This window comes from Galbitalea sp. SE-J8, from assembly GCF_030345695.1.
Classification (GTDB): domain Bacteria; phylum Actinomycetota; class Actinomycetes; order Actinomycetales; family Microbacteriaceae; genus JAUASV01.
In genome coordinates this window covers 10,744-65,326 of sequence record NZ_JAUASV010000018.1, presented here as the reverse complement: position 1 = coordinate 65,326, position 54,583 = coordinate 10,744, and the positions used below count along the sequence as shown (strand labels likewise).

General features: G+C 71.3%; 63 protein-coding genes, 1 tRNA gene and 1 pseudogene (1 of these 65 cut by a window edge). 28 read left to right on the top strand and 37 right to left on the bottom strand.

From position 1 onward, the window contains the following. The 3 genes from QT381_RS11930 to QT381_RS11920 form a co-directional block, all read left to right on the top strand. On the top strand, positions 1-796 hold the 3' portion of the coding sequence (locus QT381_RS11930; RefSeq protein ID WP_289249198.1) for a peptidoglycan-binding domain-containing protein. It extends 335 nt beyond the left edge of the window; 796 of the gene's 1,131 nt are visible here — the last part of the coding sequence; its start codon lies beyond the left edge, outside the window; it ends in the stop codon at positions 794-796. Continuing rightward, positions 793-1,425 carry an ABC transporter ATP-binding protein gene (locus tag QT381_RS11925; RefSeq protein ID WP_289249197.1) on the top strand — a complete coding sequence of 211 codons (633 nt, stop codon included), beginning with the start codon at positions 793-795 and terminating at the stop codon, positions 1,423-1,425. The genes QT381_RS11930 and QT381_RS11925 overlap by 4 nt, the downstream gene beginning before the upstream one ends. A 62-nt stretch (positions 1,426-1,487) precedes the next feature. Beyond that, positions 1,488-2,510 carry an FtsX-like permease family protein gene (locus QT381_RS11920; RefSeq protein WP_289249196.1) on the top strand — a complete coding sequence of 341 codons (1,023 nt, stop codon included), beginning with the start codon at positions 1,488-1,490 and terminating at the stop codon, positions 2,508-2,510. Positions 2,511-2,695: 185 nt separating this feature from the next. Here the strand turns inward: QT381_RS11920 and QT381_RS11915 are convergent, their stop codons facing one another. The 4 genes from QT381_RS11915 to leuC form a co-directional block, all read right to left on the bottom strand. Next, a complete protein-coding gene (locus QT381_RS11915; RefSeq protein WP_353889775.1) occupies positions 2,696-3,391 on the bottom strand; it encodes a lysophospholipid acyltransferase family protein in 696 nt (231 codons plus the stop codon). 128 nt (positions 3,392-3,519) lie between these two features. Further along, positions 3,520-4,890, bottom strand: coding sequence for a UDP-N-acetylglucosamine 1-carboxyvinyltransferase (gene murA, locus QT381_RS11910; RefSeq protein ID WP_289249194.1), 1,371 nt, complete (start codon positions 4,888-4,890; stop codon positions 3,520-3,522). A gap of 45 nt (positions 4,891-4,935) precedes the next feature. Then, on the bottom strand, positions 4,936-5,532 hold the full coding sequence (gene leuD, locus QT381_RS11905; RefSeq protein WP_289249193.1) for a 3-isopropylmalate dehydratase small subunit: 597 nt from the start codon (positions 5,530-5,532) through the stop codon (positions 4,936-4,938). After that, positions 5,532-7,022: a 3-isopropylmalate dehydratase large subunit gene (leuC, locus tag QT381_RS11900; RefSeq protein ID WP_289249191.1), complete on the bottom strand. Its 1,491-nt coding sequence runs from the start codon at positions 7,020-7,022 to the stop codon at positions 5,532-5,534. Before leuC ends, leuD begins: the two co-directional genes overlap by 1 nt. A gap of 244 nt (positions 7,023-7,266) precedes the next feature. Here leuC and QT381_RS11895 point away from each other — a divergent pair, with 244 nt between their 5' ends. Next, complete coding sequence (locus QT381_RS11895) at positions 7,267-8,010, top strand: SDR family NAD(P)-dependent oxidoreductase (protein WP_289249190.1); 744 nt, start codon at positions 7,267-7,269, stop codon at positions 8,008-8,010. A gap of 62 nt (positions 8,011-8,072) precedes the next feature. Beyond that, the gene (locus tag QT381_RS11890; RefSeq protein WP_289249189.1) at positions 8,073-8,987 is read left to right on the top strand and encodes an RNA polymerase sigma-70 factor; all 915 of its coding nucleotides are present in this window, start codon (positions 8,073-8,075) and stop codon (positions 8,985-8,987) included. A gap of 61 nt (positions 8,988-9,048) precedes the next feature. On the opposite strand, the gene QT381_RS11885 is transcribed toward QT381_RS11890, so the two are convergent. The 5 genes from QT381_RS11885 to QT381_RS11865 form a co-directional block, all read right to left on the bottom strand. After that, entirely contained in the window at positions 9,049-9,390 is a 342-nt protein-coding gene (locus QT381_RS11885) for an FHA domain-containing protein (RefSeq protein WP_289249187.1), read from the bottom strand. 50 nt (positions 9,391-9,440) lie between these two features. Continuing rightward, on the bottom strand, positions 9,441-10,052 hold the full coding sequence (locus QT381_RS11880) for an FHA domain-containing protein (RefSeq protein ID WP_289249186.1): 612 nt from the start codon (positions 10,050-10,052) through the stop codon (positions 9,441-9,443). Positions 10,053-10,130: 78 nt separating this feature from the next. After that, complete coding sequence (locus QT381_RS11875; protein ID WP_289249185.1) at positions 10,131-12,521, bottom strand: hypothetical protein; 2,391 nt, start codon at positions 12,519-12,521, stop codon at positions 10,131-10,133. Next, positions 12,518-13,216 carry an ABC transporter ATP-binding protein gene (locus QT381_RS11870; protein WP_289249184.1) on the bottom strand — a complete coding sequence of 233 codons (699 nt, stop codon included), beginning with the start codon at positions 13,214-13,216 and terminating at the stop codon, positions 12,518-12,520. Before QT381_RS11870 ends, QT381_RS11875 begins: the two co-directional genes overlap by 4 nt. Positions 13,217-13,388: 172 nt before the next feature. Further along, positions 13,389-14,381, bottom strand: a complete 993-nt coding sequence (locus QT381_RS11865; RefSeq protein ID WP_289249183.1) for a TerC family protein — start codon at positions 14,379-14,381, stop codon at positions 13,389-13,391. A gap of 240 nt (positions 14,382-14,621) precedes the next feature. Between QT381_RS11865 and QT381_RS11860 the strand changes: the two genes are divergently transcribed. Continuing rightward, positions 14,622-15,026, top strand: coding sequence for a TOBE domain-containing protein (locus QT381_RS11860; protein WP_289249206.1), 405 nt, complete (start codon positions 14,622-14,624; stop codon positions 15,024-15,026). Positions 15,027-15,028: 2 nt separating this feature from the next. On the opposite strand, the gene QT381_RS11855 is transcribed toward QT381_RS11860, so the two are convergent. Continuing rightward, entirely contained in the window at positions 15,029-15,922 is an 894-nt protein-coding gene (locus QT381_RS11855; protein WP_289249182.1) for a LysR family transcriptional regulator, read from the bottom strand. 88 nt (positions 15,923-16,010) lie between these two features. Between QT381_RS11855 and QT381_RS11850 the strand changes: the two genes are divergently transcribed. Then, positions 16,011-17,411 (top strand): aspartate aminotransferase family protein, encoded by a 1,401-nt coding sequence (locus QT381_RS11850; RefSeq protein WP_289249177.1) that lies wholly within the window; start codon positions 16,011-16,013, stop codon positions 17,409-17,411. Positions 17,412-17,472: 61 nt separating this feature from the next. Here QT381_RS11850 and QT381_RS11845 read toward each other — a convergent pair whose 3' ends face one another. After that, complete coding sequence (locus QT381_RS11845; protein ID WP_289249176.1) at positions 17,473-18,402, bottom strand: 5'-3' exonuclease; 930 nt, start codon at positions 18,400-18,402, stop codon at positions 17,473-17,475. Between the two features lie 100 nt (positions 18,403-18,502). On the opposite strand from QT381_RS11845, the gene QT381_RS11840 reads away from it, so the two are divergent. The 9 genes from QT381_RS11840 (at position 18,503) to QT381_RS11800 (ending at position 25,324) form a co-directional block, all read left to right on the top strand. After that, on the top strand, positions 18,503-19,306 hold the full coding sequence (locus QT381_RS11840) for an amidase domain-containing protein (RefSeq protein WP_289249174.1): 804 nt from the start codon (positions 18,503-18,505) through the stop codon (positions 19,304-19,306). 188 nt (positions 19,307-19,494) lie between these two features. Continuing rightward, positions 19,495-20,364 carry a MetQ/NlpA family ABC transporter substrate-binding protein gene (locus QT381_RS11835; protein WP_289249170.1) on the top strand — a complete coding sequence of 290 codons (870 nt, stop codon included), beginning with the start codon at positions 19,495-19,497 and terminating at the stop codon, positions 20,362-20,364. Then, positions 20,352-21,392: a methionine ABC transporter ATP-binding protein gene (locus QT381_RS11830; RefSeq protein WP_289249169.1), complete on the top strand. Its 1,041-nt coding sequence runs from the start codon at positions 20,352-20,354 to the stop codon at positions 21,390-21,392. The genes QT381_RS11835 and QT381_RS11830 overlap by 13 nt, the downstream gene beginning before the upstream one ends. Next, the gene (locus QT381_RS11825) at positions 21,389-22,099 is read left to right on the top strand and encodes a methionine ABC transporter permease (RefSeq protein ID WP_289249160.1); all 711 of its coding nucleotides are present in this window, start codon (positions 21,389-21,391) and stop codon (positions 22,097-22,099) included. The genes QT381_RS11830 and QT381_RS11825 overlap by 4 nt, the downstream gene beginning before the upstream one ends. A gap of 2 nt (positions 22,100-22,101) precedes the next feature. Next, positions 22,102-23,289 carry an aminotransferase class I/II-fold pyridoxal phosphate-dependent enzyme gene (locus QT381_RS11820; RefSeq protein WP_289249158.1) on the top strand — a complete coding sequence of 396 codons (1,188 nt, stop codon included), beginning with the start codon at positions 22,102-22,104 and terminating at the stop codon, positions 23,287-23,289. 9 nt (positions 23,290-23,298) lie between these two features. After that, the gene (locus QT381_RS11815) at positions 23,299-23,772 is read left to right on the top strand and encodes an S-ribosylhomocysteine lyase (RefSeq protein WP_289249155.1); all 474 of its coding nucleotides are present in this window, start codon (positions 23,299-23,301) and stop codon (positions 23,770-23,772) included. Positions 23,773-23,865: 93 nt separating this feature from the next. Further along, the gene (locus QT381_RS11810) at positions 23,866-24,345 is read left to right on the top strand and encodes an SRPBCC domain-containing protein (protein WP_289249148.1); all 480 of its coding nucleotides are present in this window, start codon (positions 23,866-23,868) and stop codon (positions 24,343-24,345) included. After that, a complete protein-coding gene (locus QT381_RS11805) occupies positions 24,342-24,659 on the top strand; it encodes an ArsR/SmtB family transcription factor (protein ID WP_289249146.1) in 318 nt (105 codons plus the stop codon). Before QT381_RS11810 ends, QT381_RS11805 begins: the two co-directional genes overlap by 4 nt. Before the next feature lie 41 nt (positions 24,660-24,700). Next, on the top strand, positions 24,701-25,324 hold the full coding sequence (locus QT381_RS11800; RefSeq protein WP_289249142.1) for a TetR/AcrR family transcriptional regulator: 624 nt from the start codon (positions 24,701-24,703) through the stop codon (positions 25,322-25,324). Between the two features lie 146 nt (positions 25,325-25,470). Here the strand turns inward: QT381_RS11800 and msrA are convergent, their stop codons facing one another. After that, positions 25,471-26,001, bottom strand: a complete 531-nt coding sequence (gene msrA / locus QT381_RS11795; RefSeq protein WP_289249141.1) for a peptide-methionine (S)-S-oxide reductase MsrA — start codon at positions 25,999-26,001, stop codon at positions 25,471-25,473. Between the two features lies 1 nt (position 26,002). After that, positions 26,003-26,488, bottom strand: a complete 486-nt coding sequence (gene msrB, locus QT381_RS11790; protein WP_289249140.1) for a peptide-methionine (R)-S-oxide reductase MsrB — start codon at positions 26,486-26,488, stop codon at positions 26,003-26,005. A gap of 140 nt (positions 26,489-26,628) precedes the next feature. Between msrB and QT381_RS11785 the strand changes: the two genes are divergently transcribed. Then, positions 26,629-27,063: an SRPBCC family protein gene (locus tag QT381_RS11785; RefSeq protein ID WP_289249139.1), complete on the top strand. Its 435-nt coding sequence runs from the start codon at positions 26,629-26,631 to the stop codon at positions 27,061-27,063. A gap of 4 nt (positions 27,064-27,067) precedes the next feature. Here the strand turns inward: QT381_RS11785 and QT381_RS11780 are convergent, their stop codons facing one another. Continuing rightward, entirely contained in the window at positions 27,068-27,886 is an 819-nt protein-coding gene (locus QT381_RS11780; protein ID WP_289249138.1) for an LLM class flavin-dependent oxidoreductase, read from the bottom strand. Positions 27,887-27,895: 9 nt separating this feature from the next. Between QT381_RS11780 and QT381_RS11775 the strand changes: the two genes are divergently transcribed. Next, positions 27,896-28,414, top strand: a complete 519-nt coding sequence (locus QT381_RS11775; RefSeq protein WP_353889774.1) for a DUF6069 family protein — start codon at positions 27,896-27,898, stop codon at positions 28,412-28,414. Here the strand turns inward: QT381_RS11775 and QT381_RS11770 are convergent. After that, positions 28,411-28,977 carry a helix-turn-helix domain-containing protein gene (locus QT381_RS11770; protein ID WP_289249136.1) on the bottom strand — a complete coding sequence of 189 codons (567 nt, stop codon included), beginning with the start codon at positions 28,975-28,977 and terminating at the stop codon, positions 28,411-28,413. The two genes, QT381_RS11775 and QT381_RS11770, sit on opposite strands and share 4 nt — an antisense overlap. 90 nt (positions 28,978-29,067) lie before the next feature. Between QT381_RS11770 and QT381_RS11765 the strand changes: the two genes are divergently transcribed. The 3 genes from QT381_RS11765 to QT381_RS11755 all read left to right on the top strand — a co-directional run bounded on the left by QT381_RS11765 (position 29,068) and on the right by QT381_RS11755 (position 31,168). Continuing rightward, positions 29,068-29,643 (top strand): TetR/AcrR family transcriptional regulator, encoded by a 576-nt coding sequence (locus QT381_RS11765; RefSeq protein WP_289249135.1) that lies wholly within the window; start codon positions 29,068-29,070, stop codon positions 29,641-29,643. A gap of 83 nt (positions 29,644-29,726) precedes the next feature. Further along, positions 29,727-30,170 (top strand): hypothetical protein, encoded by a 444-nt coding sequence (locus tag QT381_RS11760; protein WP_289249134.1) that lies wholly within the window; start codon positions 29,727-29,729, stop codon positions 30,168-30,170. Positions 30,171-30,265: 95 nt separating this feature from the next. Then, on the top strand, positions 30,266-31,168 hold the full coding sequence (locus tag QT381_RS11755; protein ID WP_289249133.1) for a helix-turn-helix transcriptional regulator: 903 nt from the start codon (positions 30,266-30,268) through the stop codon (positions 31,166-31,168). On the opposite strand, the gene QT381_RS11750 is transcribed toward QT381_RS11755, so the two are convergent. The 4 genes from QT381_RS11750 to QT381_RS11735 form a co-directional block, all read right to left on the bottom strand. Further along, positions 31,140-31,550 (bottom strand): (R)-mandelonitrile lyase, encoded by a 411-nt coding sequence (locus QT381_RS11750; RefSeq protein WP_289249132.1) that lies wholly within the window; start codon positions 31,548-31,550, stop codon positions 31,140-31,142. The genes QT381_RS11755 and QT381_RS11750 overlap by 29 nt on opposite strands. Then, a complete protein-coding gene (locus QT381_RS11745; RefSeq protein WP_289249131.1) occupies positions 31,547-31,849 on the bottom strand; it encodes a hypothetical protein in 303 nt (100 codons plus the stop codon). Before QT381_RS11745 ends, QT381_RS11750 begins: the two co-directional genes overlap by 4 nt. Before the next feature lie 82 nt (positions 31,850-31,931). Then, positions 31,932-32,972, bottom strand: coding sequence for a zinc-binding dehydrogenase (locus tag QT381_RS11740; RefSeq protein WP_289249130.1), 1,041 nt, complete (start codon positions 32,970-32,972; stop codon positions 31,932-31,934). 151 nt (positions 32,973-33,123) lie between these two features. After that, on the bottom strand, positions 33,124-34,041 hold the full coding sequence (locus QT381_RS11735; protein ID WP_289249129.1) for a helix-turn-helix transcriptional regulator: 918 nt from the start codon (positions 34,039-34,041) through the stop codon (positions 33,124-33,126). Between the two features lie 123 nt (positions 34,042-34,164). Between QT381_RS11735 and QT381_RS11730 the strand changes: the two genes are divergently transcribed. Next, positions 34,165-35,061, top strand: a complete 897-nt coding sequence (locus tag QT381_RS11730; protein ID WP_289249128.1) for an aldo/keto reductase — start codon at positions 34,165-34,167, stop codon at positions 35,059-35,061. 2 nt (positions 35,062-35,063) lie between these two features. Further along, positions 35,064-35,795, top strand: a complete 732-nt coding sequence (locus tag QT381_RS11725) for an SDR family oxidoreductase (RefSeq protein ID WP_289249127.1) — start codon at positions 35,064-35,066, stop codon at positions 35,793-35,795. 117 nt (positions 35,796-35,912) lie between these two features. On the opposite strand, the gene QT381_RS11720 is transcribed toward QT381_RS11725, so the two are convergent. From QT381_RS11720 to QT381_RS11690, 7 genes are all read right to left on the bottom strand, one after another. Continuing rightward, positions 35,913-37,334 carry a glycoside hydrolase family 32 protein gene (locus QT381_RS11720; RefSeq protein ID WP_289249126.1) on the bottom strand — a complete coding sequence of 474 codons (1,422 nt, stop codon included), beginning with the start codon at positions 37,332-37,334 and terminating at the stop codon, positions 35,913-35,915. Next, entirely contained in the window at positions 37,331-38,386 is a 1,056-nt protein-coding gene (locus QT381_RS11715) for a LacI family DNA-binding transcriptional regulator (RefSeq protein ID WP_289249125.1), read from the bottom strand. Before QT381_RS11715 ends, QT381_RS11720 begins: the two co-directional genes overlap by 4 nt. Positions 38,387-38,428: 42 nt before the next feature. After that, the gene (locus QT381_RS11710) at positions 38,429-39,322 is read right to left on the bottom strand and encodes a carbohydrate ABC transporter permease (protein WP_289249124.1); all 894 of its coding nucleotides are present in this window, start codon (positions 39,320-39,322) and stop codon (positions 38,429-38,431) included. Next, entirely contained in the window at positions 39,319-40,200 is an 882-nt protein-coding gene (locus QT381_RS11705) for a carbohydrate ABC transporter permease (protein WP_289249123.1), read from the bottom strand. The genes QT381_RS11710 and QT381_RS11705 overlap by 4 nt, the downstream gene beginning before the upstream one ends. 73 nt (positions 40,201-40,273) lie before the next feature. After that, the gene (locus tag QT381_RS11700; protein WP_289249122.1) at positions 40,274-41,614 is read right to left on the bottom strand and encodes an ABC transporter substrate-binding protein; all 1,341 of its coding nucleotides are present in this window, start codon (positions 41,612-41,614) and stop codon (positions 40,274-40,276) included. Further along, entirely contained in the window at positions 41,611-43,083 is a 1,473-nt protein-coding gene (locus tag QT381_RS11695) for a glycoside hydrolase family 32 protein (protein ID WP_289249121.1), read from the bottom strand. The genes QT381_RS11700 and QT381_RS11695 overlap by 4 nt, the downstream gene beginning before the upstream one ends. A gap of 275 nt (positions 43,084-43,358) precedes the next feature. After that, a complete protein-coding gene (locus QT381_RS11690; RefSeq protein WP_289249120.1) occupies positions 43,359-43,868 on the bottom strand; it encodes a universal stress protein in 510 nt (169 codons plus the stop codon). A gap of 435 nt (positions 43,869-44,303) precedes the next feature. Between QT381_RS11690 and QT381_RS11685 the strand changes: the two genes are divergently transcribed. Next, positions 44,304-44,717 carry a hypothetical protein gene (locus QT381_RS11685; RefSeq protein ID WP_289249119.1) on the top strand — a complete coding sequence of 138 codons (414 nt, stop codon included), beginning with the start codon at positions 44,304-44,306 and terminating at the stop codon, positions 44,715-44,717. 142 nt (positions 44,718-44,859) lie between these two features. Here the strand turns inward: QT381_RS11685 and QT381_RS11680 are convergent, their stop codons facing one another. Continuing rightward, positions 44,860-45,738 (bottom strand): oxidoreductase, encoded by an 879-nt coding sequence (locus QT381_RS11680; RefSeq protein WP_289249118.1) that lies wholly within the window; start codon positions 45,736-45,738, stop codon positions 44,860-44,862. Between the two features lie 74 nt (positions 45,739-45,812). Here QT381_RS11680 and QT381_RS11675 point away from each other — a divergent pair, with 74 nt between their 5' ends. Further along, positions 45,813-46,352, top strand: coding sequence for a TetR/AcrR family transcriptional regulator (locus tag QT381_RS11675; RefSeq protein ID WP_289249117.1), 540 nt, complete (start codon positions 45,813-45,815; stop codon positions 46,350-46,352). A 67-nt stretch (positions 46,353-46,419) separates the two neighbouring features. Continuing rightward, the gene (locus tag QT381_RS11670; RefSeq protein ID WP_289249116.1) at positions 46,420-46,722 is read left to right on the top strand and encodes a hypothetical protein; all 303 of its coding nucleotides are present in this window, start codon (positions 46,420-46,422) and stop codon (positions 46,720-46,722) included. Positions 46,723-47,022: 300 nt separating this feature from the next. On the opposite strand, the gene QT381_RS11665 is transcribed toward QT381_RS11670, so the two are convergent. From QT381_RS11665 to QT381_RS11640, 7 genes and pseudogenes are all read right to left on the bottom strand, one after another. Beyond that, positions 47,023-47,361, bottom strand: coding sequence for a type II toxin-antitoxin system RelE/ParE family toxin (locus tag QT381_RS11665; protein ID WP_289249115.1), 339 nt, complete (start codon positions 47,359-47,361; stop codon positions 47,023-47,025). Next, the gene (locus tag QT381_RS11660) at positions 47,325-47,540 is read right to left on the bottom strand and encodes a hypothetical protein (RefSeq protein ID WP_289249114.1); all 216 of its coding nucleotides are present in this window, start codon (positions 47,538-47,540) and stop codon (positions 47,325-47,327) included. Before QT381_RS11660 ends, QT381_RS11665 begins: the two co-directional genes overlap by 37 nt. A 56-nt stretch (positions 47,541-47,596) precedes the next feature. Next, complete coding sequence (locus QT381_RS11655) at positions 47,597-47,962, bottom strand: hypothetical protein (RefSeq protein ID WP_289249113.1); 366 nt, start codon at positions 47,960-47,962, stop codon at positions 47,597-47,599. Between the two features lie 295 nt (positions 47,963-48,257). Beyond that, a pseudogene (locus tag QT381_RS15765) lies at positions 48,258-48,530 on the bottom strand (Fic family protein); the annotation flags it as partial. A 135-nt stretch (positions 48,531-48,665) separates the two neighbouring features. Beyond that, positions 48,666-48,866 carry a hypothetical protein gene (locus QT381_RS15760; protein ID WP_353889773.1) on the bottom strand — a complete coding sequence of 67 codons (201 nt, stop codon included), beginning with the start codon at positions 48,864-48,866 and terminating at the stop codon, positions 48,666-48,668. A 303-nt stretch (positions 48,867-49,169) separates the two neighbouring features. After that, positions 49,170-49,505 carry a hypothetical protein gene (locus QT381_RS11645; protein WP_289249111.1) on the bottom strand — a complete coding sequence of 112 codons (336 nt, stop codon included), beginning with the start codon at positions 49,503-49,505 and terminating at the stop codon, positions 49,170-49,172. After that, positions 49,502-49,882: a hypothetical protein gene (locus QT381_RS11640; RefSeq protein ID WP_289249110.1), complete on the bottom strand. Its 381-nt coding sequence runs from the start codon at positions 49,880-49,882 to the stop codon at positions 49,502-49,504. The genes QT381_RS11645 and QT381_RS11640 overlap by 4 nt, the downstream gene beginning before the upstream one ends. Before the next feature lie 206 nt (positions 49,883-50,088). Between QT381_RS11640 and QT381_RS11635 the strand changes: the two genes are divergently transcribed. Together QT381_RS11635 and QT381_RS11630 are read left to right on the top strand one after the other, a co-directional pair. Continuing rightward, the gene (locus tag QT381_RS11635) at positions 50,089-50,220 is read left to right on the top strand and encodes a hypothetical protein (protein ID WP_289249109.1); all 132 of its coding nucleotides are present in this window, start codon (positions 50,089-50,091) and stop codon (positions 50,218-50,220) included. Positions 50,221-50,253: 33 nt separating this feature from the next. Continuing rightward, positions 50,254-50,886: a site-specific integrase gene (locus tag QT381_RS11630; protein ID WP_289249204.1), complete on the top strand. Its 633-nt coding sequence runs from the start codon at positions 50,254-50,256 to the stop codon at positions 50,884-50,886. A 62-nt stretch (positions 50,887-50,948) separates the two neighbouring features. Here the strand turns inward: QT381_RS11630 and QT381_RS11625 are convergent. From QT381_RS11625 to QT381_RS11615, 3 genes are all read right to left on the bottom strand, one after another. Beyond that, positions 50,949-51,024, bottom strand: a tRNA-Glu gene (locus QT381_RS11625). Positions 51,025-51,105: 81 nt separating this feature from the next. Further along, positions 51,106-52,092, bottom strand: coding sequence for a diacylglycerol kinase family protein (locus QT381_RS11620; RefSeq protein WP_289249108.1), 987 nt, complete (start codon positions 52,090-52,092; stop codon positions 51,106-51,108). A 125-nt stretch (positions 52,093-52,217) separates the two neighbouring features. Then, positions 52,218-54,583, bottom strand: a 2,366-nt coding sequence (locus QT381_RS11615) for a heavy metal translocating P-type ATPase (RefSeq protein ID WP_353889772.1), incomplete at its 5' end; no start/stop codon positions are given.

Sequence of the window (54,583 nt, the reverse complement as noted above, 5' to 3'; positions counted from 1 at the left end):
GCCAGTCGTCGTGGTGCGAGGGCGGGCGCCGTTCTTCCGAGACCTGTCGATTGGATCCCAGGGCGAGGACGTCGCGATCCTGCAACGAGCACTCAAGCGGCTCGACTACTTCGACGGCGCAGACGACGCGAAGTTTGGCACTCACACCCGTGACGCCGTGAAAGCGATGCAACGCGCGAGCGGCCAACCAGTGGACGGAGTGGTGCATCTTGGCCAGCTCGTGGCCCTGCCGACCCTTCCCGTGCCACTCAGACTCGGTTCGGCCATCCGCCTAGGTGCGCTTCTCTCGGGAGGGGAGGACGGGGTGCTCGGCGCTACCGGCGATCGATCGTTTTACACTACGCTCTCGCCGGATCGATTCGCGCAGATCCCTACCGATGCTCCATTCCTAGTGCACTACGAGGGCGACACGTGGACCGCTGTGGCCCGCAACACGTCACTCGATGACAACCAGAACGTCACCATTCAGCTATCGGGCGCCGACGGCGGCGCAGTGTGCGGTGACCGCTGCTCGGACTTGCCCAACGACGAGAAGTTCACGCTGCGCGGCGAAGCGGTGATCGCCCCATCCGTATCGGGCCCCGCCGTCGCGGCAGCGGGGATCCGCACCGACTCGGCCGGATCCGCCTACGTTCTCCTTGCGTCCGGAGAGAAGAAGTCAATAACGGTCCGTGCGTCGCAAGGCGGGATCGCTGTGGTGGACGGGGTGAAGGCGGGTGAAAAGGTCGTTCTGCCGGAGGGGGCCACTACTCAACTCGCACCCGTCGCGCCGAGTCCATCGGTCAGCCCGCCGTGATCCGAGTCGCTGACCTCGCGTTTCGTTACCGGCCGGACTCCGACGAGCTCTTCAACGGCCTTACCTACACGTTCCAACCGGGACTGCTCACCGCGGTCACAGGGGCATCTGGTCGTGGCAAAAGCACGCTCCTCTACGTGCTGGGGCTGATGCTGAGCCCTTCGGGCGGCACTGTGATCGTCGACGGCGTCGACACACGTGGCCTCTCAGACGCCCATAAGAGCGATCTTCGCGCCCGTCGGATCGGATTCGTCTTCCAAGACTCCGCGTTGGATCCGACGCGGACACTTCTCGAATCCGTGATCGAGCCGGCACTCTACGCTGGCCGGACCCGTCGTGACGCGATATCACCTGCGCGCGTACTGCTGAATCGGATGGGTGTTGAACATCGCATCGATCAGCGTCCGGGACAGATCTCGGGTGGACAGGCGCAGCGAGTCGCGCTATGCCGGGCCCTGATCAACGAACCCGCGATGCTGCTCGCCGACGAACCGACAGGAAACCTTGACAGAGTCTCGGCCGAGGGAGTGATCTCCGTGTTGCGTGAGGCGAGCCGGAACGCGAGCGTGATCATCGCGACCCACGATCCATTCGTCCTCGAGCACGTGGACGAGGTTCTCGCGCTATGAGACCGAGTGAACTGATACGCGAATCAGTGGTTGCTGCGTGGCGGCGAAGGACGCCCACCGTCATGATCGCGCTGCTCGTCGCCGCGGCGTGCGCAACCACGATCCTCACGGTGGGACGCGCTACAGCTGCGGAAGCACAGCTGGAGTCTCGCCTCGACTCTGCCGGCGCCCGCTTGATCAACGTGCAAGATGTCTCGGGCGACAACCTCATCCAGTCCGGCACTATCACGATACTTGACGGCTTCAGTACCGTCGAAAGGACGTTTGCCCTCTCACTTCCAGTCGATGCGGAAACCGGCGCCCAAGGGGCGGGTGGAACCAGAATTCCCGTCTGGGAGATGCGGGGCACGATTACGGATGCTGTCGCCCTGACGCGCGGTCGCTTGCCCGGTCAGGGCGAGGCAATCATCTCCGCCACAGCGGCTAGGGCCGCCGGGCTCGATGCGCCTGTGGGCATCGTCACCGCAGGCACCAACATTTGGGCGGTCGTCGGGTTTTACGTGGCGCGAGCGCCCTTCGGTGATCTGGATACGGGTATCGTCGCCCCTGCCAACCCCGTGTCGTCGACCCCGCAACTCTACCTCGTGGCCCGATCTTCCGCCGACGTGCAGGCGGCCGCCAACGATGTGCGATCGGTCATCGCGCCTGTCGAAAGCAATGAATTGGCATTCACTGTCCCGAGCACGCTCGCAGAGTTGCAGGCGTCCCTCGGTGCTGACCTGGGTGGTCTCGGTCACGCGCTTTTGCTGCTCATTCTCGCGGCCGGGTCGTTGCTCGTGGCAATCGTCGTCTTCGCCGACACGCTCGTGCGCCGCACAGACCTCGGGCGCCGGCGTGCTCTCGGCATGCCGCGCAACACGCTTGTGGCGTTCATCCTGATACGCACTGCGAGCAGCGCCACTGGTGGCTCAATTCTCGGTTGCATTACGGGAGTCGTCCTCCTGCTGCCGAGCGGAGCATTCCCGCCTCTGCCCTTCGTTCTTGCAACCGGGGCACTCGCGGCGATCGTCGCCCCGACCGCAGCGCTGTTTCCTGCCGCAGCAGCCGCACTGAGGGACCCGGTCACCGTTCTGCGAACACCGTGACCACCGAGTCGCGCTGACCGAGAAGGCGACGTCTAGGCCGCGGCGATCGGAGCGCGTGTGCCCGCCGACGTGTGAGGACGTTCTGCGCGTGTGAGGACGGCCCGGGCCGTCCTCACACGCGCAGAACGTCCTCACACGGGTGTCGAGCCGTGCGCTACGGGGCCGGGGCGGGGCCGGGCGGCGGGTCAGGGGTCGATGCGGCCGATCTCGCTCTGGCCGTGCGCGGCGGGGTCCCAGCGCTCGACCGGTGCGGCCTCGCCGCGCAGCCCCGCCAGCAAGGCCGCGATCGAGGCCATGAGCAGGTCGGTCCCGGCGCGGAGCGCGGCCTGGTCGACCGGGCCGTCGCGCCACGGCGACAGGTCCACGGGATCGCCGAACACGATGCGCACCCGGCGCCGCGGCGGCCAGAGCCTCGGCCGGCCGTACGTCGGCAGGATCTCCTGGTCGCCCCAGTGCACCGCCGGGACGAGGGGGATGCCGGCCTCGAGAGCGATGCGCACCGCACCGGTCTTGCCGCGCATCGGCCAGAGCGCCGGATCCCTCGTGAGCGAGCCCTCGGGGTACACGATGACGGACCCGCCGCGCCGGGCGATCTCGCGCGCGGCCCGCACGGGGTCGGGGCCCCGACCGCCCCCGGCGCGCGCGACCGGCACCTGGCTCGTGGCGCGCATCAGCGCGCCGAGCACGGGCACCCGGAACAGCGACTCCTTCGCGAGGAAGTGCGGCGGCCGGCCGATGTCCCACAGCGCGAGGCCCATCGTGACCGGGTCGAGGTTCGTGGTGTGGTTGGGCGCGAGCACGAACGCGCCCCCGGCCGGCACGTTCGCCGCCCCCGCGACCTCCTGGCGCATGAGCACCCGCAGCGTCGGCACGAGCAGCACCGCGAGCGTGTACCAGGCCGCGTTCGTCTCAGCGCGCCGAGCACGCCGGGCGCGACCTCGGTCCGACCCGCGCCGAGGCTCGGGCGTCGACGCGCGGGCTCGCTGCGCTCGCACGCCGCGCCGCGCCATCAGCTCTCGACGGTGAAATCGGCGCCGAGGGCCTCCAGCTTCTCGCCGAAGTGCTCGTAGCCGCGGCTGATGATGCCGACGTTCGAGATCGTCGAGCGCCCGCGCGCCGCGAGCGCCGCGATGAGGTAGCTGAAGCCGCCGCGCAGGTCGGGCACGACGACATCCGCTCCGTGCAGCGGCGTCGGGCCGGTGATGACCGCGGCCTGCTCGAGCGGACGACGCGGCACGCGCCGCGTGATCGACTCGAGGCCGTCCTTGTGCACGACGATGTCGGCGCCCATGTCCACGAGCGCGCTCGTGAACCCGAACCGGTTCTCGTACACCGTCTCGTGCACGACCGACACGCCCTCGGCCTGCGTGAGGGCGATGATGAGCGGCTGCTGCCAGTCCGTCATGAAGCCGGGATGCACATCCGTCTCGACCTGCACGGGCTTCAGGGCGCCGCCCGGATGCCAGAACCGGATGCCGTCCTCGCGCACGTCGAACGCGCCGCCGGCCTTGCGGAACACGTTGAGGAACGTCATGAGCTCCTGCTGCTTCGCGCCCGCGACGAAGATGTCGCCCCGGGTCGCGAGCGCGGCGCTCGCCCAGCTCGCGGCCTCGTTGCGGTCGAAGAGCGCCCGGTGCGTGTAGCCGTGCAGCTTCTCGACGCCCTCGATGAAGATCGTGCGGTTCGGCTCCATCCAGATGATGGCGCCCATCTTCTGGAGGATCGCGACGAGGTCCATGATCTCCGGCTCGATGGCCGCGTTCTTCAGCTCGGTGACGCCCTCGGCGAGCACGGCCGTGAGCAGCACCTGCTCGGTCGCGCCGACGCTCGGGTACGGCAGGTCGATGAACGCGCCCTTGAGCCCGTTCGGGGCCGTGAGGCGGAAGCCCTCGTAGCTCTTGTCGACGATCGCGCCGAACGCGCGCAGCGCATCCATGTGGAAGTCGATCGGGCGGTCGCCGATGCGGCAGCCGCCGAGGTCGGGGATGAGCGCCTCGCCGAGCCGGTGCAGCAGCGGCCCGCAGAACAGGATCGGGATGCGGCTCGAGCCCGCGAGAGCGTCGATCTGGGCGAAGTGGGCCCGCTCGACGTTCGCCGGATCGAGGATGAGCGTGCCCGGCTCCGGGCTCGCCACCGAGACGCCGTAGGCCTCGAGCATGCCGGTGACGACCTTGACGTCGCTGATGTCGGGCACGTCGAGCAGGGTGGACGGGGTGTCGGCGAGCAGCGCCGCGACCATCGCCTTGGTGGCGAGGTTCTTCGCCCCGCGCACGTCGACGCGGCCGCGCAGCGGCTTACCTCCGTCGATGACGAGCTTGTCGAACGTCAGTCCGACCCGCTGTCCGGCCCGGTGAGCGTCGGTGACGAGTGGAGCAGCCATGGGATCCTTCTTGCTGTTTCACGGGGGTGGACTGACGCAGCGCGGTCAGCGTACGGGCAGCGTCCTCGGCCGCCAGGATTCCCGCCGGGCCTCGAACGCGGTGATCGCGTCCTCGTTCCGGAGGGTGAGCCCGATGTCGTCCAGTCCTTCGAGCAGACGCCATCTCACGTAATCATCGATCTCGAAGGTCACGGTGAGGTCCGCGACACTCACAGTGCGCGCAACCAGGTCGACGGATGCGGATATTCCCGGGTTCGCGTCGAGCGCGTCCCAGATGCGCACCACATCCGTCTCCGGCACCTGCGCGGTGAGCAGACCCTGCTTGCCGGAGTTGCCGCGGAAGATGTCGCCGAACCGGCTCGAGATCACCGCCCGGATGCCGAAGTCGCGCAGCGCCCACACGGCGTGCTCGCGACTCGAGCCGGTGCCGAAGTCGGGGCCGGCGACCAGAATGCGGGCGCCCTGGTAGACGGGCTGGTTGAGCACGAAGTCGTCGTGCTGGCGCCAGCGGTAGAACAGGGCGTCGTCGAAGCCCGTCTTGGTGACGCGCTTGAGGAACTCGGCGGGGATGATCTGGTCGGTGTCGACCGCGCTGCGCTTGAGCGGCGCCGCGATGCCCGAGATGACGCTGATCGGTTCCATCAGTTCTCCGCTCCCTGAGCCTGCCGAGGGGTCTCGCCGCGCGAGCCGACGAGCGCATCGACGGGCTCGGCGGGCGACGGGTCGTTCTCCAGGTCCCACGGGCTCGAGAGCGTGCCGCGGATGGCGGTGGCGGCCGCGACGAGCGGCGACACCAGGTGCGTGCGTCCGCCCTTGCCCTGCCGGCCCTCGAAGTTGCGGTTCGACGTCGACGCGCAGCGCTCCCCGGGAGCGAGCTGATCGGGGTTCATGCCGAGGCACATCGAGCAGCCCGCGAAGCGCCACTCGGCGCCGAACTCGGTCACGATCCGGTCGATGCCCTCGGCCTCGGCCTCGAGGCGCACGCGGGCCGAGCCCGGCACGACCATGACGCGCACGCCATCCGCCTTCTTGCGCCCCTCGATGATCGATGCGAAGGCGCGCAGGTCCTCGATGCGGCTGTTCGTGCACGAGCCCATGAAGACCGCGTCGACCGCGATCTCCTTGAGCGGGGTGCCGGCGGCGAGGTCCATGTACTCGAGGGCGCGCTGCGCGGCCGCGCGCTCGTTGGCATCCTCGAGCTGAGCCGGATCCGGCACGCGCTCGCTCAGCGAGACGCCCTGGCCGGGGTTCGTGCCCCACGTGACGAACGGCTCGAGCGCGTTGGCGTCGATGAACACCTCGGCGTCGAACACGGCGTCGTCGTCGGTCGCGAGGGTGTCCCAGTAGGCGACCGCGTCATCCCAGTCCTGCCCCTCGGGCGCGTGCGCGCGGCCCCGCAGGTAGTCGTAGGTGGTCTGGTCGGGCGCGACCATGCCGGCGCGGGCGCCCGCCTCGATCGACATGTTGCAGATCGTCATCCGGCCGTCCATCGACAGCGAACGGATGGCGCTGCCGCGGTACTCGAGCACGTAGCCCTGGCCGCCGTTCGTGCCGATCTCGGCGATGACCTTGAGGATGATGTCCTTCGCGGTCACGCCCGGGCGCAGCTCCCCCTCGACGGTGATCGCCATCGTCTTGAACGGATTGAGCGGCAGGGTCTGCGTGGCGAGCACGTGCTCGACCTCGCTCGTGCCGATGCCGAACGCCATGGCGCCGAACGCGCCGTGGGTCGAGGTGTGCGAGTCGCCGCAGACGACCGTGATGCCCGGCATCGTGAGGCCCAGCTGGGGGCCGACGACGTGCACGATGCCCTGCTCCTTGTCGCCGAGCGAGTGCAGGCGCACGCCGAAGTCGGCGGCGTTGTCGCGCAGCGTCTGGATCTGCAGCCGGCTCGTCGGGTCGGCGATCGGCCGGTCGATCGCGAGCGTCGGGGTGTTGTGGTCCTCGGTCGCGATCGTCAGGTCGAGCCGGCGCACCGGCCGGCCCGCCTGCCGGAGGCCGTCGAAGGCCTGCGGGCTCGTCACCTCGTGCACGAGATGGAGGTCGATGTAGATGAGGTCGGGTGACCCGTTCTCCCCGCGGACGACGACGTGGTCGTCCCATACCTTTTCAGCGAGCGTGCGCCCGGTCATTGCGTCTCCTTAGCGTCAGATCCAGCCCACGACAGACACCGCGACGGGGAGGCCTGGGAGATCAGAACCCGTCGCGGCGACTAAGGAGGAGCCGGGCACGCAGCATGGATCGAGGGTAGCACCCGGGCGCCGTGCGGGAGCGTGCGCGCGGACGGGCGTCTTCGCACCCGAGTGGTCCCCGTGAGGATCGGGGAACCGTGCCGTCGCGTGTCACAGCCGAGCCGGGCGCGTCGTCTCAGAGGGCATGACGAACTCAGAACAGACCTCGGTGCTGGTCACCGGAGGCAACAAGGGACTCGGCTTCGAAACCGCCCGGCGGCTGGGCGCCGAGGGCTGGACGATCTTCCTCGGCTCACGAGACCGCGGTCGGGGCCAGGCGGCCGTCGACGACCTCGTCGAGAGGGGCGTGAACGCGATCCTGGTTCCGCTGGACGTCACCTCGGACGAGTCGGTGACCGCGGCCGTGCAGCGCGTTCGCGTGCACACCGATCGGCTCGACGTGGTGATCAACAACGCCGGAGCTCCGGGAAATAGCGTGGCGCCGGCGGACGCGACCGCCGCCGAGATCCACTCCGTCTACGAGACCAATGTGTACGGCCCCGTCCGGGTCACCCACGCGTTCCTGCCCCTGCTGCAGGCCGCGGACAATCCGCGGGTGGTGATGGTGACCAGCGCCGGCGGCTCGTTCGCGGTGGTGACCGATTCGGATCAGCCGGTCTCGAAGCTGCACGAGCTCGCCTACAGCTCGTCGAAAGCGGCGCTCAACATGATCACGGTCCGGTACGCGCAGGCGCTTCCGGCGATCAAGTTCAACGTCGCCACGCCCGGTGAGGTCGCCAACCGTACGTTCGCCGCCACCGACATGAACAACAACACCGGGGCGCTGACGGTGACCGAGGGCACCGACTCGATCGTCAGGCTCGCAACGATCGGCCCCGAGGGCCCGAGCGGGATCTTCATCGATCGCCTCGGCTCGGTGGCGTGGTAGCCGGGGAGACGTCGCGCCGCGGGTGGGGAGAATGAGGCGGGCTTCATGCGGAGGGAGTTGACATGAGCAGGACTGAGGAGTTTCAGGCGCTGCGTCCCCTGCTGTTCTCGATCGCCTACCGGATCCTGGGCAGCGTTACCGAGGCGGAGGATGCGGTCCAGGAGACCTGGCTGCGCTTCGACGCCTCCCCGGCGCAACCACGCTCCACCAAGGCGTTCCTGGCGACCGTCGTGACCCGGATCTCGATTGACGTGCTGAACTCGGCCCGGGTGCAGCGGGAGCAGTACGCGGGGCCGTGGCTCCCGGAGCCGCTGCTCACCGACCCCTTCGAGGACCCGGAACGGTCGGCGCAGCTGGCCGACTCCGTGTCGATGGCGGCTCTGCTGCTGCTCGAACGGCTCAGCCCGCTCGAGCGTGCGGTCTTCGTGCTGCGGGAGGTTTTCGACTTCGGCTTCCCCGAGGTCGCGGCCGCAGTGGGGCGCTCGGAGGCGGCGTGCCGCCAACTCGCGGTGCGTGCCCGCCGTCACATGGACGCCGGGCGTCCCCGCTTCGAGGCGGACCGCGTCGAGCGCGAGGAACTCGCGTTGCGGTTCTTCGACGCCATCCGCGAGGGCGACGTCGACAGCCTGCGGGAGCTGCTCGCAGCCGACGTGTCGATGATCAGCGACGGCGGTGGCAGGGCGCCGCACCTGCCGCGGGCGATCGACGGCGCAGAGAACGTGGCCAGGCTGTTCGTCTCCGTCTTTCCCTCGATGGCTCGGATCGGGGTGACGTTCGAGGCGCACGACATCAACGGCCAGCCGGGTGCGATCTTCCGCGACCGGCACGGCAGGGTGCTCCACGCCCTGGCCCTCGATGCCCTCGACGGACGGATCCAGACGATCCGCTCGGTGATCAACCCCGACAAGCTGCGGCACGTGGGCCCGGTAGCGGATGCGTGGGCCGTCGACCGCGAGGTGAGGCGGGCGCGGCACTGACCGGCGGGTGCCGATCACGGCGATCGCGCACCAACGACCGCCCGGTCGTCGCGCAACCCGCTCAGAAGCGCAGCACGGTGAGCAGGAACGTGCCGAGCTCGAGCACGGTTCCCGCCTCGACCCGCACGCGTTCGCCGCGCGGGAGCGGGCGCCGTGGTCCCGCGAGCTGGGCGGCGGCGCTCCCGTTCGTCGAGCCGAGGTCGGTGACGAGCAGGGCGTCGCCGTCCGGCTCGATGAGCGCGTGCGCCTTGCTCAGCGAGTCGTCCCCGCCGAGCGCGAGGTACTGGCAGCCCCGTGCCGCGGCGACGGACTGCGGCGCACGTCCGATCACCACCGCGCCGAGCAGGGGGTAGCGCGTGCCGGACATGTCCTCCAGGCACCAGCGGTCCGGAGCGGAAGGCATGGCGGATGCCGCCCCGGCCCCGTCGTGCGCCACCGTGCCCCCCGCTTCGCTCAGCCGCGCTCGAGCCCGAGCACGTACTCGCCGAGCTCGAGCCGCACGCCCGCGCCGACCTCGACGTGCTGTCCGTCGCCCAGCTCGATCTCGACCCCGTCCGCCTCGACCACGATCGTGCCGTTCGTCGAGCCGAGGTCCTGGATGCGCATCGCGTCACCGAGCGGCGTCAGCAGAGCGTGCGTCTTGGAGACCGAGCGGGTCGGATCGAGGAGCGCCACCGCGAGCGCCCCGCCGGCCGCGGTCGGGGCGCGCCCGATGACGACCGCCTGTCGCACCGGGACGCGCTCGCCCGCAGGCGTCACGAGCGCCCAGGCCGGTCGGCGCGGGGCGAGCACCGTGGCCTCGTCGTCCTCATCCAGGGTCGAGGGCGCCCGGCCGCCGACGCCCGGCACGCGCAGACCGACCGGAAGGCGGTCGATGCGCACGGTCGGCTGGGGCGACGCGACCGGCAGACGCGGATCGGTCGGGTCGGGCACCGGCGATTCCGACGACGGAACGGATGCCGGCCGCGACACGGTCGCTGCGCCCGGAGGCTCGACCCGGTGACCGCAGTTGCCGCAGAACAGGGCGCCCTCGTGCAACGGCCAGCCGCAGTTCGCACAGGTCATGAGTCGTTCCGCCCTCCCCCGGGCACTCCCATGCACACGATAGCGAGTGCGCGACTGTCCCACGTCGGACGACGGGCGTCAGCCGAACCGCTCCCACGCGCGCAACCGCCGCGCCGAGACTCCGAACGCAAGTGCGGAGCCCGCGACGATCACGACTGTCGCGGCGGCGATGCTCAACCACGGAACGTACAGGTGCACGTCACCCGGAGCGGCCCAGACGGTGATCACCGTGGCGGCCAGGGCGCTGACCACGGCGACGACGATGACAGTCGCCAGCACGAACCCGAGCTGCGCCGCAAGCACGAGGCGAGCCCAGCGCGGTCGCAGACCCGTCGCGATGATCCCGGCCAGATCGGGGCGAAGGGCTCGCACGGCGCTCGCGACGTAGTAGAAGACGATCACCAGCGCGAGCAGCGCGATCCCCGCCGCGGACAGCCACGACCAGACAGGCTCCGAGAACGAGAAGGGGTCTTTGTAGTAGCCGATCCAGTCGGGGTTGACGCCGAGCGTGCCGGCCACCGTCGCGGCCCGGGCGAGCTGAGCGGAGGTCACTCCTGTGTATACGAGACGCTCGTTGTCCAGGGGGATGCCGCGCCCGTCGGCCGTGCTCCGCAGAATGAAACCGCCGGAACTGCGATAGCTCGGATCCAGCCTCTCGTCGAGCATCGCCGGAAGAGTCACCGTCGCGACCGATTCGGCTTCCGGTTGCACGTCGATCCGCGACACGTCGGGCGCTGTGGTCCTCAGTACGCCGCCGCTCTCGAGCAGGCGCCGTTGCGCGGATGCCAGCGGCTGATTCAGATAGCGCTCGAGGTCTGTCAACGACTCGAACGCGACGAGCGCGCCGTCGCCCTCGGACGTCTCAGCCGAGGCGTCCGCGACGGTCAGCGGATCCGCGAGTCCGAGCGCCGACTCGACCTCCCGCTGCAGCGCGGCACGATCGGACTCGGCGTCCTGGTAGGTCCGCAGCTGGACCTGATCCGGGGGCACGACGGACTCGGTCGACGCATTGACGCTCGCGATCGTGCTCGTGACGAAGGTCGTCAGACCGAATGCCACGACGAGGAGGGCGGTGATGCCCACGACGACCCAGGCCGTGGGGCGCCTGTCCCGCCGTAGCCGTCGCTGCGCAAGGCGCACCGCGAGATTGCCGGACTCGCGGATGAGGGCCAGATCGAGCAGGAACGGCGCGAGCATGGTCACCGCGACACCGAGCAGAAGGAGGCCCGTCAGCTGCCAGTCCAGCGTCGGACGACGGACCTGAGCCACCCCGACGAACGCCACGAGGACCGCCACCGCGGGAAGCACCTGACGAGCGGTGGGGAGGCGATGACGTGCGTTGGATTCGCGCCGGTCCCGCGCGCCCCGGAAGGCCACCTGACCGATCACGACCCCCGCCACGGAGAGAGCGAGGATGCGAAGGCCGATCGCCTCCGGCGATCCGAACGGGCCGAGAACGGAGTCCGAAAGGGCGTCCTCGATCGGCCGTGCGACGAAGCCGCCTATCAGCCAGCCCGCAGCGACGCCGAGGACGGCGGCGATCAGGACAGAGCCGTACAGTGCCAGCACGCTGCTCCCGCGCGTCCTGCCGTATGAGATCCCGGTCTCGAACATGGTCAAGCGGACGCGGTAGCTGAAGCGCGTCATGAATGCTGTGGCGAGGATCGCCGCGATGAACGGGGCGATCGTGGTCGAGAGCACCGATTCGATGGGCTCGGATTCCACCCGAGCGGCCATATCGACTCGGCTGTCGACTCGCGACGATCCCTCGAGGCTCGACGGTGTCGATGCCGCCCGGGCGGCGAGACGTCCGAGGTGGGCGTTGGCTCGCCCGTTCCAGCGCACGTCAACGCTCAGGCTCTCGTCGATACGCATGGCTTCCCGGTCCGAGAGCTTCGACAGTGCGCCGAGAGCGCCCGGGTCGATCAGCACCGTTCGCCCGGAACGGTCGTAGTCATCGCTCACCACACCCGAGACGGTGAGCTGAAGGGCTCCACCGAAGAACGAGAGGTGCGAACCGACCGGATGGCGGGCCGCGACATCGCTCGACACCGCGGCGGTGTGCTCGCTCGGCCACGACCCCGATCGGAGCCTGTAGACGGCGGGAAAGGGGTTCGCGGACCATTCATCGGCCCTGACGGTGACACCGAGGTCCGACCCATCCGGCTCGATGTCCGCCATCAGGTAGCCGATGTCGACCTCGTCGGCGCCGTGCGCCGTGAGCGTCTCGATCAGCGCGCGCGAGCTCGGCGTGGGATCGTCGCCCACCGGAACGACTGTCACGCCGTCGATGCGGTGCTCGAACCGGCCAAGGCTCCGATCCGCCGCCTGGGCGCCGGACAGGTGCGTGCCAGCCAGGAGACCGGCCAGCACCACGATCGCGGCCGCGACGGCGAACACGACCGCGGCGCCCGCTCGAACGGGCCGGGCACGAAGGAAGAAGAGGGCGAGAGAGAGCGATCGCATCATCGCGGCGCAGTCGACGCCGACGCGACGTCCGAGATCACCGCGCCATCGCTCATGGTCACGACGCGATCGGCGATCTCGCGCGCGAGCGGATCGTGGGTCGCCACCAACACGCACACCCCGGCCCGCGCCAAGTCCCGGAGCACGCCGAACACCGCGCGCGAGTTCTCCGAGTCCAGCGCACCGGTCGGCTCGTCGGCGAGCAGCACTCCGCGCTCGCCCGCGATGGCCCGCGCGATTCCCACGCGTTGCTTCTGACCGCCCGAGAGCTGAGCGGGGGCACGACCGCCCAACCCGGCCACACCCACGGAGGACAGCGCCGTGTCCGCGGCCCGGCGAGCGTCGCCGGACGAGAACCCGCGCGCTCGAAGCGGGAGCATGACGTTCTCCAGCGCCGTGAACTCCGGGATGAGATTGTGATCCTGGAACACGACGCCGACGTCGCGCAGACGCACGTCGGCTCGATCGGCCTCCGAGAGCGCGACGATGTTCCGCCCCCCGACCTCAACAACGCCCGAGTCGGGCACCGTCAGCCCGCCGATGACGTTGAGCAGGGTGGTCTTGCCCGAGCCGCTCGATCCGAAGACGGTGACGAGCTCGCCGTCCGCGGCATCGAGGGTCACCCCGTCGAGCGCGACCACGGTCTCGACGGCGCTGACGTAGGAGAGGTCGACGTTGCGGAGGGCGATGCGGCTCACCGTTCAGCAGCTCCCGTCGGTCTTCCACGGGGTGAGCGTGTCTCGCCAGCCTGCGGCCAGGGCAGGGCCACCACCGTCTTTCTCATGGTGCTGCCCCTTTCGCCCTCGCCCCGCGCGAGCACGCTCGCAATCTACGTTGCTCCCTGCCCCCCGAACAAGGGATCAGAAATGGCTACAGCGCCCGAGAACCGCTGCGCGCCTCGAGGCGGAGGTGCACGAGGCTCGCCACGGTCGCGATCGCCATCGCCCCGACGATGACGCCGAGCGAGACGAGGGTCGAGATCTCCGGCGCCCACTCGACGTGGTGACCGCCGTTGATGAACGGCAGCTCGTTCTCGTGCAGGGCGTGCAGGAAGAGCTTGACGCCGATGAAGGCGAGGATGAAGGCGATGCCGTACTTGAGGAAGATCAGCTTCTCGATGAGGTCGCCGAGCAGGAAGTACAGCTGCCGCAGTCCCATGAGCGCGAACACGTTCGCCGTGAACACGATGAACGGGCTCTGCGTGATGCCGAAGATCGCCGGGATCGAGTCGATCGCGAACAGCAGGTCGGTCGTGCCCAGGGCGATGAACACGATGATGACGGGCGTCCAGGCGCGCTTGCCGCCCTCATCCGTGCGCAGCCGGCCGCCGTCGAAGCGGTCGACGATGTGGATGCGGCGGCGCAGCAGTCGGATGAGCGCGTTCTCGCCCCCGTCGTCGCCGTCCTCCTTCGAGAACGCCTGCCGAGCGGCGGTGACCACGAGGAAGACGCCGAAGACGTAGAAGATCCAGCTGAGGTTCGCGATGAGCTGGGCGCCGATCACGATGAAGATGCCGCGGAAGACGAGCGCGAGGATGATGCCGACCATCAGGATCTCCTGCTGGTACTTCCTCGGCACGCTGAACCTGCCCATGATGATGAGGAAGACGAACAGGTTGTCGATCGACAGGCTGTACTCGGTGAGCCAGCCGGCCACGAACTGGCCCGCGTGCTCGGCGTCGCCGATCGCGAGCATGAGGCCTGCGAAGACGAGCGCGAGCAGCACGTAGAAGCCGATCCACAGCGCGGACTCCCGCGCGGACGGAACGTGCGGCCTGCGGTAGGCGAGCACCACGTCGGCGGCGAGGATGAGCAGCAGCACGACGTAGGTGCCGATCTCGAACGCGATCGGGAGCTGGAGCATCGGTGGGGATCCTGTCGGGGTCTCGGGCGCGCCCCCGTTCCCGGGTGCCCGGCTTCCCGGGTGCGCGATGGCCCGAAAGTCTCTCCCGCATCCGTGCTCACCTGGTGAACGGATGCCGTCGCGCCCGGATCCGTGACGGCACGGAACGTGTTGACGAGCGCGACGAGCCGGGATACTCCCCCTCGTCGGCGACCAGTCTAGGTGGCGCGTCGAGGGGGTGGATACCCTGGGCGCGTGACGGTGGAGACCCTCTCGGTATCGGCGGCGGCGGCGCTGCTCGGCGTGAGCGACGACACGGTGCGGCGCTGGGTCGACGCGGGCCGGCTCGCCGCCTCGCGCTCCCCGCGCGGGCGGTTGGAGATCGACGGGCGCGACCTCGCCCGGCTCGCGCAGGAGCTCGCCGCCTCGTCGCCGCTCGCCGAGGAGTTCCCGGGCCACCGCACGAGCTCCCGCAATCGCATCACGGGCATCGTCACGGCCGTGACGCGCGACACCGTCATGGCGCAGGTGGAGCTGCAGGCCGGTCCGTTCCGGGTGGTCTCGCTCCTGAGCCGTGAGGCAGCCGACGAGCTCGGCCTCGAGCCCGGGGTCGTCGCGGCCGCGACGGTGAAGGCGACGAACGTCTCGGTGGAGCTGCCGGGCTGAGCTCAGCCGCTCGCCGCCGCGCGGAGCGCATCGAGCGCCACCCCGACGGCCGCGCGCTCGAGCGTCGCGGGGCGCACGGCGACGACGATGCGCCGGTGCTCGACGTCCGCGAGCGGCACGGCCACCGCATCCGGCCGGTCCTGGATCGCGAGCGCGGGCAGCACGCCGACCGACAGCCCGGCGCCGACGTGCGCGAGCAGCGTCGGGTAGCTCGGCAGGCGCGCGGCGACGACCGGCTCGAACCCGGCCGCGCGGCACATCCGCGGCACGAGCTCGCCGAGGTAGCTGCCCGCGGCGTCGAGCGCCCAGCGCTCCCCGGCGAGGTCGGCGATCGCGATGCTGGAACGGCCGGCGAGCCGATGCCCGGCCGGGAGCACGACGCGCAGCGGGTCGCGCGCGAGCGGCACGACCCGGATGCCGGGGCCGAGCAGCGCGCCGTCGCCCTCGTCGACCGTGACGGCGAGCTCGCAGCGCCCCTGGCGCAGGGCGACGATGCTCTCCCGCGGCTCGAGCTCGAGCACCTGCACCTCGACGCGCGGGTGCCGTCCGGCGAGCGCCGCCGTCGCCACGACGAGCACCGGCTCGACCGAGCTCGCGAAGCCCGCGATGCGCACGAGCCCCGCGGGGCCCTGGCCGACCTCGACGAGCAGCGCCTCCATGGCGTCGAGCCGGTCGCGCAGGTCGCGCGCGGCGACCGCGAGGGTCGCGCCGGCCGGGGTGAGGCGCAGCGATCGTCCGCCGCGCTCGAAGAGCGTCGCGCCGGCCTCGCGCTCGAGCTGCCCGAGCTGCTGCGACACGGTCGACGGGCTGAGCAGCAGCTCGGCCGCGACGCCGCGCACCGTGCCGACCCGCTCGAACGACTCGAGCAGGCGCAGTCGCCACGGATCGAGGGGCATGCCCCGCACTCTACTGTTCGGCCGGCCCGCACAGCCTGCGCGCGCATCCGCTCTCGATCGCACAGCGGGGCGCCGCTACGGTCGTCGCATGACCGACCTGCGCGAGCCCGCGACGACCACGACCGCCGGCCCCGGCCCGGCACCCGACCGGGCCGCCGTCCCCGGCCCCCACCGCGCCTCCGACGCCGCGCCGGACGCCGCGTTCTGGGCGGATGCCGACGCCCACCTGCTGCGCTACGGCGCGCACTGGGTTCCCGAGATCATCGACCGGGCGGCCGGCAGCTTCGTCTACACGGAGAGCGGGCGCCGCATCCTCGACTTCACCTCGGGGCAGATGAGCGCGATCCTCGGCCACGCGCACCCGGCGATCGTGGAGACGGTTCGGCGGCAGATCGGCGTGCTCGACCACCTGTACAGCGGGATGCTGTCGCGGCCGGTCGTCGACCTCGCGCGCCGCCTCACCGAGACGCTGCCGGCGCCGCTCGACACCGCCCTGCTGCTCACGACCGGCGCCGAGTCGAACGAGGCCGCCATCCGTCTCGCGAAGCTCGTCACGGGCGGGCACGAGGTGGTCTCGTTCGCGCGATCGTGGCACGGGATGACCCAGGCCGCGGCGAGCGCCACCTACAGCGCCGGCCGCCGCGGCTACGGTCCGGCGGCACCCGGCAACATCGCCATCCCGACGCCCGACGCGTTCCGGCCCGGGATCACGGATGCCGACGGCGCGCTCGACTGGCGGCGTCAGCTCGATCTCGCGTTCGAGCTCGTCGACGCGCAGTCGACGGGCGCGCTCGCGGCGTGCATCGTCGAGCCGATCCTCAGCTCGGGCGGCATCATCGAGCTGCCGCTCGGCTACCTCGCGGCGCTCAAGCTCAAGTGCGAGCAACGCGGCATGCTGCTGATCCTCGACGAGGCGCAGACCGGCCTCGGCCGCACGGGCCACTGGTACGCGTTCGAGCGCGACGGGGTCACTCCCGACATCATCACGCTCTCGAAGACGCTCGGCGCGGGACTGCCGCTCGCCGCCGTCGTCACCTCGCGCGAGATCGAGGCGCGGGCCGCCGAGCGCGGCTTCCTGTTCTTCACGACGCACGTCTCCGATCCGCTCGTCGCGGCCGTCGGGCTCACCGTGCTCGACGTCATCGAGCGCGAGTCGCTCGTCGCGCGTGCGGCGGAGGCGGGCGCGCTGCTGCGCGCGGGGCTGCTCGAGATCCAGGGGCGGCATCCGGTGGTCGGCGACGTGCGCGGACGCGGCCTGCTGCAGGGCCTCGAGCTCGGCCGGCCGGACGACGCGGCGGGCTCGACCGACGCGCTCGGCGCCGCGGTCACCCGGCGCTGCCTCGAGCTCGGGCTGCACATGAACATCGTGCAGCTGCCGGGCATCGGCGGCACGTTCCGCATCGCGCCGCCGCTCACGAGCACGGATGCCGAGCTCGCCCTGGGCCTGGAGGTCCTCGACCAGGCGCTCGCGGACGTCGTCCCCGCCTGACTCCCGCCCGCGGCCCGCCCGTGGCTGGGGCCGGGCCGGGCCGGGCCGGGCCGGCTCGGGGTCAGGCCGGCGCGAGGGAGGCGCGCACGCGCGACAGGGACGCTCCGAGGCCCCAGCGGGCATCGAGCTCCGCGAGCGCGGCCCCGTCGATCGGGCGCGGGTCGAGGGCTCCGGGCGCGAGCGGCACGTCGCGCGCGACGGCCACGACGCGCGGCGCAACGGCGAGATAGCCGGATGCCGCCCGGAGCCTCGCCGTGACGGTCGCCGCGAGCGTGCCCGCGTCGGCCGCCGCGAGGACGCCCGCGAGCGAGCCGTGCTGCGCGAGCAGCGCCGCGGCCGTCTTCTCGCCGATGCCCGCGACGCCCGGCAGTCCGTCGGAGGCGTCGCCGCGCAGGGTCGCGAAGTCCGGGTACTGCGCCGGGCTCACGCCGTACTTCGCGGCGAGCGCCGCATCCGTCAGCACCTCGAGCCGGCTCATGCCGCGCCCGGTGTAGATCACGCGCACGCCGCGCGCGTCGTCGACGACCTGGAACAGGTCGCGGTCGCCGGTGACGACGTCCACGCGCGGTCCGGCGACGCCGTCGGATGCGGTGGCCGCGATCGTGCCGATGACGTCGTCCGCCTCGTAGCCGGCCGCGCCCACGATCGGGATGCCGAGCGCGGTGAGCACCGCGCGGATGACGGGAACCTGGGCGGTGAGCTCCGGTGGCACAGTCTCGACGTCGGGCCCGTCCGCGACGAGGCGTTCGACGCGGTGCGCCTTGTACGACGGGATGAGCGCGACGCGCCAGGCCGGGCGCCAGTCGTCGTCCCAGCACGCGACGACGTCGGCGGGGCCGAACTCGCCGACGAGCCGCGCGATCATGTCGAGCAGCCCGCGCACGGCGTTCACCGGCTCGCCCCGCGGCGACCGCACCGTGTCGGGCACGCCGTGGAACGCGCGGAAGTACATCGCCGCGGTGTCGAGCAGCATGAGGCGCGCCGTCGTCATGGGCCCAGTGTGCCCCACACCGCCAGCGTGCCCGGGAGTATGCCGGGCGCCCCGTCCGCTCCCGTACCCTGAGAGCGACGGACCCGAGGAAGGCACACGGATGCAGCGCACGGCTCGACGCAGCGCCCGACCCACGGCTCGGCGCAGCGCCCGACGCGCCGTCGCGGCGTTCGCGGCCGCGCTCTCGCTCGCCCTCACGGCGCTGCTCGCCCCGACGGCCGCGAACGCCGAGCCCCCGCGCCGCCTGCCCGAGACGCACCTCAAGCAGAACCACGCGCTGCACTACGAGAAGCAGTGCGGCCGGGCGAACGGGCGCTTCGCCTGGCGCGGCACGAAGGGCGTCCAGTGCCACCTGATGGACACCGGCGCGATCGTGGCGCTGCACCGGGGGCGCGCGTTCGACCGCTCGCGCTACACCGGCACGCCCGTCGAGAAGCAGCTGAAGTACATCGCCGACTACTGGCACACGACGGGGCCCGCGGACCGGTTCGGCTACATCCCGAACGAGAACTGCGCCAACTTCGTCTCCCAGACCCTCGTCGCCCGCGGCTGGCGGATGACGAAGAACTGGTACTACCGCGGCGGCCGGCACTCGCCGTCGTTCACGTCGTCGACCGAGCTCGGTCAGTACCTGAGACTGAAGGGCGCCGTGAAGCTCACCGACAGCACGAAGAACCGCAAGCGGGTGCGCGTCGGCGACATCGTGCAGTTCGACTGGGAACGCGACGGCAAGACCAACCACAGCGCCGTGATCACGAGGATCGTGAAGAAGAAGCACGGCGTGATCAAGATCTTCGTCGCCGAGAGCGCGGACCCCTACCAGTACCGCTCGATGAACCAGATGATCCACCGGGTGCATCCGGGCGGCAAGGCCTGGTTCTGGCGACTGCCCGACGACGCCTGAGCCGCCACCGCATCCGTCGTCGCGGAGCGGATGCGGCCCGCCGCGACCGTTCGTGTCGTCGCGTTACGAGACGCCCACCGGCGCGAGGCCCGCGTCCGTAACGTGAGAACTCCCGTCTGCGCTGACGGGACCGCATCCACAGCACCGATGCGTCTCTCCCTCCCGACACCCTGGAGTTCCGTACCGCCATGCCCACCGCACTCTCGAAGAAGATCGCGGTCGCCGTCTCGGCGACAGCACTCGTGCTCACCGCCGCCGCCTGCAGCTCCGGCACCCCGAGCGACACCGACAGCACACCCGGCGCCGGTTCCACCGCGTCGGGCAAGACCGACATCACCGTCGGCTTCAACCCCGGCCCGTACGAGCAGATGTTCGTCGACGGCATCGAGCCCATCCTCGAGAAGGAGGGCTACACGGTGAACGTGCAGGACTTCTCCGACGGCATCACGGTGAATGTCGCGGTCGCGCAGGGCGAGATCGACGCGAACATCATGCAGCACCCGATCTACCTCAAGTTCATCGACGAGCAGCAGGGCATCGACAACGTCGCTCTCGTGCAGATCCCGACCCCGAACATGGCGCTGTTCGGCGGCAAGAAGTCGTCGCTCGACGACATCGCCGACGGCGACACGGTGAGCGTGCCGAACTCCCCCTCGAACCTCTACCGCGCCCTGCTCGTGCTGCGCGGCGCCGGTCTCATCGACTTCGACGACATCGACGACCCGAACACCGCGGACACCTCGATCATCACGAAGAACCCGCACAACCTGGTGTTCACGCCCATCGACAACGCGCAGCAGGTGCCGACCCTGCAGGACGTCGACTACGCCGTCATCCAGGGCAACTTCATCATCTCGGGCGGCCTCGACTACGCCGACGCCCTCGCCGTGGAGAAGCAGCCGGTCGACTTCTCGAACGTCGTGGCCGTGCGCAGCGAGGACGTCGACTCCGACTGGGCGAAGGCGATCAGCGACGCCTACCACTCGCAGTCGTTCATCGACTACATCAACGGCGACCCGACCTACACGGGCTACAACGTGCCGGAGTGGTTCCACTGACGAGCGACGGACACGTCGTCTTCGAGGGCGTCAGCAAGACGTTCCCGGGCACGCGGAGGGCCACCGGCACGGTGGCCCTCCGCGACGTGTCCCTCGACATCGCCCCCGGCACGATCTACGGGGTCATCGGCTACAGCGGGGCCGGCAAGTCGACGCTCATCCGCACCGTCAACGGACTGGAGCAGCCGACCGCGGGCCGGGTCCTCGTGGACGGCACCGACGTCGCGAGTCTCTCCGGCCGCGCCCTGCGCGACGCGCAGAAGCGCACCGGCATGATCTTCCAGCAGTTCAACCTGCTCGAGACCGTGCGCGCCCGCGACAACGTCGCGCTCCCGCTGCGCCTGGACGGCGTGGGCGCCCGGGAGGCACGCGCCCGCGCGGATGAGGTGCTCGAGTTCGTCGGCCTCGGCGGCAGGGCCGACAGCCACCCGGGCGAGCTCTCCGGCGGTCAGAAGCAGCGCGTCGGCATCGCCCGGGCGCTCGTGCGCCAGCCGCGCATCCTGCTCGCGGACGAGGCGACGAGCGCGCTCGACCCGACCACGACCGGGCAGATCATCGAGCTGCTGCGGCGCATCAACAGCGAGTACGGCACCACGGTGCTCGTCGTCACGCACGAGATGGACGTCATCCGCGATCTCGCCGGCCGGGTCGCCGTCATGGAGGGCGGCGCCGTCGTCGAGGAGGGCGCCGTGCTCGACGTGTTCGTGCACCCGCAGCAGCCGATCACGCGCGACTTCGTGACCACGGTCGTGCCGCAGCACCTGCCCGACCGGGTGCGCACCGACCTCGGCGGCGCGGCGCTGTGGCGCCTGCTGCTGCTCGACGATCAGGTCGTGCAGCCCCTCGTGTCGACCGTCGTCACCGAGCTCGGCGTCTCGGTGAACATGCTGCACGCCGACATGACCGAGATCCAGGAGCACACCGTCGGCCAGATGATCGTCGCGGTCGACGGCCCCGCCGACCGGGTCGCCGCCGCGCGGGCGTACCTCGCGGAACGCGTCGTGAGCCTCGAGGAGGTCGACGCGTGAACTTCTTCGACTGGCTGTCCGGCGCCACCGCGGTCACGCCCGGCGAGGACCGCCTGACCTTCGTCACCCGCGACATGTTCGTCAAGGCGATCGGCGAGACGCTGCAGATGGTGGGCGTCGCGCTCGTGTTCGGCACCATCCTCGGCATCGCGATCGGCGCGACGCTCGCGCTCACCCGGCGGGGCGGCATCCTGCGCCAGCCCGTCGTCTACGGCGTGCTCAGCGTGGTCGTCAACCTCATCCGCTCGCTGCCGTTCATCATCCTGCTCGTCGCGATCCTGCCGTTCACCCGGCTCGTCGTCGGCACCGGCATCGGCACCTGGGCGGCGATCGTCCCGCTCACGGTCATGGTCGCGCCCTACATCGGCCGCCTCATCGAGAACTCGCTGCTCGAGGTGCCCGCGGGCCTCATCGAGGCGGCGCGGGCGATGGGCGCCTCGCCCTGGCAGATCCTCGTCAGGGTGCTCATCCCCGAGGCGCGCGGCTCGCTCGTGCTCGCCATCACGATCGCCACGATCGGGCTGACGGATGCCACGGCCATGGCCGGCACGGTCGGCGGCGGCGGTCTCGGCACGATCGCCCTCGACTACGGCTGGCAGCGCTACGACGCGTTCGCGATGCTCGTGACCGTCATCGCGCTCATCGTGCTCGTGCAGCTCATCCAGCTGCTCGGCACGCGCATCTCCCGACGGTTCCGGAGGCGCTGAGCGTGGTGCAGTACCGACCGGCGGCGCGCGTCGCCGCGTTGCCGCCGAACTTCTTCGGCGCGATGGACCGCGAGATCGCGAAGCTCGCGGCCGAGCCCGGTCCGCGCGTCATCAACGTGTCGAAGGGCAACCCCGACCTGCCCACGCCCGAGGCGATCGTGACGGCGATGCAGGCGGCGGTCGCATCGCCGTCGAACCACCGCTACCCGGCCTATCTGCCGCGACCGAAGCTCGCCGAGGCGATCGCCCTGCGCTACCGCGATGACCACGGCGTCGACATCGATCCGGCGACCGAGGTCGCGATCTTCCACGGCTCGCACGAGGGCATCATGGCGGGCATCGTCGCGCTCGCCGGCCCGGGCGCCGCGGTCGTGCTGCCCGACCCCGGCTACCCGGCGTACGCGTCGGCCGTGCAGCTCGCCGAGGCGCGCGCCGTGACCCTGCCGCTCGTGCCCCCGACGTACCAGCCCGACCTCACGGCGCTCGACGGGCTCGAGGGCGCCGCCGTGCTCGTGCTCAACTACCCGAACAACCCGACCGGCGCGCTCGCGCGGCCCGAGACGTTCGTCGGCGCGGGCGAGGCGGCCCGGCGGCTCGGCGCCGTGCTGCTGCACGACTTCGCCTACGCCTCGCTCGGCTTCGACGGACGCCGTCCGCTCTCCGCGCTCGCGATCGACCGCGGGCACGAGGTGACCGTCGAGCTCTCGACGCTCTCGAAGACCTACTCGATGGCGGGCTGGCGGTTCGGCTACGCGGCGGGCAACGCATCCGCGATCGCCGCGATGCGCGCCTACCAGGTGCACGCCTTCTCGACGATCTTCGGCGCCACCCAGGACGCCGCGACGGCGGCGCTCACCGGGTCGCAGGATGCCGCGGCCGAGCTCGTCGCGATCTACGAGCGACGTCGCGACCTCGTCGTCGAGGGACTGCGCCGCATCGGCTGGGAGCCGGAGTCGCCCGAGGGCAGCTTCTTCGTCTGGGTGCCGGTGCCGGGCGGGGGCGACGACGTAGCCTTCACGCAGCGACTGCAGCGCGAGGCCCGGGTCGCGGTCGCGCCGGGCTCGGGCTTCGGCGCCGGCGGCGCCGGCCACATCCGTCTCGGCCTCGTGCACGACGAGGCGACGCTCGCCGAGCTGATCGACCGGCTCGCGGCCTTCGGGGCCGCGCCCACGACCACCGCTGTTCCCTAGGAGGTACCCATGGCAGAGATCGAGAGCTTCCAGCTCGACCACACCGTCGTCATCGCGCCCTACGTGCGCCTCATCGCCGTCGAGCACGGCCCGCACGGCGGCACGATCTCGAACTTCGACATCCGTCTCACGCAGCCGAACGAGCAGGAGATCCCGACCGCGGGCGTGCACACCCTCGAGCACATCCTGGCCTCGCTGCTGCGCGACCGGCTCGACGGCATCATCGACCTCTCCCCGTTCGGCTGCCGCACGGGTTTCCACTTCATCGTGTGGGGCGAGCCCACGGTCGCCGAGGTCGTGGCGGCGTTCGTCGACGCGCTGCGGTTCGTCGCGTTCGAGGCGGTCGAGGCGGATGTGCCGGGCGTCTCCGCCGTGCAGTGCGGCAACTACCGCGACCACAGCCTGCACACCGCCAGGGAGTGGGCGAAGGTCGTGCTCGATCGCGGCGTGAGCCTCGACCCCTACGAGCGCGTGCTCGCCTGACCGCTTTTGCAACCCAGGGGTTGCATCATTCCATCCCATGTGCAACCCTGGGGTTGCGGTCGAGTGACCGCTCCGACCGCAGAGGGGTTCACCATGACCGACAGCACAGCATCCGTCGCCGACGCCGACACGTTCAGCGTGCGGCGCAGCATCCGCATCGCCGCACCGCCCGAGACGGTGTGGACGGCGATCACTGAGCCCGCGCTCATCTCGCGCTGGTTCGGCCGCGCCGAGTTCGACGGATCCGGTGCCGGCGCGCTCGGGACGCTGAGCTGGGACGACCGCGAGCCCATCCCCGTGCGCATCGAGAGCGTCGACGCCCCCCGTTCGATCAGCTACCGCTGGTCGAACGACGACGCGGGCGTTGCCCCGGCGGAGAGCAGGTTCGACCGCTCGACGGTCTTCACGTTCACACTCGACGCGTCCGGCGATGGCACGCTCCTGACCGTGGTCGAGACCGGCTTCGAGACGACGAGCGAGCCGGTCGCCGACCTCGAGCTCCACCGCCAGGGCTGGGACTCGGAGCTCGATGAGCTCATCTCGCTGCTCGCGGACCTCGGTGCCGGCCGGTGAGCACGGCGACGCTCGTGCCCGTGCTCGCCGCGCTCGGCGACGACAGCCGATGGAGCATCCTCGGGGCGCTCGGCGAGGGCGAGGCGTCCGCATCCGCGCTCGCCGATCGCCTGCCGATCACCCGGCAAGCGATCGCCAAGCACCTCGCAGTGCTCCGCGAGGCAGGCCTCGTGGTGCCGGTGCGCGCGGGCCGCGAGGTGCGCTACCGGGTACTCGGCACCGAACTCTCGGCGACCGCGCGACGACTCGACGCGATCGGCGTGGCATGGGATCGTCGCCTGGCCGCGATAGCGGAGATCGCCGAGTCGCTCTGAACGGTTCAGCACGGCGCGCGCGTCGCTCCTAGAGTGAGCCGATGGGAACGAGCGATCGAGAGGGCTCCCGCTCGCAGCGGCGCAAGGCGGAGACACGGGCGCGGATCCTGCGAGCCGGGAACGAGCTGTTCTCCGCTCGCGGCTACGGCGGCACGTCCATGGAGGGCATCGCCGAGGTCGCCGATGTCGCCGTCCGCACCCTCTACCTGCACTTCCCGTCGAAGGCGGCGATCCTGCTCGGGTTCCAGGACGACTGGGTCGACGCGTTCGTCGACCGGGTCTGCGCCCGGCCGCTCGCCGAACCCGTCGCCGACTCCGTCGCCCACGCGCTCGATCAGCTCGTAGCCGACGGCTGGCCCGACGCGACCTTCGGCGCGATGCCGGAGCCGCATCCGGTCGTCGACCTGATCGCGGACGGCGCGCCGGACATCGCCGGCCACATCCTGCAGGGCTGGATCCGCGCGCAGGAACAGATGATCCGGGCGTGGGCCCCGCGGTGCCCGCCGGGCTCGCTCGTGCCCGCGACGCGAGCCGCAGCGGTGTTCACGAGCTGGATCGCCACCCTCCTCGTGGTCCGCGACGGCTACCGGTCGGGCACGCTCGATCCCGCCTCGTCGGGGAACGCCGTCGGTCGCGAGGTCGTGGCGCACCTCCCCCTCGTGTGAGGACGTTCTGCGCGCGTGAGGACGGTTTGCGCCGTCCTCACACGCGCAGAACGTCCTCACACGGGGTTGGCCGGGCACGGGGTTGGCCGGGCACGGGGTTGGCCGGGCAGGGGGATTGGCCGGGCACGAGGGGTGGCCGGGCCGTGCTACGCGGAGGCGACCACCCCGGCCGACTCCTCGCGGTGCGGCAGCGTCCAGCCCGGGCGCACGTAGTGGCAGGTGTAGCCGTTCGGGTACTTCTCGAGGTAGTCCTGGTGCTCCTCCTCGGCCTCCCAGAACGCGCCGGCGGGCTCGACCTCGGTGACGACCTTCCCGGGCCAGAGGCCGGAGGCGTCGACATCCGCGATGGTGTCGAGCGCGACCCGCTTCTGCTCGTCGTTCTCGTAGAAGATCGCGGAGCGGTAGCTGCGGCCGATGTCGTTGCCCTGCCGGTTCCTCGTCGACGGGTCGTGGATCTGGAAGAAGAACTCGAGCAGCTCGCGGTACGAGATCACGTCCGGGTCGAACACGATCTCGACCGCCTCGGCGTGGTCGCCGTGGCGGCGGTAGGTCGCGTTCGGCGTGCTGTCGTCACCGGAGTAGCCGACGCGGCTGGAGATCACCCCGGGGCGGCGGCGCAGCAGCTGCTGGGCGCCCCAGAAGCATCCGCCGGCGAGGATCGCGGTCTCGGTGGTCATGTCAGCTCTCCTTCGTGTCGAACAGGCCACGGTAGTCGCCGTAGCCCTCGGTCTCGAGCTCGGCGACCGGCACGAAGCGCAGGGCCGCCGAGTTGATGCAGTAGCGCAGGCCGCCCTGATCGGCGGGCCCGTCGTCGAACAGGTGACCCAGGTGGCTGTCGCCGTTCGCGGAGCGCACCTCGGTGCGCCGCATCCAGAAGCTCCGGTCGTCCTTCTGCACCACGTGCGCGGGCTCGATCGGACGGGTGAAGCTCGGCCAGCCCGACCCGCTGTCGAACTTGTCGGTCGACGAGAACAGCGGCTCGCCGGAGACCACGTCGACGTAGATGCCGTCGTCGTGGTTGTCCCAGTAGCGGTTGCGGAACGCGGGCTCGGTGGCGTCCTCCTGGGTCACGGAGAACTGCGCGGGCGTCAGCTTCGCGATCGCGTCCGGGTCCTTGCGATAGCCGCGCGTACTGGTACCGGTGGTGGTGGCGTCGTCGGTCATGGGGGTCACTCCTCGAGTGCTCGGCGGAGCCGCTGGCTGCGGCTCTCGATACAGACAACAACGGATGCCGCCGCAGAGTTCCCGCGCTGGGCGCGACCTGCGTGTCGACCGCGCAGCACCGCTCCTGCCAGGATCGCGGTATGCCCGTCGCCCGCTCCGAGGTCGGATTCGTGCTGGCCGTGCCGCCCGCGGCCGTCGTCGACCACCTGTCGCGAGCCGAGAGCTGGGTCGGGCTCTCGCCGCTCGTCACGGCGGTCCGCGACGTGGACGAGACCGACGGCGTCGTGCGCTACACGGCCGTCGAGGTCGTCCCCCTCCCCGGCGGGCTGCGCTGGACGAACCTCATCCGCGTGAGCATCGAGCGCTCCGACGCGGCCGTCTGGGGCCACGTCGACAGCCCGGGCGGCGTCACGCTCGACTACCGCTACGAGCTCGCCGCGATCGCCGACGGATGCCGCGTCACCGACGCGATCGAGGTGCGCGCGCCGCTGGGCCTCACCCGGTTCGCGATGTCCCGCGCGGCGGCGGTGCAGCGGGCGCGCGGCCCGATCCTCGCGGCGCGACTGGAGCACTGAGCGCTCACCGCCCGGCGGCCGCGGCGGCGCGGGTCGCGACGTCGAGGTAGTTCGCGGCGTTCGGCACGCGCACGACGGCGCGCAGCACGAGCTCGTCGACCGTGCGCCGGTACGCGTCGAGGCCGCCGGCCGCGACACCCGCCGCATCGATCGCGGCATCCGCGGGGTCGACGCCGGTCGCCGCGAAGTTGCGCGCGTAGGCGGGGATGCCCGCGTACATCGCGATCTGCGCGTCGAGGGCTGCCCGCGCATCGGCGTCGACGGCGGTGCGCAGGTAGAAGATCGATCGCGGGGCGTCGCGGGGCACCGCCGACCGCGGCTCGCGCGTCGCCCCGGCCGCCGCCCGCAGGTCGCGCGTGGCCTCGGCCGCGGCGGCCGGCGTGAGCCAGTTCAGCAGCACCCCGTCCGCGTCGCGGGCCGCGAGCTCCCGCATCCGCGGGCCGAGCGCGCCGACGACGATCCGGGCGCCCGACCCGTCGCGGAGGGCGCGCACGGTGGCGCGCACGCGTGCGAGCGGATGCCGCAGCCCGCCCGCTCCGAGGCCGATGACCAGGCGATCGACGGGCAGCCGGCGCGCCGAGACCGCGTCGCGGATGCCGTCGGCGGTCCACCGGTCGAGGGCGAGCACGCCGCTCGCGAGCCGGATGCGCGTGGTCGCCCCGGCCGCCGCCGCGAGCCCGGCGAGCGCGTCGCCGTGCGGCGTGTCGTTGAGCCAGAAGCTCGCGTACCCCAGTGCCTCCGCTCGCGCGGCCACCTCGGCCACGACATCCGCGGCGGTGTCTCCGGGCAGCCCCAGGCCGAGCTCGGCGGGTTCGGCGCTCATCGCTCCATCATGCGCGCTCGACGTCGGCCGCCGGGCGCGCGCGGGCGGGACGGCCGGCGGATCGGAACCGCGTCACCGCGACCTAATGATGATTATAATCGTCGAATGACCAGTATTATTACATCACGCCCGACACGACGCTCCGCTCGCCGGCCGCTCGTGATCGCCGTCCTGCTCGTGGCCATGACGTGCCTGTGGTCGATCGCCGTGCCCCTGCTCGACATCCGGCTCCGCGTCACCGGGCTGCCGACGGGATCCCTCGTCACGCTCCCGATGGTGCTCGGCGCGACGCTCGCCGGCGCTGCGGCGAGCTGGGGCCTCCTCGTGCTGTTCGAGCGCAACGCCGCGCGGGGGCGCACCGTCTGGCGAGTCCTCGGGACGGCGCTGCTGCTCGCATCCCTGCTCGGGCCGATCTCGCTCGGCGCCACCCCGGCGACGACGGTCGCCCTCCTCGCCATGCACGTGCTCGCGGGCGTCGCCCTGCTCGTCTTCCTCCCGGGCGCCCGGCGACGGGAATCGGCGGCCTAGCGGTCGGCCGGGCGTTCGGGCGAGACGACGAGCAGCGTCACATCGCACAGGCCGTCCACCGCCCGGTAGACGTGCCTCGTGTCGGCCGCGAAGCGCGCGTAGTCCCCGGCGCGCAAGGTCACCGGATCGGATGCCGGTCCGGTGACCAGGGTTCCGGAGTGCACGAGCAGGTGCTCGGTGGTCCCGCGCGGATGCTCGTCCGAGACCCGCTCCGGGCCGGACACGGTCATCGCGTACACGTCGACGCGCGCGCTCGACGAGGGGATCTCGGCGAGCAGGGTCGCGACGAGCGAGTCGCCGACGACCTGAGCACCCTCCCCCGCGCGCACGACGACGGTCGGCGACGGATCGGCCGATCGGGGCAGGAGGTCGCCCAGCGCGATCTCCAGCGTGTCCGCGAGCGCGTACATCGTCTCAAGCCGGGGATTGCCGCCGCCGCCCTCGATCGCGGTGAGCGTCGCGCGGGCGACACCCGAGCGCGAGGCGAGCTCGGTCACGGTGAGGCCGCGATCCCGCCGAGCCTGGCGCAGTCGCGCGCCCACCGCCCTGCCGAACCCCTCCACGTCGCGACTCTACTGGTCGCTCGACGCGCTCGCGAAGGCCGGCTCGATCCGCGCTTGCGGTTTTTACTTGCATGGGTAACACTGTTACTCATGCAAGTAACGAGCGGCCGCCGATCACAGATCGTGGAGGCGATGATCGAGGTCATCGCGAGCGAGGGCGTGCGCGCCGCGTCGTTCGCGCGCATCCGCGAGCACGCCGGTCTCTCGAGCACCCGGCTGATCTCCTACCACTTCGACTCACGGGCCGAACTGCTCGGGGCGGCGCTCACGCGCATCATCGAGCTCGCGAGCGAACGGATGTCGCCGCGCATCGCCGCCGCGACGACGTCGCGCGGCAGGCTCGAGGCCTACATCCGTTCGAACATCGAGTTCCTCGCCGAGCGACCGGACTACGCGGTGGCCGCCGTGGAGATCCTCTCCGCGATCGGGACGCCGGCCGACGAGGATGCCGCCGCCGACACCGCGGAACAGCTCCTGACCCGGCTGTTCGCCGACGGTCAGCTCGCCGGCGAGATGCGGACGCTCGACGCCGCCCTGTACGCCTCCGCCGTGCGCGCGGCGATCGACCGCGCCGTGACCCGGTTCGCGCGCACCCCGGGCCTCGACCTGCACCGCTGCGCGGACGAGCTCGTCGAGCTCTTCGACCGGGCCGTCCGCCCCGAGTGATCCATCGCCGTCCCGCCCCGACCGACGGGGCGGGTCGATCCGGCACGCGCCCGCGCGCGCCCCGAATGAAAGAAGGAACCCCCATGACATCCTCGATCCCCGGTCGCGAACTGCTCGACCACCCGAGCGCCCAGCGCGGTTTCGCCGCGGTGCGGGCGCTGCTCCTCGTGCTCTTCATCGTCAGCGCCGCATCCCTGCTGTTCGCGTACGTCGAACGGGCCGACGGCGATCTCGTGAACACCGTCGTGTGGATCCGCGGCATCGCGGTCGTCGCGGCGGCCGTCGTGCTCTACGCGTTCGCCGCCCTCGCGGCGCGCGGCACGGCGTGGGCGTATCGCCGGCTCCGCCTGCTCGCGTTCCTGATCCCGTGCGGCATCGTGCTGCTCATCGTCGCCCCCGGCGAGTTCCCGCTCTGGATGAAGGTCGAGCAGGCGGTGTGCGGTGTGCTCGTGCTGGCCACCGGCATCATCCTCAGCCGCGGTCACATCCGCGGGCACTTCCTCGGACTCGCCCGCGCGCGCCGGTGACGGCGGCCCGCCGCCCCCTTCCCTCCGCCGCCGTCGAGGGAGGGGGGTGGCTCCAGTGCCTCCCATGGCGCCGCGCGGCGACCTAGCCTGACCCCATGGACGCATTGCGTGATCAGGTGCGCGAGTTCCTCGGCTCGCGGCGGGCGCGGATCTCCCCCGCGGATGCCGGACTGCCCGCGTACGGCGGCAACCGTCGCGTGTCCGGGCTCCGCCGCGAGGAGGTCGCGATGCTCGCGGGGGTGTCGGTCGACTACTACACGCGCCTCGAGCGCGGCAACCTCTCGGGGGCGTCGGAGAGCGTGCTCGACGCGATCGCGACCACCCTCGGGCTCGACGAGGCGGAACGCGACCACCTCTTCGACCTGGCCCGGCAGGCGGGGCCCGCGCGCAGGCGACCCGTCAAGCCGGCGACAGCGGTGCGGCCGGCCGTGCAGCAGGTGCTCGACGCGATCGGCGACGCCCCCGCCGCGGTGCGCAACCACCGCCACGACATCATCGCGACGAACCGGCTCGGCGCCGCGCTGTACTCCCCCGTGTTCGCGGACGGCCGGCGCCCCGCCAACACCACCCGGTTCATCTACCTCGACCCGGCGGCGCGCGAGTTCTGGCGCGACTACGACCGCATCGCGAACGACGCCGCGGCGATGCTGCGACTCGAGGCCGGGCGCAATCCGCACGACCGCGCGCTCATCGAGCTGATCGGCGAGCTGTCGACGCAGAGCGAGCTGTTCCGGCAGCGCTGGGCCGCGCACGATGTGCAGTTCCACCGTCACGGCCTGAAGCGGTTCCACCACCCGGTGGTCGGCGACCTCGACCTCGACTACGAGTCGATGGAGCTGCCGAGTGAGCCCGGTCTCGTGCTCAACGTCTACACGGCGGCCGCCGGCACGCCGACCGCCGACGCGCTCGCCGTGCTCGCGTCGTGGGCGGCGGCCGAGGCGGCGACCCGGGAGGGCGGATCGCCGCGGGTCACTCCGCGGGATATTCGTCGTCGGTGAGCTTGTCGCCCCACACGGTCGCGGGCTCCCCGCCGCCCGGCGCGGGCGACTCCCACAGCGCCAGGTGGCACATGAACTGGTCGGCCGCCGCACCGTGCCAGTGCCACTCGCCGGCCGGGGTGTAGACGGTGTCGCCCGGGAGCAGCTCGATGAGCTCCTCGCCGCGGGACTGCACGTAGCCGCGCCCCTCGGTGACGTGCAGGGTCTGCCCGAGCGCGTGCCGGTGCCAGGCGGTGTGCGCACCCGGGGTGAACCGCACGAGGTTGAGGCTCGCGCGCGACGGCTCCTCGCCGGCGTAGTAGGCGTTGAAGTAGACGTCGCCCGAGAACCACTCGGCGGGCCCCTTCACGGTCGGGCGCTTCGGTTGCTTCCGGGTGCTCATGAGCTCTCCTTCGTATCGGATGCGATCGTGCCGGATGCGGCACGGCGGGCCGCCGCGACCGCGGGAACGATCAGTACGAGCGTCGCCACCAGGCAGAGTCCGAGCAGCACGCTACCTCCGGTGAAGGCCGTGGCGACCTCCCTGGTGACGGCGACGGTCGCGCTCGGCGCACCGGCATCCGCACCCGCCGAGACGGCGACGAGGATGCCGAGACCGAGCGCCATGCCGACCTGGTGGAAGCTGTTGACGAGCCCGGACGGGCCGACGACGAGGCCGAGGCGCGCGCACCGATCGCCCACCGTCCGGTGGGAGCGACGCCGACGAGGAGGGATGCCGCCGAGAACACCTGCTCTGCACACTGCGCCCGGATGCCGTGGACCGTCAGAAGGTGACGAGCGCCTTGAGCGACTCGCGGGCATCCATCTCGGCGTACCCGGTGGGCACGTCGTCGATCGTGATGCTCGTGTCGAACACCCGGCCGGGCGCGATCACGCCGTCGAGCACCTGCGGGATCGCCGCGTCGAGGTAGGCGCGCACGGGGGCCGGGCCGCCCGTGAGGGTCGCGTTCTTGCCGAACAGCGAGCCGAACCCGATCGGCGCCGACTCGTACTGCGGCACGCCGACGCGCGAGATGACGCCACCCGGACGCACGATGCCGACGGCCTGCTCGTACGCCGGCATGAGGCCGACGGCCTCGATCACGACGTGACTGCCCTCGCCGTTCGTGAGGTCCATCACCCGCGCGATGCCCTCGTCGCCGCGCTCGGCCACGACATCCGTCGCCCCGAACTCGACGCCGAGCCCGGTGCGGCTGCCGTGGCGGCCCATGAGGATGATGCGCTCGGCGCCGAGCTGCCGCGCCGCGAGGACGGCGGAGAGTCCGACGGCGCCGTCGCCGATCACCGTGACCGTGGCGCCCGGCGCGACCCGGCCCTGGTGCGCCGCGTGGTGGCCGGTGAGATAGACGTCGGAGAGGCTGAGCAGCGACGGCAGCAGGTCGCTGGTCTCGTCGATTCCGGGCACGACGACGAGGCTCCCGTCGGCGAGCGGGATGCGCGCGAGCTCGGCCTGCAGGCCGCCGGTGGCGGCGGTGCCGTACCAGCCGCCGTGGACGCACGACGTCGTCAGCCCCTCACGGCAGAACACGCACGTGTTGTCCTGGAACGCGAACGGCGCGATGACGAAGTCGCCCCGCTTCAGCGTGGCGACGGCCGGGCCGACCTCCTCGACGACGCCGATGAGCTCGTGGCCCATCGGCACGCCCCGCTCCGCGTGCGGCATCGAGTGGTACGGGTGCAGGTCGGATCCGCACACGCACGCGCGCACGGCGCGCACGACGGCGTCCGTAGGGCGCTGGATGACCGGGTCGGGAACGGTCTCGACGCGCACGTCGCCCGCGCCGTACATGAACGTGGCCTTCACGAATGGTGCCCCTCACGGTGGGAATCGGCGGGCGCGGTGCGCGCCCGCATCCATTCGAGCCGCCGGCCGGAGGCGATCGGCAGTGCCTGTCGTGACCGGTACCGGCAGAACCCCCCGGGCCACGCCATCCGCGACGCCATCCGCCGGCTCGTCAGGCGCGCCCGGCGTCGGCGGCGCCCGCGTCGGCGGCATCCGCGTCGGCGTCCGCGGCGCTCGCGGCCGGTGCAGCGGATGTCGCCGTCCAGCTGCCGAGCAGCGCGAGCCGTTCGGGCGTCACCGCGTCGGGCACGGGGAAGTACGTGAACAGCGTGAGGCCGGGATCGGCGGGCAGCTCGAGCGCCTCGAACTCGAGATCGAGCTCACCGACGAGCGGGTGCACGATGCGCTTGGAGCCCGTGCGGTGGTAGCGCACGTTGTGCGCCGCCCACCGCGTGCTGAACTCCGGGCTCTGGGTCGCGAGCTCCCCGACGAGGCCCGTGAGCACGCGGTCCGCGGGGTTGCGGCCGGTGTACGTGCGCAGGGTCGCGACGATGTCATCCGCTCCGCGCTCCCAGTCCGGGTAGTAGATGCGCGACCGCGGGTCGAGGAAGACGAACCGGGCGCCGTTGCCGCGGGCGATCGGGCTGTCGAGCACCTCGGACTGGATCGCGCGGCCGAGCGGGTTGCACGCGAGCACGTCCATGCGCTCGTTGCGCACCCAGGCGGGAGCGCCGGTGATCGCGTCGAGCAGCCGCTGGATGCCCGGGCGCGGCCGCCCGCCGTCCGGCCGGCCCGGGACGCGCCGGGGTCGACGCGCGGCGCGGGCGAGATCGAACAGGTGGGCGGTCTCCGCGTCGTCGAGGCGCAGCGCGTGCGCGATCGCCGCGAGCACCTCCTCCGACACACCCGAGAGCACACCGCGCTCGATGCGCCGGTAGTACTCCGAGCTGACGCCCGCGAGCACCGCGACCTCCTCCCGCCGCAGGCCGGGAACGCGCCGGCCCGTGCCGACGGCGAGCCCGACCTGCTCCGGCCCGATGCGGTCACGTCGGGAGCGGAGGTACTCGCTGATCTCCTGACGGCTGTCCATGACCACACCGTAGGGGGCGTGACCGCGCCGTGGGGGTCCCTGTCGGTACCCCGTTCACAGACTCTCCCTCGCGGGGGCGAGGAGGGTGCTGAATGGAGAACGTACATCGACGAAAGGCACCTGATGACCCCCCTCACGCTCGACGACCCGTTCACGCTCAACAACGGCGTGCGGCTCCCGGCCATCGGATTCGGCGTGTTCCAGACGCCGCCGGACGAGACCACGGATGCCGTGCTCGCCGCCCTCGAGACCGGCTACCGTCACATCGACACCGCGGCCGCCTACGGCAACGAGCGCGGGGTCGGCGAGGCCATCCGGCGCTCGGGCATCCCGCGCGAGGAGGTCTTCATCGAGTCGAAGGTCTGGATCTCGGACTACGGCTACGAGGAGACGCTGCACGCCTTCGAGAAGAGCGCCGACAAGCTCGGCGTCGAGCGGATCGACCTGTTCATCCTGCACCAGGCGCTGCCGAGCGCGTTCGACCGCACCCGCGCCGCGTACCGCGCGCTCGAGACCCTCCTCGCCGACGGCCGGGTGCGCGCGATCGGCGTCAGCAACTTCATGCGCACCCACCTCGACGACCTGATGGCGGAGGCATCCGTCGTCCCGGCCGTGAACCAGATCGAGGTGCACCCGTACTTCACGCAGCCGGACGTGCAGTCGGCCGACGCGCAGCTCGGCACCCTCACGCAGGCCTGGTCGCCGATCGGCGGCATCACGAGCTACCGCGGCAACGGCGGCGGCAGCACGTTCGACGACCCCACGATCGCCGCCATCGCCGCGGTGCACGGCACGACCCCGGCACAGGTGATGCTGCGCTGGCACCTGCAGCAGGGCCGGTCCGCGATCCCGAAGTCCGTCAAGCGGGCGCGCATCGAGGAGAACTTCGACATCTTCGACGTCGAGCTCACGGATGCCGAGCTCGCGGCGATCAGCGGCCTCGACCGCGGTGTGCGCGGCGGTCCCGAGCCCGAGGCGGTCACGCTCGAGACCTTCGCCCGCGACATCCCGGAGGCCTGACCGTGGCGATCACGACCGCCGCCCGGGTCGCCGTGATCACGGGGGCGTCATCCGGCATCGGCGAGGCGACCGCCCGCGCCCTCGCCGCGGAGGGCTACACCGTCGCGCTGCTCGCCCGGCGCCGCGACCGCATCTCCGAGCTCGCGACCGAGCTCGGCGGCGGCTCGATCGCCGTCGAGACGGATGTCACCGACCGCGACTCGGTGCTCGCGGCCGCCGCCCGCGTGCGCGACGAGCTGGGCCGGGTCGACGTGCTCGTCAACAACGCCGGCGTCATGCTGCTCGGGCCGTTCTCGGCCGAGCGTCACGAGGACTACCGACGCATGATCGAGACGAACCTGCTCGGCGCGATCACCGCGACCGAGGTGTTCCTCGACCAGCTGACGAGCGACGGCGGAGGCGACATCATCACGGTCTCGTCGGTCGCGGGCCGCAGCGCGCGTCCCGTCAACGGCGTGTACGCGGCGACCAAGTGGGGCGTCAACGGCTGGTCGGAGTCGCTGCGCCAGCAGCTGCTGCCCGACGTGCGCGTGACCCTCGTCGAGCCGGGCGCGGTCAAGACCGACCTGCCCAGCCACATCACCGACGAGCAGACCCGGAAGACGACCGAGGAGATGTACGCCGGCGTCGAGGTGACGCCCGAGGACATCGCCGAGGTCATCGTGTTCGCGGTGACCCGGCCGCGGCACGTCGCGGTGCACGAGATCCTCGTCCGCCCGGCCGGTCAGGCGTAGCCGGGGATGCCGTGTCCGCGCCCGTCAGCCGACGCGCCCTGCTGCGCCTCCCCCTCGGCGGGGGCGCGGCGAGTGCGGTGCTGACGGCGTCCGGGTGCACGCCGGATCGCTACGTGCTCACCGCGCCGCCCCGAGCGGCCGGTACCGGGCGTCGAGCACCCGGCCAGCGCCGGCCACCGCGGTCATCGTGATCGAGGTCCAGGCGCCGCGCGGGAACACCGCGTCCGTGACGACGACCTCGCCGTCCAGCGCGAAGACCTCGATCGACGTCGTGTCGACGACGAGGGTGAGGCCGACGACCGCGAGCGGCAGCGGCAGGCGCGTCACCGTCCGCGTGAGGTCGGTCGTGATCAGCGCGCCGAGCGCGTGCCGGCGGTCGACGGTGAGCGTGCCGGCGCCATCGAGCTCGACCCGCAGCTCCGATCCATCGCCGGCCCGCAGGCTCCATCGCAGCCGCGCGTCGGCATCCAGCGCGAGGTCCAGGTCGAGGCGGAAAGCGGATGCGGTGGCGATCGTCGCCCGCGTGCCGACGCCCGGCACGCCCCGCCACCCGTCCGCATCCGCCGTCGCCGGCACGTCGGCGACGAGCGGCCGCTGCAGCAGCACGACCTCGCCGTCCCGTTCCCGGGCGCCGAGCTCGCGGGGCACCGTCATCACGCCTCGCCACGGCTGCGTCGGCACCTCGCGCGCGTAGGCCCAGTTGCTCATCCAGCCGATGCCGATCCGTCGGCCGTCGGGGGCGCTGTCGAAGGTGACGAGCGCGTAGCAGTCGTGCCCGGCGTCGAGCCGTCGCCAGATCGGGTCCGTCGGCACGAAGGTCTCGCCGTCGAAGTCGCCGACGAGGTACCGGGTGGCGGAGCCGTCGCCGTCCTCGTCCGGGTTGACGCTGATCACGAGCACCCAGACGGTGCGCGTGCCCGTGTCGAGGGCGAACAGGTCGGGGCACTCCCAGAGCTGCTCGGTCTCCCCGACCGCCTCGACCGTGCCGACCGGGGACCACGCGCGCAGGTCGGCCGATCGGTAGATCAGCACCTGCCGTCGCTCCGCCTCCACGGCCACCATCACCCAGTGGCCGTCGCTCGACCCCGGGTGCGCGAACCAGAACACCTTGGGGTCGCGGAACGCGCTCGAGCCGCGGTCGAGCACCGGGTTGTCCGGATGCCGCGTCCAGGTCGCACCGTCGTCGAGGCTCACGGCGAGACACTGCGCCTGTCGCCCGTCCGGAGCCACTCCGGTGTAGATCGCGACGAGCGCGGGCCGCTCCGGCGAGCCCCAGCCCGACGTCGCGCCCCGGTCGACGACGACCGACCCGGAGAACACGGCCTCCTCGGGAGTGCACTCGATCGCCACCCTGCGCTCGGTCCAGGTGATCAGGTCCGGGCTCGTGGCGTGGCCCCAGCTCATGTTCCCCCAGTCGATCCCGCGCGGGTTGTACTGGTAGAAGAGGTGGAAGCGCCCGTCACGGTAGACGAGGCCGTTGGGGTCGTTCATCCAGTGCTGTCGCGGCGTGTAGTGCGCGATCGGGCGCGGCGCGGTCACGGGGCCGCGACCGATTCGCGCTCCACGACCGGGCACTCGACGAGGATGGGGGACGGCCCGACGCTCTCCTCGAGCCCGAGGAGCACGCGTACGCCTCGCGCGCCGAGCTCGTAGTGCGGCAGCGCGACCGTCGACAGCGGCGGGTGCAGGTGCGCCGCGATGACCTCCTGGTTGTCGAAGCCGACGACGGAGATGTCGGCCGGCACGCGCACGCCGCGCTGGTGGAGTCCGTCGTACAGGCCCATCGCGACGCGATCGTTGTGGCAGAACACCGCGGACGCGCCGCTGTCGAGGATCGTCTCCACGATCTCGAACCCGCCGTCCTGATCGGGCTGCGCCTCGAAGACGAGCCGCTCGTCGAACGGCGCGCCCGCCGACTCCAGCGCCGCGCGATACCCCGCGAGGCGCCCGGAGCGCGCCGGCGACTCGGTCGTGGTGTTGACGAACGCGATGCGGCGGTGTCCCCGGGCGAGCAGCAGCTCGGTCGCCCGCCGCCCGCCCTGCTCCTCGTCCGGCACGACCGCGGAGGACCGCCCCCGCTCCGCGAAGCAGTTGACCAGCACGAACTCGGTCTCGCCGAGCGCCACGGGCACCGCGACCGCACGGTGGTACCACGTGGAGTACAGGATGCCGCGCACCTTGTGCTCGAGCATCATCGCGATCGCCTCCCGCTCCGCCCGTTCGTCGGCCTCCGTGTTCGCGACGAGCAGCACGTAGCCGTGGCGCCACGCCTCGTCCTGTGCGCCGTGGATGATCTGCCCCGCGAACGGCGTCGTCGCGATCGCGTCGGCCACGAGTCCGATGAACCGCGAGCTGCCGTTCACGAGGTTCTGGGCGAGAGCGTTCGGACGGTAGCCGAGCGCGTCGATCGCGTCCCGCACGCGACGACGAGCGTCCTCGCCGATCCGCGCGTTCTTCTTGTTGTTGAGCACGAGCGAGACCGTCGCGACGGACACGCCGGCCGCCCGGGCGACATCCTTCATCGTGACCGGATGGCTGGGTCGCTCGATCCCGTCGCCGTCCGGCGCGACCCCGTCGCTCGGTTCAGCCATCGGTCACCCTCGCCTCCACCCGCAGTGTATCCAGAGGTCGCCTCAGCCCTTGGTCGCACCGGCGCTCAGGCCGTAGCTGATCGCGCGGTTCAGCACGAGGAAGACGAGCAGCAGCGGCGTGATCGTCACGCACACGGCCGCGAACGTCGCGGTCCAGTCGATCTTGCCCATCGCGGCGATGTAGTTCTGCAGTCCGAGCGGGATGGTCTTCAGACCGTCGGAGAGCACGAACGTGTTGGCGAAGATGAAGTCGTTCCAGATGAAGATGCTGTTCACGAGCACCACCGTGACGATCGTGTTCACCGAGAGCGGGAGCGTGATCTGCCCGAAGATGCGGTACGGACCGGCCCCGTCGAGCGATGCCGCCTCGTAGAGCTCGAGCGGGATGTACTCGAAGAACGACGAGAACAGGTAGATCGACATCGGCAGCGCGAAGCCCGCGAGCGGGATGATCATCGACTGGTACGTGTCGAGCAGGCCGACGCGCGAGTAGTTGATGAACAGCGGCACGAGCGCGATCTGCACCGGCACGATGATGCCGATCATGAAGATGCCGCGCACGAGCCGGCTGAACCGGAAGCCGAGCACCTGCAGCGCGTAGGCGCCCATCATGCCCAGCAGCACGATGAGCAGGTTCGCGCCCATCGTGACGACGAGGCTGTTGAGGATGTTGAGGCCGAGGTTGTTCTGCTGGAACGCGCGCACGTAGTTGTCGAGCGTGAACGAGCTCGGGAGGGCGAAGGGATCGCCCGATGCGAAGTCGCTCTCGGTGCGCACGCTCGTGAGGAACAGCCACGCGAGGGGGTAGACCTGCGCCACGAGGATGATGGCGATGAGGGCCCGCGCGATCGCGTCGAACGCGGTCAGACGGGGCCGGCCGGAGCGGCGGCGGGGACGCGGGGCTGCGGGGATGCTCGTGCGGAGTGCGGTGGTCATGCGTCGGCCTTCCGGCGGAGGAGCAGCAGGATGAGTCCGACCGCCACGAGGCACTCCACGACGATGAACACCGACATGGTGCTCGCGTAGCCGTAGTTCGTGCTCGTGAAGGCCGTCTTGTACATGTAGGTCGTGAGCAGCTCCGAGGCCTGGCCCGGCCCGCCGTTGGTGAGCAGGTAGGGGATGTCGAACCCGCGCAACGCGTAGGTCGCGGCCATGATCGTGGTCGTGACCCAGACGGGGCGGATGTACGGGAAACGGATGCGCCAGAAGATCACCCAGCGCGACGCGCCGTCGATCCGGGCGGCCTCCTCGAGCTCCTGGGGCACCGCGAGCAGCGCGGCGTAGATGATGAGCATGTACAGGCCGCTGAAGCGCCAGCCCTCGGGGGCGGAGACCGCGACGAGCACGGTGTTCACGTCGCTCAGCCACGGCCGGGCGAGCTCGCCGAGGCCCACCCAGGACAGCAGCTGGTTGATGAGTCCCTGCGGGTCGAACGAGTAGATGCGCTGGAAGAGGAACGCGATCGCGACGGTCGAGATCACGGCCGGCAGCAGGTAGAGCGTCTTGATGACCTCGCGGCCACGGCGCAGCGTGAGCAGCAGCGCGGAGACGAGCAGCGCGCCGCCGAGCTGGAGCACGAGGCACACCACGAGGTAGCCGAGCGTGTTGAGGAACGCGCGCCAGAACACCGGGTCGCCGGTGAGCATGTGCGCGTAGTTGCTGAGACCGACGAACTGCAGGTCGGTGATGCCGTCCCACGAGAAGAAGCTCAGCACGAGCGACTGCAGGATGGGGAACAGCACCGCGACCGCGTACAGCGCGAGCGGCGGCACGAGGAAGACGAGCACCGAGAGCCGGGAGCGTCGAGGGAGCATGGCTGGTTCCTTGTCGGTCGGTGGGGGCCGGCTGGCGGCCCCCACCGACGTGGACGGCTGGATCGGGTGTGCGCTACTTGAAGTACTTGGGCGCGTTCTGGGTGATCACGTCATCGACGGTCTTCGTGAAGTCGTCCGGCGACATGTCCCCCTGCACGAGCAGCACCTGATCCTGCTGCACCGTGGTGTTGGAGGTGGGGTCGAGCTGCGTGTCCCACGGCATGACGAGGTCGGATCCGGCGGAGTTCGCCGAGTCGATCGCCTTCTGGTACAGCGGGGTCGCATCCGCGGGAATCGTCGTCGTCACGTCCTTGGTCGGCGACAGCGCCCCGCTCTGCGCGTAGGTCGAGTAGTACTTCGACAGCGCGAACTTCAGGAAGTCCTTGACGAGCGGGTCGAAGGTCGACGAGTTGACGGCGACGCCGATGCCCGAGGTCACGACGAAGTCGTTGGCCGCGGTCGGCGAGCCGTCCGTCATGGGCAGCGTGAAGAAGTCGACGTCGTCGCGCACGCTCGCGTCGAGCTTCGTGGTCGCGAGGCTGCTGAGCTCCCAGGTGCCGATGTTGTAGACGGCGGCCCCACCGGAGGTGAACAGGTTCTGCGCGTCGGAGTAGCCCTTCGACGAGAAGCCCTTCTGGAAGCACCCGGCCGAGCCGAGATCGCTCAGCCAGTTGGTCATCGCCTGGCCCGCGGGCTCGGTGAGCGACGACTTCCCCGTCTTCAGCTGCTTGATGTAGTCGGGGCCGGCGACGCGGAACGGCTGGTAGGAGACGTAGCGCTCGAGCGGCCAGCCGTCGGCGCCGTCGATCGCGATGGGCGTGACTCCGGCCTTGGTGAGCGCCGTGCACATCGCCGGGAAGTCGTCGAGCGACTCCGGCACCGAGATGCCCGCCTTCTCGAAGAGGGCCTTGTTGTACCAGAAGTACTCGGCCTGGTACTCGAGCGGGATCATGTAGAGCGAGCCGTCGTCGAAGCGCTGGTAGTCGAGCGCGTTCGGGCGGAACGAGTCGTAGATGCCGAGGTCCTTGAGCAGCTTCTCCTCGTCGATGATCCGCCCCTGCTTCGCGAGGTTCTGGGCGAACGGCGTCGCGTCGGTGTCGAAGAGCTCGGGCAGCTTGTTGGCGGCCGCGAGGGTCTCGTACTTCTGGATGTACGACGGGCGGTCGGGGGTCGTGACGAGCTTGAGCGAGAAGCCCGGGTGGGCCTTCGCGTACTCGTCCGCGATGCCCTGCATCGTCGTGACGACCGGGTCGGCGGAGTTGCGCGACAGCAGCCACGAGATCTGCCGCGGCTTGATGTCGCCGGTGGGGTCGATGTTGCCGGAGTCGCCGGTCGGCCCTCCGCCGGAGCATCCGGCGAGGGTGAGAGCCGCGAGGGCCGCGGTCGCGACCGCGAGGGTCCAGTTCTTGGTCATTGTCGTTCCATCTCCATTGATAGCGGTTGGTGTGCTGCGATTCGTGCGGTATCGGTTCTGCTGCGGATGTCGAGGTGCTGGAGGACCACGGTGCCTTCACCCGCAAAGACACCGAGGCGACCGCTCACGCGGTCGTACATGCGTGCGCTGAGGGCGACTCTCCCGTCCACCACGGCCACGAGGAGGTCGCCGTCGACGAGCACCTCGAGGTCGTGGCGGCCGGGCTCGAGCGCGCACGGTCGCTCGAGCTCGATCGCGAAGGGCACGTCGCCCGAGATCTCCCACTGCTCGCCGCCGTGACGGCGTCGAGGCCAGCGGTCGAACACGAGCCGTCCCCGCGCGGGCTCGAGGCGCAGGATGTACGACTCGTCGCCGTCGTCCGAGGCTCGCAGCAGCAGACCGGTCTCCCGCGTGCCCGGGGCGATGTCGATCGCGAGGCGGGCGTGGAAGCGGGCCGGCACCGCCGCATCCGTCAGCGCGACCGCGTAGCCGTCGGGAGCGCTCAGCTCCTGCGACGCGAGAGCGCGGACGGGCTCGCCGTCGAAGCTCGCCACGAGCTCCGCGGGGAGGCCGAAGTCGAGCGTGCCGTCCGGGCTCTGGTGCGCCTCGAGCGCGGACATGGTGCCGGCCCACTGCCAGGCGCCGTCGTCGGTGCCGCCCGCCTTCGACGCGATCCAGCCGACGAAGAACCGGCGGCCGTCGCGCTCCACCGACTTCGACGCGTAGAACGCGCGGCCGTCGACGCTGTCGCGCTCGGGAACGCGCCACGGGCCCTCGGGGCTCCGCGCCATCCGGTATCGCGTCGTGAACCCCTCGGAGAACTCCGAGTAGACGAGGTACCACCACTCGCCCCACTGGAAGACGTCGGGGCACTCGTGGGTGATATAGCGGCGTGGGTCCCAGAACGGCCCGGCCGGTGACCACGTGACGAGGTCCGTCGAGGTGAGCTGCGCGATCACGCCGCGGCGACGCTCCGGTCCGTGCTCGTGGCGCGCCGCCACGAGCATGCGCCAGAGCCCGACGCCCTCGTCGAAGAACACGAACGGGTCGCGCCAGTCGCCGGTCTCGTAGCCCGCGGACGCGCCGACGGTGTCCTCGGGGTGCTTCGTCCACGCCACGCCGTCGAGGCTCGTCGCGTGGCAGACGAGCTGCAGCGGCCGGCCGTCGGCGCCGAGCCGCCGCGGGTTCTGGCCGGTGTAGTACACGTGCTGCAGGCCGGTCGGGTCGGTGACGATGCTGCCCGTGTAGGCGTTGAAGTCCTCGTCGTCCTCGCCGCCGTTCGGCAGCCCCGTCCCCCGGTCCTCGAAGGTCACGAAGTCGCGCGTCGAGACGAGACGCCACGGCATCCCGCCCTTCGGCTGGGCCCGCGCGTCGAACAGGTAGTACAGCAGGAACTCGCCGTCCCGCTGCGTGGGGATCACGTCGCCCACCCATCCGTCGGAGGGCTGGAAGAAGACTGGCTCCGTCATCGTCGTCGATGAATCCGTTCTGCTTAAACGCTTGATCACCTGACGGTAGCGCACGGGTTCGCTCTGGTCAAGCGATTAAGCAGCGAATCGCCACGGACCTAGCCCCGCCCCGCGACGGCGTCGCGGATCACGACGAACGGACGGCCGGCGGGGCGGGCGGCGGGGCGAGCGGCGGAGGTCAGTACCGGCGGGCGCAGCGGCGCCTGCGCCTGTGCCTGTGTCTGTGCCGCTCTCGGTGCCGGTACCGGTCCCGGATCACCGGGCCGGACGGTGCGTCACGCGGTCTGGTCCCACGGCAACCGGTCGTCGATGCCGACCGGGCTCAGCGGCACCACCACGATCGGACGGTGCTGACGGTGGGCGAGCTGGACGGCCACCGAGCCGGCGAAGAACTCGCGCATCGAGCCCATCACGCCCGGCTCGCGCGTGCCGACCACGATGAGTGCGGCGTCGAGCTCGTCCGCGAGGCGCGCGAGCTCGCTCGCCGGGCTGCCCGCGAGGGCGCGAGTCGACCACGCCACACCGCGCTTGTCGAGGGTCGCGGCGATCGACTCACGCAGCGCCGGGTCGAACACCTCGGGCATCCCGTCGGCGAGGTCGGGATCGATCGACAGCGACACGACCGCACCGTCCAGGCCGGTCCCGATGGCGTATCGGCCCACGTCGACCCAGGCGCACACCAGGTCGGCGTGGAAGCGCTCCGCGAACGTCGCGGCGGTCTCGATGACGGCATCCGGCTGACCGGGAACCACGCCGACGACGACGTGGGCTGTGCTCGCGCTCATGGGGTTCTCCTGTCTCGAATCGTCCCGCTCCGCTCATTCTGTTTCGGTCCGGGTGCGAGCGGGGCGATAACCAGCAGGCTCGCGGCGAAGTCGACGGATGCAGCACCGGGCCTTGTCGAGCATCCGGATCGGTCGGCAGAATGGCGGCACCGACGCGAGGAGTCCGGCATGGGCGACGACGTTCCGACCCTGTCCACGGCGGCCGTGCGCCGTGGACGACCGGGAGTCCTCGATGGGCGCTGAGACAGACGGCGAGGCGGACGCGACGTCGTCGCGCGTGATCAGGCCGCTCACGCCCGAGACCTTCCGGCGTGGCTGGCGCTCGCCCAGAAGCACAACGGCGTCTGGGGCGGCTGCTACTGCTCGTATTTCCACGGCGACACGGAGCGCACGGTCAAGAGCGAGTACGACGGCCCGACGTTCAAGCAGCGGCTCGTGGCCGAGGGCGTCGCGCACGCCGCGCTCGTCTTCGACGGCGAGAACGCGATCGCCTGGTGCGAGTACGGCAGTCCGCTCGAGCTGCCGCGGATCTACCACCGCAAGCAGTACGACGCCGGCGAGACCTCGCCGGCCCCCTGGCGGATCACGTGCTTCTTCGTCGACCGTGACCACCGGCGGTCGGGAGTGGCGAGGGAGGCGCTGGATGGCGCGCTCGCGCTGATCGCGCTGGCCGGCGGGGGCGAGGTGGTCTCGTTCCCGAACGAGCTGCCGCCCGGCAAGAGGACGTCGTCCTCGTTCCTCCACAACGGCACGCGGACGATGTTCGAGAAGGCGGGGTTCACGTTCGAGCGCCACATCGGCACGAGCAAGACGGTGATGCGCAAGACGGTCGCGCCGGCCGGCGCGTGATGCCTGGCAACCCATCCGCCGCTCGTGGCTGCGTATGGGTTGCTCGGACGTCTGCTCCCCGCCGCGAGATCCGGCAGAGCAACGTGTTCTCACCTCAGCGCCGGCGCGACGGAGCGCGCGTCATCCGTACCGCGCGGGCACGTCATCCGTCGTCGCCGTGGTCCCTTCGGGTCGATTCGGCGATCACCCTCTCCGACGTCGCCCAGAGCTCCCGCTGCGCCGCCGGGTCGCGGGAGACGGCGCTGGGCTCGAGGATCGCGGGCTCGCCCCTGAACTCGCGCCACCCGCCGGGACCGAGGTACTCGCCCCCGTGCAGGCTCGAGTCGGTCGCGGCCCGCAGCAGCGACTGTGCGCCCGCCTGGGCGGAGTGCGTGATCGGACGCGCCAGACCCCAGTTCCTGCCGCGAACGAACCACGGCATCGTGCGATTGAGCTCGGTGCGAGCGCTTCCGGGATGCGCCGCGACCGCGATCGCCCCGGTGCCGCTGAGGCGCCGGTTGAGCTCACCCGCGAACAGCAGATTCGCAAGCTTCGAGTCCGAGTAGTACTCGACCGGTCGCGCCGCAGCGCCCGAGAGAGCGCGCGCCGGCGCCCTCCCGGCGCGATGCGCGGGGCTCGTGACGACCACGACGCGACCGTTGGCGTCGATCACGCTCGGCAGCAGTCGCTGGGTGAGGGCGAAATGACCGAGATGGTTCACGCCGAAGTGCACCTCGAATCCGTCGGCGGTCTCGGACGGCGGAGCCCACATGATGCCGGCGTTGTTCACCAGCAGGTCGATCCGATCGGCCCTCGCGAGGATCTCATCCGCCGCCCTGGCGACCGATCGGAGCGAGGCGAGGTCGAGCGGAACCGCCTGCACGCTCGCGCCGCCCTCATCGAGCTCGCGGACGCTGCGGCTCGTCTTCTCGGTGTCGCGGGCGGCGACCAGCACTCGGTAGCCGCGGTGGGCGAGGGCCCGGACCACCTCGAGACCCACTCCTGAGTTGCCGCCGGTGACGACGGCCGTCGACGAGGTCATCTTCGCTCCTTATAATCGGGACATCTGTCCCGCTTGAGAATACGGGACGCCCGTCCCGTTTACAAGGAGCTGCCGTGACGCCGAGTGAGCGTGCCGACGCCGCCCGCAATCGCCGGAGCGTTCTCGATGCCGCTCAGGCCCTGTTCACCGAGCGTGGCCTCGAGACCACGGTGCGTGACATCGCCGCTGCCGCGGGTGTCGGCGCGGGCACGGTCGGTCGCCACTTCGCGACGAAGGAGGCGCTCTACACGGCGGTGTTCGAAGACCGGGTCGACGCCCTGCTCGACGAGGCGGAGGCGCTCATCGAGTCCGGCGACCCGAACGGGTTCGAGACACTGTTCGGCTTGATCGTGCAAGCGGGGCAGGCGAATCGCGGCCTGTCCCAGGCGCTCGCGAACGACGGATTCGACCTGTCTGCGGCGACCTCCGGCGATCGGGACGTCATGGCCCGCCTCGACGTGCTCCTCCAGCGCGCCCGCGCCGCCCGGCTGGTTCGCGCCGATGTCGTGATCGCGGACGTCAAGCGCATGGTCACCCTCTGCGCCGGGGCCGCGGATGCGGCCGCATCCGCGCGTCTGCAGCAGATCGTGCTCGCCGGGCTCGTGCCCGCCTGATCCGTCGACGGGGTGCGCGCCGGCTCCCGGCCCCGTCACCGCTCGGGGCGTCCGGGAGAATGAGGTCATGGGTGCGCTCTTTGACGGCCTGGTATTCACGTCGCATGCGCAGCTGACGCTGACGACCGGGCTGGTCGAGCCGCCGATCCCCGATCTCGCCTTCATCGGTCAGGAGAACGGGCTGTGCGGGGCGACGGTCACCGGGGCGCTGTTCCTCATCACCGGGACGCGCACCGGCTGGACTCCCGTGCGCGTCAGCCTGTGGGACGAGGCGCCCGGCCTCGGCGAGTGGGAGGAAGTGGTCGAGGCGAGCCTTGTCCCTGCGGGCGAGGCCGCGTTCGCTGGTTGGGCGGAGCGCGGAGGCGGGTAATCCTGGTGTCTCGGGTCACCTGTCGAGTGTGACGAGAAGCCCGCGCCTGACCCGCTCTACCATCGTGCGGGATCACGCCGGAGGCCGCAAGCCGCGTCGCTGCGCTCGAGCGTTGCGCCCTCCGTCCTGCCGGTCGCCGAGGCCGCAGCTCAGATCGAGGCCCGAGCCGAGGCCGAGCGCGTCGCAGCCGAGGCCCTGACGCGACGCGCCGCAGGGCTGCACGACTTCACCCGCGACCCGCACCATCCGAACCCGAGCAGCGGACCCGACTTCGGGCCGAGCCTGTAGGACGGTTCGGCGTCAGGGCACCCGCTCGGCAAGCGCATCATCGCCGCGCCGGTGATGCAGGACCGCGACGACCTGCACGAACCGCTCCTGCCCGAACAGCCGATACCAGACGTAGTACCGAAACGTCTCGGTGCTGACGTGGCGCAGCCCGAACCGGCTCACGGTCGACTGGTGGGCGTAGTCGGCGATCCAGTCCAGCGCGGCCTCGATCGCGTCGAGACAGCGATCCGTCTCGTGCGGAACGTGCTCGTCGTGGTACGCCTCGATGTCAGCGAGGTCTCGCTGGGCATTGGCGAGGAGTCGGACGGTATAGCTCACGCGGTGCGGCGCGCGCGACGACGCGCCTTCCACTCATCGAGCGTGATGTAGTCGTCCGGGTTCGCGTCGGCCTCGGCCACTCGCTGCTCCAGAATGGCCCACTGGCCGGCCGGCACCTCATCGCCGAGCTTGGCCTGGATCGCGTCACGAAGCTCGACCAGCTCGGAAGGACTGAGCTGATCCACCTGCTCCATGAGCGCCGGATTCACCATGTCTTTATGGTACGCGGCCGCCCGGACATCGGACAGGGGGCGCGCCTCCGCGACCACTACCCGCGGCGGCCCGGCGGGAGCAGTCCCCGCGAGCGGGTGCGGACGAGCCAGCCCTGCGCGGTGGCGTGGGCGACGCCGTTGATCTTCGCCATTGTGATCGCCGGGGCTGCGTCGCCCTGCGCCGAGAGCTTGCCGTACTGGAGCGCGACGAGTTCGTAGAAATCGGGGGTTCGCTTCGGGTTGCCAAGCGGCTTGAGCAGATCCCGCTCGCTGATCTTTCGGCCGGAGGGCAGCACGATCTTCCCGCCGGTGATGGTCACCGTGCGCTTCATGGCGAACAGACGCTCGTTGATCGCCGCCTCGATGCGCGCGGTCGGCAGGGTGCGGAGGTCTTGGCTGAAGCGCGCGGCGGAGGTCAGCATCGAGCTCGGCGACAGGGCGTGCGGGTCGGGGTCGCAGGTGCTCGAGCCGGATCTCGCTCATGTGGTCGACGAGCTCGTCGTGCCGGGCCGCATCGGCGACGGTCAGCAGCGCCGGGTGCAGGAGCGCTTCGATGCCCTGCTCGTCGCGGGCGATCGCGAGGGTGCGGGCGTGGGCGAAGACGTGCGGGTCGATCTGTCGCCAGTCGATGACCCAGCCCGCCTGGCGGGCGAGGTCATTGAAGAACACGAACTGGCTGCGCGTGTTCACGTCGCGGAACGGATGCAGGGCCGTCGTCTCGCCCCATACCCAGGCGAGCCGGGCGGCGAAGGCATCGCGGTCCAGGCCGGTCAGCCGCTGCTCGTCGGCGAGGCGGCCGAAAATCCGGTCGGCCTCGTCGGGGATGGACTCGAGCCGCGCGTGGGCCAGGCCGGTGCCAGCCGGGCCGGTATCCGTGTCGCGCAGCTGTCCGCCCCAGGTGTAGAGGTCCTGGGTCAGGTGCCGGTGGATCGCGCGAAGGTGGTCGAGGTCGAAGTCGCCGGGCAGCGGCCGGTCCGTGAGCTCGGCCATGCGCAGCTGCACGGCCGCGGTCTCGGCCTCCTGCCAGGCGACGGGATCGCGGTAGCCGCGGAGGTTGACAAGCACCTCGCTGTCCGGGTAGGTGTAGTGGTCCGGCATCCTCGCCTCGAGTCGGCGGGGCCGGGGTCAGCGGCTGATGCCGTGGACTCGGTCGATGTCCGCGAACCGTTGCGCCACGGCCTCGTCAGCGGTGATGCGGTGCTCGAGGACGGCGCGGGCGGCGTCCATGTCGGCCTGGGTCGGCTCGGCGCCGGCCATCCGCTGCCCGGCGGCGATCGCCGTGAGGTCGCGCTCCACACGCGCTGCCGACGCCTGCCTCACGGCCATCACGCCACCTCCCTGTCACCCGTTCGGATGCTTCGATTCTACCCGCCGGGTCCGACATCCGCCCGGTGGTGTTGAATCGACACCGCCGCGGGTCGCTGTCCCAGCCTGCTCAGACAACCGCTGATTCGCGGGGCGGGAGCGACGCGCGCAATGCCCTTGCGGCTTGCGCGCGGCGGTTCGGTCCCGCACGATCGAGGTCCGGTCGGGCGGGGCGAGCATACGCTCGCAACCGTCAGGTACGTCGGGCACGCCGGCGTCGGCGCGAGCGCGATATGGCCGGTGTCGTGCCGCGATGAGGAGCTGCTACCGCCACAGCAGGTGGGGGAAGGCGGTGACGTTCAGCAACCAGAAGACGGCGATGGCGACGCCGATCACGATCGCGATCCAGAGTCGGAGCCGGAACGGGGTGATCCAGGGCGCGAGCGCCAGGACGCCGGCGGTCACCACGGCATCGAGCAGCAGGATGCCGAGGGTTTCCCCGACGTGCGGGATGTCGGTGCGGTTGCCGAAATTCGTGCAGCCCGTGAACACGCCGCACCAGCTCAGCCGAGTGGCAAACGCGACGGGGACTTGAATCGCGGCGGCGATCGGCAAGGCCCACAGCAGATGCAGCAGGCGAAGCCATCTGGACTTGGTCACGAGTTCAGTATCCGATGCTCGCCGTGCCCCATCCGGAGAGGGAACCTGACTGTACGTAGGCGGGGAGGCGGGTCCCGGTGCCGGCCGTGAGGGTGCCGGTCGCGAACACCGTTGCCGAGATCTCCGGGGGCGACGACCGTGCTGGCTCCGAGGTTCACCGTGCCACCGATGCCGTCGGGATCTCCGGTGGCCACGATCGTAAGGCTGTGCGGCTGGCCGTCGGCGGAGATGACGTGCAGGCCGTTGACGGCGGTGATGCTGTCGACCGCGATCGTCAGATCGGCGTTCAGATCGAGGGTCATCCCCTGGATGGAGATCGTCGGGCAGCCCGGGGTGCCGGAAGTGGCGTCGATCGTGGTGGGCGCGCTGATCGTCACGGTCGGCGTATTGACGCTGTTCGCCCAGGGGGCGAGCACGCATCCGGGCGTCGCGGAGAGGCCTGCGGACCAGCTCGGCGCGCCGCCGGCGGTAGCCGCCGCGTTGACGAACTGCGTCCAGGTCGCGATGGGCGTCAGGGTTGGCGCATCGCGGACGGCCGGGATCGTGAGTTGGACGGGCTCGGTCTGCGGTGTGACGGCTCCGCGTGCAGGAGTGGGCCTCGGCGCTGCCCGGCGCTCCGGCGACGGTGCGCAAGATCGTGAACGTGCTCTCGGGCGCCCTGCGGTTCGCGGTCGAGGACGGGCGGCTGCCCTCCAACCCCGCGCAGCGGCTCTAGCTCCCGAAGCCGACGAAGACGCGCAAGCGTTACCTGTCCCACGATCAGGTCGCCGCGCTCGCCCAGGCGATCGACCAGGCGAAGGACGGCCGCGAGTACGGCTACGGCCTCGTCGTGCTCGTGCTCGCCTACTGCGGACTGCGGTGGGGCGAGCTGTCCGGGCTCCGCATCCGCGACCTCGACCTCGACGCGAAGCACCCGCGGCTGACGGTCGAGCAGACCGTCGTGGCCGACAAGGGCTATCAGCGCATCGAGCCGCCGAAGGACTACGAGCACCGGAGCATCCCGATCCCGGCGTTCCTCGTCGGGCTGCTGCGCACGCAGATCGCCGGCCGCCCGGCCAACGCCCCGGTGTTCTACGGCATCCGCACCGGCACCTGGCTCCGCAACCACGTCTACCGGGTCGGCTGGTTCGATGACGCGGCGACCTCGATCGGGCTCAAGGGCCTCACGCCGCATGAGCTGCGGCACACGGCCGCGTCGCTCGCCGTGAGCGCGGGGGCGAACGTCAGGGCGGTGCAGCGAATGCTCGGGCACGCCTCGGCCGCGGTGACGCTCGACGTGTACGCGGACCTGTTCGATGGCGACCTCGACGGTGCTGCCACGGCGCTCAACGCGGCGGCGATGCAAACAGATGCTGCCAATCCGTTGCCAAAAGCCGCATAGGGCCGCTCCAGCGCTCCGTGGCAGAAACACAAAATCCCTGGCAGAACCAGGGATTTTGTCGTTGGTGACCCCAGCCGGATTCGAACCGGCGTTACCGCCGTGAGAGGGCGGCGTACTAGGCCTCTATACGATGGGGCCGTCACGACAACCACACGATCATGCCATACCCGGCCGGTGCGCTCCAAATCGCGACGGACCGCGCCGAGCTCGAGCGCGTCGCTACTCCGCGAGCACGATGCGGGAGTCGAACACCGGCCGCGGCGCGAGCACGCGCAGCGCTCCCGGCACCACCTCGACGTCGATCGGGAGCGGCGCGATGCGCTCGCCGTCCGCGTAGGCCGTCATCCCATCCGCTTCCAGCCGGATGCGCGCCGCGCGCCGGATCGTCACGTGCGGGTCGCCGACGTGCGTGCCCGAGAACACGCTCGGGAAGATGCGCAGGAAGCGCACGCGCGGCATCGGCGTGACGATCAGCACGTCGAGCTGGCCGTCGTCGAGCATCGCGTCGGGCGTGACCTTCATGCCGCCGCCGAGCGACTGGCCGTTGCCGATCGAGACGAGGTTCGCGGATGTCTCGACGACCTCGCCGTCGAGCTCGATGCGGTACCGCACGGGCTTCATCCGCGCGAGTTCGACGAGCAGCGCGATGACGTAGCGCACCGGCCCCTTCGGCCAGCCCATCCGGTTCGCGCGTTCGTTGACGAGCGCGTCGAAGCCCGCCGCGAGCGCGCACGCGAACCAGCGCTGCTGAACCACCGCATCCGCCCCGCTGAAACGGATGAGGCCCGCGTCGATCTCGAGCGGCTCCTGCTCGTCGAGCACGGCGAGCGCCGCCAGCAGCACGTCGACCGCGGGCTCCGGGCTCTCGAACGGGATGCCGAGTGCGCGCGCCATGTCGTTGCCCGTGCCGGCGGGGACGATGCCGAACGGCACCCCCGTGCCGGCGACGGCGTTCGCCGCGAGGTTCACCATGCCGTCGCCGCCCACCACGACGAAGGCGTCGGGCCGCTCGGCGATCGCGGCGCGACTCGCGTCGAGCAGTGCGGTGAAGTCCGGGCGCACGAGCGACGTGACCTCGTATCCGGCGTCGGTCAGGCGCGCCGCGACCGCATCGCCGACCGCGCGGTGCCGGCCGAACGCCGCGGCGGGGTTGATCGCGACGACGACGCGTCTGCGCGCTGGCCGCTCCGGGTCGTCGCTGGCCATGCCGACCATCATCCCATCCGCTCGGAGCGCCCCGCGCACGCCGCACCCGTGGGGCCCGGCCCGGCCCGGCAGGACCCGCCCGGCCCGCCCGGCCGGCCCGGCCGGCCCGCCTCGGAACCCGCGGCTCAGCGCAGCCGCACCCGCCGGATCAGCTGCGCGTTGAGCGCCACGACGAGCGTCGACGCCGACATGAACACCGCGCCGAGCCACGGCGGCAGCAGCACGCCGGCCCCGGCGAGCACGCCCGCCGCGAGCGGGATGCCGACCACGTTGTAGCCGGCCGCCCACCACAGGTTCTGCAGCATCGTGCGGTATCCGGCGCGGCTGAGCCGGATGGCGCCGCCGACGCCGCGCGGATCATCCGTGGTCAGCACGATGCCCGCGGAGGCGATTGCGACATCCGTTCCGGCACCGATCGCGATGCCCACGTCGGCGCGGGCGATCGCGGGCGCGTCGTTCACGCCGTCGCCGACCATCGCGACGCGCTCGCCCTCGGACTGCAGGCGCGCGACGACGGCATCCTTCTCGTCGGGCAGCACCTCGGCGAACACCCGGTCGATCCCGACCGCGGATGCCACGTGCCGCGCGACCGCGTTCGAGTCGCCCGTGAGCATGGCCACCCCGACGCCCGCGGCACGGAGCGCGGCGACGGCGTCGGCCGATTCGGGGCGCACGGTGTCCTCGAGGGCGATGAGGCCGACCGCGCGCTCCCCCGCTCCCCGATCGGTGAGCACGAGCACGACGATGCGTCCGTCGCGCTCGTGCTCGGCGCGGGCCGCGGCGAGCGCCGGAGCGAGCTCGATGCCGCGCTCGTCGAGCACGCGGGGGCCGGCGACCGTGACCTCGGCGCCGCCGACGCGGCCGGTCGCGCCACGACCCGCGAGCGCGGCGAACCCCTCGACCGGCCGGCGCGCGACGCCGCGCGAGTCGGCCTCCGCGACGATCGCCCGCGCGATCGGATGCTCGGAGGGCGCCTCGACGGATGCCGCGAGCGCCAGCAGGGACGCGTCATCCGTGCCCTCGGTCGCGATCGCGACGACCGCCTGCCGCCCCGCGGTGAGCGTGCCGGTCTTGTCGAACAGCACGGTCGTCACGGTGCGCGCGGTCTCGAGCGCCTCGCGCGAGCGGATCAGGATGCCGGCGCGCGCGCCGATCGCGGTCGTGAGCTGAGCGACGAGCGGGATCGCGAGGCCGAGCGCGTGCGGGCACGCGATGACGAGCACCGCGACGACGCGCTCGACGACGAACGCCGGGTCGTCCGGGCGCAGCACGAGCCAGACGACGAGCGTCACGACCGCGGCCGCGAGCGCGACGTAGAAGAGGAGCGCTGCCGCGCGGTCGGCGAGCAGCTGGGCGCGTCCGCGGCTCGCCTGGGCGTCGGCCACGAGCCGCACGATTCCGGCGAGCGCCGTGTCATCGCCGATGCGCGTCACCTCGACCGTCAGGGCGCCCGAGCCGTTGACGCTGCCGCCCACGACCGGATCGCCCGTGGACTTCGCGACCGGTGCCGACTCGCCGGTGAGCAGCGACTCGTCCACCTCCGAGTCGCCGTCGACGACGCGGCCGTCGGCGGGAACGGATGCGCCCGGACGCACGAGCACCCGGTCGCCCACGCGCAGGTCGGCGACCGGCACGGGCATCACGTGGTCGCCGTGCACCAGATCCGCGGTGTCGGGCACGAGCGCCGCGAGCGCGCCGAGCGCGTTCTGCGCGCCCATGATCGCGCTCATCTCGATCCAGTGCCCGAGCAGCATGATCGTGATGAGGGTCGCGAGCTCCCACCAGAAGTCCATGCCCGGGAATCCGAGCGTGACCGCGACGCTGTAGCCGAACGCGACGACGATCGCGAGCGAGATGAGCGCCATCATGCCGGGCTGCTTCGCCCGCAGCTCCGCCACGCCGCCGCGCAGGAACACGAGCCCGCCGTAGACGAACAGGATCGCGCCGAACACGGCCGGGATGAACTCGCTGCCCGCAAATCGCGGCCCCGGCAGATGCAGGATCTGCTGCAGGCCGCTCGAGAACACGAGCGTCGGGATCGTGAGCGCGAGGCTCAGCCGGAACTTGCGGCGGAACTGCGCCGGGTCGTGCGCGCTGTGGTCGTGGCCGCTGTGGTCGTGCGCGCTGTGGTCGTGGCCGCTGTGGTCGTGGCCGCCATCCGCTGGTCGAGGAGCGCTCGACGGAGTCGATCGCGTCTCGAGACCATCGCCTCCGCCCTCGTGGGCCGCGTCCGAGTGGTCTCGAGACGCGTCACTCGCTGCGCTCCCGGCGCTCCTCGACCCACGGGGCAGGTCTCGAGACGCGTCACTCGCTGCGCTCCCGGCGCTCCTCGACCAGCGGGGCTCGTCGTGGCCGCTGTGGTCGTGCGCGCTGTGGTCGTGGCCGCCATCCGCTGGTCGAGGAGCGCTCGACGGAGTCGATCGCGTCTCGAGACCATCGCCTCCGCCCTCGTGGGCCGCGTCCGAGTGGTCTCGAGACGCGTCACTCGCTG

Coding starts and splice junctions, on each gene's coding strand:
- QT381_RS11810 (WP_289249148.1), top strand. CDS start 23,866: ATGACCGACAGCACAGCATCCGTCGCCGACGCCGACACGTTCAGCGTG.
- QT381_RS11840 (WP_289249174.1), top strand. CDS start 18,503: ATGCAGCGCACGGCTCGACGCAGCGCCCGACCCACGGCTCGGCGCAGC.
- QT381_RS11920 (WP_289249196.1), top strand. CDS start 1,488: ATGATCGCGCTGCTCGTCGCCGCGGCGTGCGCAACCACGATCCTCACG.
- QT381_RS11750 (WP_289249132.1), bottom strand. CDS start 31,550: ATGAGCACCCGGAAGCAACCGAAGCGCCCGACCGTGAAGGGGCCCGCC.
- QT381_RS11885 (WP_289249187.1), bottom strand. CDS start 9,390: ATGCCTTCCGCTCCGGACCGCTGGTGCCTGGAGGACATGTCCGGCACG.
- QT381_RS11735 (WP_289249129.1), bottom strand. CDS start 34,041: ATGGACAGCCGTCAGGAGATCAGCGAGTACCTCCGCTCCCGACGTGAC.
- QT381_RS11620 (WP_289249108.1), bottom strand. CDS start 52,092: ATGGCCAGCGACGACCCGGAGCGGCCAGCGCGCAGACGCGTCGTCGTC.
- QT381_RS11760 (WP_289249134.1), top strand. CDS start 29,727: ATGACATCCTCGATCCCCGGTCGCGAACTGCTCGACCACCCGAGCGCC.
- msrA (WP_289249141.1), bottom strand. CDS start 26,001: ATGACCACCGAGACCGCGATCCTCGCCGGCGGATGCTTCTGGGGCGCC.
- QT381_RS11845 (WP_289249176.1), bottom strand. CDS start 18,402: ATGACGACGGCGCGCCTCATGCTGCTCGACACCGCGGCGATGTACTTC.
- murA (WP_289249194.1), bottom strand. CDS start 4,890: ATGGCTGCTCCACTCGTCACCGACGCTCACCGGGCCGGACAGCGGGTC.
- QT381_RS11780 (WP_289249138.1), bottom strand. CDS start 27,886: ATGAGCGCCGAACCCGCCGAGCTCGGCCTGGGGCTGCCCGGAGACACC.
- QT381_RS11695 (WP_289249121.1), bottom strand. CDS start 43,083: ATGACGGAGCCAGTCTTCTTCCAGCCCTCCGACGGATGGGTGGGCGAC.
- QT381_RS11765 (WP_289249135.1), top strand. CDS start 29,068: ATGCAAGTAACGAGCGGCCGCCGATCACAGATCGTGGAGGCGATGATC.
- QT381_RS11855 (WP_289249182.1), bottom strand. CDS start 15,922: ATGCCCCTCGATCCGTGGCGACTGCGCCTGCTCGAGTCGTTCGAGCGG.
- QT381_RS11880 (WP_289249186.1), bottom strand. CDS start 10,052: ATGACCTGTGCGAACTGCGGCTGGCCGTTGCACGAGGGCGCCCTGTTC.
- QT381_RS11875 (WP_289249185.1), bottom strand. CDS start 12,521: ATGATGCGATCGCTCTCTCTCGCCCTCTTCTTCCTTCGTGCCCGGCCC.
- QT381_RS11890 (WP_289249189.1), top strand. CDS start 8,073: ATGAGCAGGACTGAGGAGTTTCAGGCGCTGCGTCCCCTGCTGTTCTCG.
- QT381_RS15760 (WP_353889773.1), bottom strand. CDS start 48,866: ATGGCCGTGAGGCAGGCGTCGGCAGCGCGTGTGGAGCGCGACCTCACG.
- QT381_RS11710 (WP_289249124.1), bottom strand. CDS start 39,322: ATGACCACCGCACTCCGCACGAGCATCCCCGCAGCCCCGCGTCCCCGC.
- QT381_RS11800 (WP_289249142.1), top strand. CDS start 24,701: ATGGGAACGAGCGATCGAGAGGGCTCCCGCTCGCAGCGGCGCAAGGCG.
- QT381_RS11705 (WP_289249123.1), bottom strand. CDS start 40,200: ATGCTCCCTCGACGCTCCCGGCTCTCGGTGCTCGTCTTCCTCGTGCCG.
- QT381_RS11775 (WP_353889774.1), top strand. CDS start 27,896: ATGCGCGCTCGACGTCGGCCGCCGGGCGCGCGCGGGCGGGACGGCCGG.
- QT381_RS11680 (WP_289249118.1), bottom strand. CDS start 45,738: ATGACCTCGTCGACGGCCGTCGTCACCGGCGGCAACTCAGGAGTGGGT.
- QT381_RS11755 (WP_289249133.1), top strand. CDS start 30,266: ATGGACGCATTGCGTGATCAGGTGCGCGAGTTCCTCGGCTCGCGGCGG.
- leuC (WP_289249191.1), bottom strand. CDS start 7,022: ATGACCGGGCGCACGCTCGCTGAAAAGGTATGGGACGACCACGTCGTC.
- QT381_RS11865 (WP_289249183.1), bottom strand. CDS start 14,381: ATGCTCCAGCTCCCGATCGCGTTCGAGATCGGCACCTACGTCGTGCTG.
- QT381_RS11690 (WP_289249120.1), bottom strand. CDS start 43,868: ATGAGCGCGAGCACAGCCCACGTCGTCGTCGGCGTGGTTCCCGGTCAG.
- QT381_RS11655 (WP_289249113.1), bottom strand. CDS start 47,962: ATGCTGACCTCCGCCGCGCGCTTCAGCCAAGACCTCCGCACCCTGCCG.
- QT381_RS11895 (WP_289249190.1), top strand. CDS start 7,267: ATGACGAACTCAGAACAGACCTCGGTGCTGGTCACCGGAGGCAACAAG.
- QT381_RS11815 (WP_289249155.1), top strand. CDS start 23,299: ATGGCAGAGATCGAGAGCTTCCAGCTCGACCACACCGTCGTCATCGCG.
- QT381_RS11700 (WP_289249122.1), bottom strand. CDS start 41,614: ATGACCAAGAACTGGACCCTCGCGGTCGCGACCGCGGCCCTCGCGGCT.
- QT381_RS11730 (WP_289249128.1), top strand. CDS start 34,165: ATGACCCCCCTCACGCTCGACGACCCGTTCACGCTCAACAACGGCGTG.
- QT381_RS11715 (WP_289249125.1), bottom strand. CDS start 38,386: ATGGCTGAACCGAGCGACGGGGTCGCGCCGGACGGCGACGGGATCGAG.
- QT381_RS11850 (WP_289249177.1), top strand. CDS start 16,011: ATGACCGACCTGCGCGAGCCCGCGACGACCACGACCGCCGGCCCCGGC.
- leuD (WP_289249193.1), bottom strand. CDS start 5,532: ATGGAACCGATCAGCGTCATCTCGGGCATCGCGGCGCCGCTCAAGCGC.
- QT381_RS11670 (WP_289249116.1), top strand. CDS start 46,420: ATGGGTGCGCTCTTTGACGGCCTGGTATTCACGTCGCATGCGCAGCTG.
- QT381_RS11835 (WP_289249170.1), top strand. CDS start 19,495: ATGCCCACCGCACTCTCGAAGAAGATCGCGGTCGCCGTCTCGGCGACA.
- msrB (WP_289249140.1), bottom strand. CDS start 26,488: ATGACCGACGACGCCACCACCACCGGTACCAGTACGCGCGGCTATCGC.
- QT381_RS11660 (WP_289249114.1), bottom strand. CDS start 47,540: ATGGTGAATCCGGCGCTCATGGAGCAGGTGGATCAGCTCAGTCCTTCC.
- QT381_RS11785 (WP_289249139.1), top strand. CDS start 26,629: ATGCCCGTCGCCCGCTCCGAGGTCGGATTCGTGCTGGCCGTGCCGCCC.